This window comes from Amycolatopsis sp. NPDC051716, from assembly GCF_040681595.1.
Lineage (GTDB): Bacteria > Actinomycetota > Actinomycetes > Mycobacteriales > Pseudonocardiaceae > Amycolatopsis.
Genome location: NZ_JBFAZA010000005.1, coordinates 288,798 through 345,878, shown reverse-complemented (window position 1 = coordinate 345,878; position 57,081 = coordinate 288,798). Strand labels below are relative to the sequence as shown.

Below are 57,081 nucleotides of genomic sequence, written 5' to 3'. Positions count from 1 at the left end.
CCTCCGGCGGGCGCGCCCGCGCCGCCGCGCCGGGACGAACCGGCCCGCCCGGCCGTCAACGGTGGCGGCGGCGGTGGCCAGCAGCAGTGGCCGATCGGCCCGATGGCCGGTGAGCCGCCGCTGACGCTGTTCCGCGGCAAGGAGCTGCGCGAACTGCCCGCGGGCAGCGAGCTGGACCGCTTCGGCGGCCCGAACGGCAACCTGACGTACGCGGCGGGCACGCCGTTCGCCGAGCGGTCGCTGGTGCCGGAGTGGGTCAACCGCCCGTACCACGTCTACCGGGTGCAACGGCCGCTGGAGGCGCTGGCCGGCGTCGCGATCCCGTGGTTCAACCAGCCGGGCGGCGGGTCGGCGTACCTGCTGCCGGCGTCGATCGAAGAACTCGTGGCCGAGGGCGACCTGATCGAGCTCGACCCGGGCGAACCCCCGATCGATTGAGTGCTCACGAAGGCCCCGGCAGCGAGCTGCTGGGGCCTTCGTGGTTTCAGCGGATGACGAGCCCGTGCGCGGCGGCGAAGGCGATCGCCGTTTCGACGTCGACCTCCGCACCCCGCAGATCGGCCTGGACCAGGGCGTTCGCGTCGAGCCGCGCCCCACGCAGGTCGGCGCCCTCGAGCTTCGCGCCCTGCAGGCGGGCGCCGGTCAGGTCGCTGCCGCGCAGGTCAGCGCCGGTGAGATCGGCTTCCATGAGGTTGGCTTCCCGCAGCCGCAGGCCCGACAGCCCGAGCTTGCGCAGCCGCGCCTTCGCCAGCGACGCGAGCGAGAGGTCGCATTCGGTGAGCGCGATCCCGCCGAACCCGCTGTCGGTGAACGAAGTGCCGAGCAGCGAGCACGCCGTCCAGCGGCTTTCGGCGAGCACCGTCCGGTCGAAGGTGCACGAGCGGAACGCCGACGCGTCGTGCCGGGAGCGCGACAGGTCGGCCCGGCTGAACACGCAGTCGTCGAACGTGCAGCCGCGCGTCCGCAGCCCGCTCAGGTCCGCGCCGGTGAAGTCACACCCGGTGAACCGCCGCTTTTCCCACCACTGCCCGGACAACACCGCTTCGCGGTAGTCCTCCCCCGTCTCCAGCACGGGCCCAGGGTGCCACACCCGCGATCAGCCGACCGCACCCTGCACGTAGTTCATCGCCGCGACGTACTCGGGCAGCTGCGCGCGGCGCGCCAGCTCGGCTTCGTCCAGATTCTCCAACCGCGTCTGGATCCACCACAGGTTGCCGAAGGGATCGCGCACGCGGCCGACGCGGTCGCCGAAGAACAGGACCGTCTGGCGGGTCACCTCGATCGCGCCCGCTTCGATCGCGCGTCGCTGGGTTTCTTCGCTGTCCGGCACGTAAAGCCGCAGGAAGGCGGGCGTGGCGCCCCAGCCGTCCGGCGAGTCGAACGCCATCACCACGGCGTCGCCGATGCGCACCTCGGCGTGCCCGATCTTCCCGTCCTCGCCGACGACCCGCCCGAGTTCTTCGGCGTCGAAGGCGGCCTTCAGGAAGCCGAGCAGACCGGCGGTGTCGCGGCCGATGATCCACGGGGTGACCGTCGTGTAGCCGTCGGGAACGGGGTCGACCATGTTTCCTCCTCGGTTCGTCGCTTCGAACGTAAGGCGGAAATAGGTCAGCTCCTGACCGCCGGCCGAAATTCCGGTGAGACCGCTCGAGTCGATCACTACGGTGAGGCGATGCCCGACCGCCACTTCGCCGACGCCGGCCTCGCCTCGCTGTACGACGCCTTCAACCCGCGGGAAAGCGGCGGCGACTACCGGTTCTACCTGCCGATGATCCTGGCCGCGGAGTCGGTGCTGGACGTCGGCTGCGGCACCGGTTCCCTGCTGCACTGGGCACGCGAGTCCGGCCACGACGGCCGGCTCGTCGGGCTCGATCCCGCCGAGGGCATGCTCGTCCAGGCCCGCCGCCGCGCCGACATCGAGTGGGTGCACGGCGATTTGTCGACCGCGTCCTGGAACGCGGAGTTCGACTTCGCGGTGATGACCGGGCACGCGTTCCAGGTGCTGCTCACCGACGACGAGGTGCGCACGGCGTTCTCCGCGGTCCGGCGGGCCTTGAAGCCCGGCGGCCGGTTCGGCTTCGAGACGCGCAACCCGGCCGGCCGCGCCTGGGAACGCTGGACACCTTCGAACGTCTGGGAAGCCGGGGATGTCCGCTCGTGGAACGACGCCGGGCCGTTCGAGAACGGCTTGGTCAGCTTCAGGACGACGTACGAAAGCCCGAGCTGGGAGGAGCCGAAGTACAGCGACAGCACGTTGCGCTTCCTCGACGTCCCCACGCTGAACGAGTTCGCCGGCGAAGCCGGGCTGGTCGTCGACGAGCAGTACGGCTCCTGGGACCGTTCGCCGGTGACCGACGCCAGTCCCGAGATCATCACGGTCGTCCGGCGCCCCCTTACCTGAAGTCCCGCGACTTCGCCTTGATGCGCATCGGCAGCGGCTCGACGCGGTGGGCGAGGACGCTCACCACGCCGTCGGCCTTCTCCACCACCCCGCGGATCAGCAGCGCCGGGCTGCTGCGCGCGACGCGGTGGTAGCGCTGCCAAAGCCCGAGCGTGCAGATCACGTTGATCATCCCCGTTTCGTCTTCGATGTTGAGGAAAGTGACGCCGCCCGCGGTCGCGGGGCGCTGCCGGTGCGTGACCGCGCCGCCGATCAGCACGCGCGCGCCGTCGTCGAGGTCCGCCAGGCCGCTCGCCGGGACGACGCCGAGCTCGTCGAGGCGGTCGCGGATGAACTCGGTCGGGTAGCTGCCCGGCGACACCCCGGTGGCCCAGACGTCCGCGGCCGCGACGTCGAGCCCGTCCATCCCCGGCAGCACCGGCGCCTGCGCGCCGACCAGGCCGGGCAGCCGCTCCGGGCGTTCGCCGGCGACGGCGCCCGCGGTCCACAGCGCCTGACGGCGATCGCCGCCGAACCCGGCGAACGCACCGGCCGTGGCCAGCGCCTCGATCTGGGGCGTGGTCAGCCGCACGCGGCGGGCGACGTCGGCCATGTCGCGGTATTCGCCGTTCTCCGCACGCTCGGCCACGATCCGCTTCGCGAGGTCTTCCCCGATCTTGCGCACGGTGCTCAGCCCGGTCCGCACGGCGTGCAGCTTTCCCTTTTCCGGCAACGCTTCCAGCGTCGCGTGCGGCAGGCTCCGGTTGATGTCCGGGCCGTGCACGGTGACGCCGTGGCGCCGCGCGTCGGCGACCAGCGACTGCGGTGAGTAGAACCCCATCGGCTGCGCGCGCAGCAGGCCCGCCAGGAACGCGTCCGGGTGGTAGAACTTGAAGTGGGCACTGGAAAAGACGAGGTGCGCGAAGCTCAGCGCGTGGCTTTCCGGGAAGCCGAAGTTGGCGAACGCCTTAAGCTTCAGGAAGATCTTCCGCGCCAGCTCGTCATCGACCCCGTTCACGGCGGCGCCTTCGAGGAACCGCTGCCGCAGCAGGTCCATCTTCCGGTCCGACCGCTTCGACCCCATCGCGTGCCGCAGCTGGTCGGCCTCCGCCGCGGTGAAGTTCGCGACGTCCAGCGCGATCTGCATCATCTGCTCCTGGAACAGCGGCACGCCCTTGGTCTTGTGCAGCGCCTTCTCCAGCAGCGGGTGGTCGTAGGTCCACTCCTCGCGGCCCTGCTTGCGGCGGATGTACGGGTGCACCGAGCCGCCCTGGATCGGGCCCGGCCGGATCAGGGCGACCTCGACGGCGAGGTCGTAGAACTCGCGTGGCTGCAGCCGCGGCAGGGTCGCCAGCTGCGCGCGGCTCTCCACCTGGAAGACGCCGATCGCGTCGGCGCGGCACAGCATCTCGTAGATCTTCTCGTCGGCGAGGTCCAGCTCGGCGAGGTCGACCTTTTCGTCCTTGTACTCCGCGACGAGGTCGATCATGTAGTGCAGCGCGGACAGCATGCCGAGGCCGAGCAGGTCGAACTTGACCAGCCCGGCGGCGGCGCAGTCCTCCTTCTCCCACTGGATCACGCTGCGGTCGGCCATCCGCGCCCACTCGACCGGGACGACCTGGCTCACCGGCTCGGCGCACATGACCATGCCGCCGGAGTGGATGCCCAGGTGTCGCGGGAAGTCCTCGAGCGCGAAGGCGAGCTGCAGGACCTCGTCCGGGATGTCGTGGTCGTGGTCCTTTTCGGTGTTCTGCAAGGAGCCCCAGCGGTCGATCTGCTTGCTCCAGGCGTCCTGCTGGCCGGGTGAGTAGCCGAGCGCGCGGGCGGCGTCGCGGACGGCGGACCGGGCGCGGTAGGTGATCACGTTCGCGACCTGGGCGGTCCGCAGGCGGCCGTGTTTCCGGAAGACGTACTGGATGGCCTCTTCTCGGCGGTCGGACTCGATGTCGAGGTCGATGTCGGGGTAGCCGTCCCGGTCCGGGGCGAGGAAGCGCTCGAAGAGGAGTTCGTAGGCGACGGAGTCGACCTTGGTGATGCCGAGGGCGTAGCAGACGGCCGAGTTCGCGGCCGAGCCGCGGCCCTGGCACAGGATGTCGTGCTCGCGGCAGAACCGCACGATGTCCCAGACGATGAGGAAGTAGCCGGGGAAGCCGAGCTCTTCGATGATGGCGAGCTCGTGCTTGATCTGTGCGTTCGCCTTTTCTTCGTGCGGCTTGCCCCGGAAGCGCTCCTCGGCGCCCTTTTCGGTCAGTTCCCGGAGGTAGGTCGTTTCGGTGTAGCCCTCGGGGACGTCGAAGGGCGGCAGCTCGGGGGCGATCAGCTTCAGCGGGAACGCGCATTCCATGCCGAGCAGCGCACTGCGCCGGACGGCGCCGGGGTACCGCCGGAACAGGACGTCCATTTCGGCACCGCTGCGGAGGAAGGCCGTCCCGGCGGCGGGCAGCCAGCCCTCGAGTTCGTCGATCCCCCGCCGGGCCCGGATCGCGGCGAGGGCATCGGCCAGCGGAGCCCGTTCGGGCCGCGCGTAGTGGGCGGCGGTGGTGGCCACGGTCGGCAGGCCCAGTTCGGTCGCGAGCTGCGTCAGGAGGTCGTTGTGGGTGCTGTCCAGGGGCTGGCGGTGGTCGGTGAGTTCGACGTAGACGTTGTCGCGGCCGAAGCGGGCTATCAGTTCTTTCAGCTTCTCCGCGGCGGCCGCCGGGCCGTGCGTGACGAGGGCCGAGCGCACCGCGCCCTTGCGGCAGCCCGTCAGCACCACGCACTGCCCGGCGACCTCCTCGGCGACCGCGCCGAGGTCGTAGCTGGGCCGGCCCTTTTCGGCCTGGTGGTGGATCTGCCCGGCGGTGATGGCGCGGCAGAGGGCCCGGTAGCCCTGGTCGCCGCGGGCGAGCAGGAGGAGGTGCTCGCCTTCCGGATCGGGAACGCCGTTCTGCGGGCTGCGCAGGCCGAAGCTGAGCTCGGTGCCGAAGACGGTGTCGACGCCGAGTTCCCGCGCGGCTTCGGCAAAGCGCACGACGCCGTACATGCCGTCGTGGTCGGTGAGGGCGATGGCGTCGAGTTCCAGGCGCGCGGCCTCTTCGACGAGTTCTTCGGGGTGGCTGGCACCGTCGAGGAAGCTGAAGTTGGAGTGGCAGTGCAGTTCGGCGTAGGGAACGCGGACGGTTTCGGCGCCATCGTCGTTGCGCCGGGCGGGGAGGTCGCCGGGCCGCTGGTAGCCCTCGCGGCGACGGCCCCAGGCGGGACTGTCGCCGTGGTCGCCCGGCGGCACCCCGCCGGCGAGGGTGCGGGCGAGGTCCTTCCAGCGGACGGGTGGGTTGTTCCAGCCCATTCAGTGGCTCCCGGGCAGATCGCGCCGCTGATCTTCAGCCGCCCGGCGGCGACGGTGCCAGTTGGTGGGGTGGTTCCAGCGGGAGCGGGCTTCGGCTTCGCTCGTGGCGCTTGGCGGTGGCTCGGCGGTGCGGTCCGCGTTCGTGGAGTGGTTCCGGCGGCTCACGTCAGGCGCTTCGGTGCGGCGGTTCGCGTTGGTCGGATGGTTCCAACGGCTCCGCGCCTCCGCATCGCTCACGCGGCCCACGTCCAGCGCCTCCCCGCGACCATCCGCGTTCGTCGGATGGTTCCAACGGCTCCGCGCCTCCGCATCGCTCACGCGGCCCACGTCCAGCGCCTTCCCGCGGGCCGCGTTCTTGGGGTCGCTGATGCGGCTTGCACCCGGCGCCTCCGCACGGCCGTCCACTCTGGCCGGCGGGCTCCAGCGGAGCTCGATCCCGCTGATGCGGCACCCGTTCTCGCGCGACGAGCGCGGGACCGGGAGCTCGATCACCGGGCAGACCCACTCGTCGTCGGCGGGCGTCTGCGGGAGCTGGCCGCGGACCGTCCACCGGTCGGGCGTGTCCGCCTGCTCCTCTGTGGCGGGCTCGGGAATCTCGCGCAGCCATTCGCGCTCCTCCGATGTCCCGCTGGGCGTGGCCCCGGGCTCGGCTCGCAGCCAGTTGCGCAGCTTTCGTGCGTAGTCGTCGTCCATGCTCAGTCGTACACTCCCTCGACCGTCCACAGTGGATTTTCCGTGCCCGCGCAGTGCACCAGCACCGCCTCGGGCGGCTCGTCGCCCTCGCCGGCCAGCACCAGCTGCAGCCGCGCCCGCCGCGGGCCCGGGCGGCGGCGGTCGCCCGTCAGGGGCCACGGGCCCGCCCAGCCCACGACCTCCCGGCCCGCGCCGCCCGCGATGGTGAGGCGTCGCGGGGGCGCCGTCACCTGGTCGCGGGCCGTGATGCCGACGGCTCGGCCGCCGTCGTCGAAAACCTGCGCCGGGACCGGCCGGTCGAGGACCGTCGCCGGCGAAGGCGACGGCAGCCGCCCCGGCCAGGTCGCGTCCGGCGGTGCCGTCCGCTCGCGCGGGTCGCCCCAGGGCACCAGCCGGACGCGGCCCGCGGGGTCGCGGCCGCCGTCGAGCACCGGGGTGAGCACGCCTTCGGGCCCGAGCAGGCCCTGGACCCGCACGAACGCGCGGGCGGCCCGCTCGTCGTCCTCGTCGGAACCGCCGTTGCGCCACAGGTCGAGCTGCAGCGACCGCCCCTCGACGACCTCCTCGGGTTCCAGCCGCAGCCGCACGACGCCGGACGTCGGACGCTGCCCGGGCGCGGCCCGCAGCCAGCCTTCGAACTGCCAGCGCACGCGATCGGCGACGCCGGCGGGCGTCAGCGGTTCGGCGCAGCGCCACGCCCGGCCGAGGTGTTCGCCTTCTTCGGTGACCGCGTAGATGCCGAGCCGCGTGCAGGCGAGGCCGTGCCCGGCGAGGCCCGCGCAGAACCGCGTCGCGAGCCCCTTGGCGAGGAACGCCGCGACGTCGACCCGCTCGACAACGGGGTCGAACTCCTCGGCCAGCGCCAGTTCGGGCGGCGGTCGGCGACGCAGCGGCGGCCGTTCGGAACGGCCGCGCGCCAGCCGGTGGGCGAGCAGCCCGCCCGCGCCGAAGCGGTTGGCGACGTCACGTTCCGGCAGGGCGGCGAACGCACCGAGTGTCTTCAGCCCGAGGCGGCGCAGCAGATCGACCAGCTCCGCGCGGTCGGCACCGGGCTGGTCGAGCTCGGTGACGGGAAGCGGGGCGAGGAATTCGGCAACCCGCCCGGGCGCGACGAACTCACCACACCGCGCGGCGAGCGTCGCGCCGAACAACCCCTCGGCGACACCGACCTGACACTCGACCCCGGCCGCGGCGGCGACCTCGTCGAGAAGCCGTTCGACGAGCGCGTGTTCCCCGCCGAAGTAGCCGGCGGCGCCTTCGACGGGAACGGCGACCAGCCCGGGCCGCACGACCTCGACCCCGACAACGAGCCCCTCGACGGCCCGCGCGACGGCTTCGAAGAGCCGCGCGTCCCGCCCGTCGTCGGCGGCGAAGACGGCGAGTTCCGGACAGTTCGACTGGGCATCCCGCCGCCGCATCCCCCGCCGGACACCATTCCGCCGGGCAACGGCGTTGCACGCGACAACCCGGTTGGCACTGAAGACGCCAACGGGCAGGGCGGCATCAACCCCACCAACGGCCGCCGCGGCGACGGCGGGCCAGTCCGGACACCAGAGGACGAGCATGCGAGCGGGGGTGTCGGGGGCGCCGCGCTGGGACGGGACGGTCACGTGGCCTCCCGAGCCCGCCCGCCACCCCGACGCAGGTGGGGGTGAAGGAGTGGTCGGCTCGCGTGCCCAGACGGTCGACTCGCGTGCCTGGATGGTCGGCCGACGTACCCAGGCGGTCGGCTGGCGCACCCGGACGGTCGGCCGACGTACCCAGAGGGTCGGCTCGCGTACTCGGGAAGTCGGTTTGCGTACCCAGACGGTCGGCCAGCGAATCCGGAGGGTCGGCTCGCGTGATTGGGAAGGCGACTCGCGTGACTGGGGAGGCATCTCGCGTGACTGGAGGGGTCATACGCGTGATTGGCGGGGCAGTGTGGGTGGGCGGGGTGAGGGTGCGAGGTGGGGCGGGGGTGGGGGGTGGGGGTCATGCGGTGGCCTCGCGGAGTGAGGGGGCGGGGAGCGCCCGGGTGACCTCGCCGCCGGGGGCCGGGAGGTGGAGGTCCGCCGTGAGCGGGCGGGCCGCCGGGCCGCGGCCGTGGGCTCGGACCCGCACGCGGCGGGACTCGAGGTGGCCGTACCCGCCCGACGGGCCCGACCAGGGCTCACGACGGCACGACAGCTCCACGTCCGCTCCGGGCCAAGCCCCGGCCGACAACAGCACCGCGCCGCGGTGGCGAGCCCGGGCCGACAGCCGCCGCGCCAGTGCCGGCTGGAGCGTCTCCGACTGGACCGCCACCAGGTCGACGCCGTCCAGCAATGCCGCGATCACCGCCGGGAGCTCCGCCCCCGGACGCGGGACCAGGGCCAGGCGGCTGACGTCGACCCCGTACTCGGCCGCCGCCGCGATCCCCAGGGACGGCATGCCGGCCACCGCCGCCCAGGAGCCCGCGGTCGTGGCCGCGGCGAGGAGGGCGAGCAGCAGCGAGGTGCCCCCGTGGACCGCCACCGTGCTCCCGCGCCGGAGCCCGGGCAGCAGCCCGGCCAGCGCCGGGACGACCGGGAGCACCCTTCCCGTCGCCCTGGCTCGCTCGGCCTGGGCCGCCACCTGGCTCGCCGTGCTGACCCCGGGCAAGGCCGCCAGCCGGGCCACCGGCGGCTCCACCACAGCAGTCACCGCACGCACCTCCCCACCACGGACTAGGGCCGGCGGTCGGGCCTCTCCCAAAACGCGACCGACGGCACTGGTTCGCCGCGGGGAAGGCGGCGGTTCCACGTCGAACGTATGTTCGACTAAGACCAGTCAACCGCGAACCACCCGAGGTGTCAAGTCACCCACTGGTGGGGTACGCGGCCTGGAAAGCCAAGCGCGCGTCGGCACCGGAAGCGATCCGCTCGAGCTCGTCGTCGAGGGCCAGGAACGTCTCCCACGGCGGCCCGCCGAGCCGCTCGGCGACCCGCTGCTCCAGCTCCGGCAGCCGCTTTCCCTTCCACACCTTGTCCGCCAGCGTGACGAGCAGGTCTTCGAAGGTGGCGTCCACGGCGTCCCAAGAGCCGTACGTCCGTGCGAAGCGCGCCAACGGCTCCTCGACCCCCTGCGAGACCAGCAACGCGTACCCGGCGAGTTCGTGCGCCGATCCCGGCCCGGACAGCTCCGCGGGGTGCACGATCTTCCCGATGTCGTGCGTGGCCGCACCGAACAGCACCGCCGGGACGTCCACGCGCGGGCCCACCCACCCGGTCAGGGTGACCGCGACGTCGTGCACCAGCCGCAGGTGCGCGCCGAGCCGCGACGGCGCGGCCAGTGTTTCCAGCAAGGTCCGCGCCCGGGGCGGCAGCGGAGCGAATCCCGGGGCGTCGAGCGCGTGGCGCAGGTTCACCCCGCCAACGTAATGAATTTGCCCGCCCCGGCACCGGTCGCTAGACAGGCGGCGTGGAGCTCACCGACGCCCGCCCCGAAGACTGCCCCGAGCTGCTGGTCCTCCAGCGCTGCTGCTGGGTGCAGGAGGCCGTCCTCAACGACACCCTCGACATCCCCGCCCTGCACGAGACCCTCGAAGACGTCCGCGACTGGACGAAAACGTGGTCGGTGTGGGTGCTGCGGCAGGACCACCGGCTGATCGGCGCCGTGCGCGCCCGGCTGGACGGGGCCTGCTGGGAGCTCGGCAGGCTGATGGTCGCGCCGGATCTCGCCGGGCGCGGGCTGGGTCGCCGGCTGCTCGCCCACGCCGAAGCGCAGGCGCCCGTGGAAGCCCGCCGGTTCGCCCTCTTCACCGGCGCCCGCAGCGCCCGCAACATCGCGCTGTACCAGCGCGCCGGCTACCGGCTCACCGACGCGCCGGCGCCCGGCGGCCACATCGCCGGGGCGGTCTACCTGGAGAAGGACGTCACGCTGCGCGAAAAACCCGGTCCGGCCGCCTGACGCTGCGGCGTCGGCTAGATTCGCCGGTGGACTTGGGGGTGGCGATGACCGAACGGCGGAGACGGCCGATCGTGGCCGTCGCCTGCGCCGTCATCGCGGCGGCCGGAGCCCTCGCCGCCGGCTGCGGGGTGCCGGGCGTCACGGCCGCCGCCACGGCGCCGACGACCATCGGCGCCCAGTGGCGCTCGTTCCGCGCCGACGTCACCGGGATCCGCCCCGGTTCGGACGACCGCAGCCTCTTCGTGCAGGTCGCCCTGCCCGGCAACGACCCCGGCTGCGTCCAGGAGCCGCGGATCGAACAGGTCGTGGAAGCGAAGACCGACATCCACGCGGACGTCGTCTACTCGACCCGCCCCGCGGCGGGCGGCTGCCAGGACAAGGTGCCCGCGGAACTGCGGCTGAGGACGACGGGCCCGATCGCGGACCGGACGGTCATCCTCAACGCCGACACCGGCAACGCCTGGCACAAGCTGGGCGCGGGCTGGGGCCACTGCGACCGCCAGGGCACCTGTGCCCCGCCCGCCGACCACTGCGATCCGGCGTGGATCGGTGCAGCGGTGTCCGCCGCCGGTGCCGTCACCCCGGGCGCGACCCGCGCGTGCGTGCCGGACTGGCTGCTCCTCGACCTCCCGCAGCAGCGGTCCGAGCCGCCGTCCCGCACCGCGTTCCGCTGGAGCGACGCGGGGTGGACGTCGTTCGCGACGGCCCGGTCCGCCGGCTGCGCGGACATCCTGGCGGCCGAGCCGAAGTTCCCGGCCGCGCTCTGCAGGACGCTGCCCGCACCCGCCTAACGCGGCAGCTTTTTGACGATCTCCGCGCCGACCGCCTGCACGGCGGCGTCGGTTTCCTCCTGCGGCATCGGCGAGTTCGAGAAGAATCCCTTGTCCCAGCCGGACACCTCGAGGATGACGACGGTCGTGCCCTTCAGGACGTGCAGTTCGGACCCGCTGAACGCGCTGTCGGTGGCGAGCCGGACCAGGACCGCCTTGTCGCCGATGCCGCGCACGTCCGTCGGCGGGAGCGCCGGTGCCTTCGGCTTGAACATGTCGTTCGCCTGCTCGCGCGCGCTCTCCCCGGAGTACCGGGTGATCTGGACGTGCATGGTGGCGTCGCGGACGTTCTCGTCCGGCCCCGGCTTCCAGCTGCAGCCCTGCTGCTTGATGCCCGGCAGGTCCTGGGTGCCCTGGCCGCCCAGGACGAAGCTCGGGAAACCGGCCTTCTCCAGCACCGGCGCCGGGACCTGGCACTCGGCGGGCACCGGCGACGACGACGGTGCCGCGCCGGTGCTCGCGAAGTAGTCGCCCGCGAAGATGCCCAGCGGGATGCCCGCGCCGAGCAGCACGACGACGCCGCCGATGATGCCGAGGATCAGCCCGGTCCGCTTCTTCTTCGGTGGCGGCACCGGCGCGCCGTACCCGGCGGGCGGGTAACCGGGCGGCGGGTACCCCGGCTGCGGCGGATAGCCCGGGTACCCCTGCTGACCTTGGCCGTGGCCGTACGGCGGCGGTTGCTGCATCGAGCCCTCCCTCTCGAAGCGCGGGTCAGTGACATCCGGGGCTTCGCCCCGGGGCCCCCGAAAGCGGTCAGTGCGCGAAGTGGCGCGTCCCCGTCAGGTACATGGTGACGCCCGCCTTCTCCGCGGCCGCGATGACCTCGGCGTCACGGACCGAGCCGCCGGGTTGCACGATCGCGCGGACACCCGCCTCGGTCAGCACCTCCAGGCCGTCCGGGAACGGGAAGAACGCGTCCGACGCGCCGACCGAGCCCTTGGCCCGGTCGCCGGCCCGCGCCACCGCGAGCCGCGACGAGTCGACCCGGTTGACCTGGCCCATGCCGACGCCGACGGTCGCGCCGTCGGTGGCCAGCAGGATCGCGTTGGACTTGACCGCGCGCAGCGAGCGCCACGCGAACTCCAGGTCGCGCAGGGTCTGCTCGTCGGCCGCGGCGCCGGTGGCGAGCGTCCAGTTCGCCGGGTCGTCGCCGGAAGCGTCGATCGCGTCGGCCGTCTGCAGCAGGACGCCACCGGAGATCGGGCGGAACTCGATCGACGACGCCGGGGCCGCCGGCAGCTTCAGCAGCCGGATGTTCTTCTTGCGCTGCAGGATCTCCAGGGCTTCGGCGTCGAAGTCCGGCGCCAGCACGACCTCGGTGAAGATCTCGCCGATCTGCTCGGCGGCCTCGCGGCTGACCGGCCGGTTCGTCGCGATGACGCCGCCGTAGGCCGAAACCGGGTCGCACGCGTGCGCCTTGCGGTGGGCCTCGGCGATGTCCACGCCGATCGCGATGCCGCACGGGTTGGCGTGCTTGATGATCGCGACGGCGGGCTCGGCGAAGTCGTACGCGGCGCGGCGCGCGGCGTCGGTGTCGACGTAGTTGTTGTACGACATGGCCTTGCCGTGCAGCTGCTCGGCGTGCGCCAGGCCGGGCCGCTCGCTCTTGTACAGCGCGGCCTTCTGGTGCGGGTTCTCGCCGTAGCGCAGGACGTCGGCGCGTTCCCAGGTGGCGCCGAGGAAGTCCGGGAAGCCGGCCTCGGCAGCGTCTTCGTCGGGGGCGTACGCGCTGGCGAACCATGAGGCGACGGCCGTGTCGTACGCCGCCGTGTGCGCGTACGCCTGGGCGGCGAGGCGCTTGCGGTCCGCGAACTCGAAGCCGCCACCGGCGACGCGCTCGAGCACCCAGCCGTAGCGGGCCGGGTCGACGACGACCGCGACGCTGCCGTGGTTCTTCGCCGCCGCGCGGACCATGGCCGGGCCGCCGATGTCGATGTTCTCGACGCAGTCCTCGGCGCTCGCGCCGGACGCGACGGTCTGCGCGAAGGGGTACAGGTTCACGACCAGCAGGTCGAACGCCTTGATGTCCAGCTTGCGCAGCTGCTCGACGTGGTCGGGGTTGCCCTGGTCGGCCAGCAGCCCGGCGTGCACGTGCGGGTGCAGCGTCTTGACGCGGCCGTCCAGCGACTCCGGGAAACCGGTGACCTGCTCGACCGGCGTGACCGGGACGCCGGCGTCGGCGATGGCCTTCGCCGTGCCACCGGTGGAGACGATCTCGACGCCGGCCGCGTGCAGGCCGGTCGCGAGGTCCAGGAGGCCCGCCTTGTCCGAGACGCCGATCAGCGCCCGGCGGACCGGGCGCCGTCCCAGGTCAGTGCTCACGAAATGTCACCTTTCGTCCGTCCACGGTGCAGCCACCGCGGCCGAGTCGCTCGATCGTTTCCACCAGCAGCCTGCGTTCGACGGCCTTGATCCGTTCGTGCAGGACGTTTTCGTCGTCGTCGCTCTCCACGACGACCGCCTCCTGGGCGATGATCGGCCCGGTGTCGACCCCGGCGTCCGCGAAGTGCACGGTCGAGCCGGTGACCTTGACCCCGGCTTCGAGGGCGTCGCGGACCGCGTGCATCCCGGGGAAGGACGGGAGCAGCGCCGGGTGCGTGTTGATCACCGTGAAGCGGCCGAGGAACTGCTCCCCGAGGATCTTCATGAACCCGGCGGAGACGACCAGGTCGGGCCGGTACGCCGCGACGGCCTCGGTCAGCGCCTTGTCCCAGGCGGCGCGGTCGGGGTGGTCGGCGACGCGGACGGTGAACGACGGGATGCTCAGGCGCTCGGCGCGGGTGAGGGCCTCGATGCCGGTGCGGTCGGCGCCGACGGCGACGACCTTGGCCGGGAAGCCGGACCGCCCGGTGGCGTCCAGCACCGCCTGCAGGAGGGTGCCGGAGCCCGACGCGAGCACGACGAGCTTCACCGGAGTGGGCAGGTCCAACCGTTGAGACAGAGCGGGCTCCTTGCCGCGGGCGGTGCGCAGCCGGGCGCACGGCGCTTCACCAGGTCACCTAAACCCTAACGGTCGCCCTCGTCCGGCTCGACGTCGCCGCAGGTCTCGGTGCCTCCGGTCACAGCGCCGCCCGGTTCGGGAGCGGCGCCGGGGACGTCTTCGGCCGGTTCTTCGAGCCCGAGCTCGGCGTCGGCCTCGGCTTCGAACGCCGCGTCCTCGGCGGAAATCTCCTCGTCCTCTTCGGACGCTTCGGAGTTCTCGGCGGCTTCAGCCGCTTCGAGTTCCTCGACGGCTTCGGCCGCTTCTTCGGCGTCGACGTCGTCGGCGTCCTGGAAGGCCTCGTTGTCTTCGAGCGCTTCGGGCGGCGGAGCGGGGGGCTCGTGCTCGCCCGCGAAGAACGCGACGAACGACCCCGGGATGACGATCCAGCAGAACGCGACGATCGAAGCAATGCCGACCGGGACGCTCACCGGGTCGAACGGGCCGTCGCCGAGCCGCCCACCGGCCAGCGTGCCCAGCACGACGCAGCCGAGCGCGACGACGGCACCGGCGACCGCGACCGCACGGATGCGCTGCGCCGGATCGGCGTCGGCCTTGCGCAGCGACCAGCCGGCCAGCGCGCCGGTTGCCGCGGGCAGCACCAGCAACGCCGGCCACCAGGCCGCGTGGTGTTCGGGCAGGCCGCCGAGCAGCGGGACGGCGGGTACGGCGCCGCCGCGGTAGGCGAACACGCTGACGGAGAGCGGCCCGATCGAGAACCCGGGCCCGGTGACGAAGGACAGCGCGGCCGTCACGGCGTTCGGCAGGTACAGCAGCGAGAGCAGGAAGAGCCCGGAACTGGTGCCGAAGCCGGGTTCGTAGGTGCCGGACACCGTCGCCCACGACAGCCCGGTCGCGACGGTGAACACGGCGGCGCCGCAGGCCACCAGGATCGCCAGGCTCATCGCGCCGACGCGCAGCCCGCGCAGCGCGAGCGCGTCGACGCGGTCGGCGACGGCGTCCGGCAGCCCGCACGACCGGGTGATGCCCGCGCACGAGGCCGCGGCGGCGAGCAGCCCGGGCACGACGAAGGCGAGCGCCGGGTTCGCCGTCACCGGCGAGCCCTGGGCGCAGAGCGCGACGACGAGCCCGAACACCGCGTGCGCACCGGTGATCGTGAGCAGCACGGGCCGCGCTTCGCGGAACGACCGGCAGCCGAGGCGGCGGGCGGCGCCGGACGCCGTCCGCGCGGCGAGCGCGACGACACCCAGCGTCGGCAGCAGCGGCAGGAACCCGAGAGGGTGACCGCCGATCCCGAGGCGCACCTGGTGCGCGGCGAGCCAGCCGGGCCCGGCGGCCAGCAGCACGCCGGTGTCGGAGAAGGCGGTGCGGCCGGCGGTGAGGGCGACCAGGGCCAGCACGGTCGCGACGGCGGCATAGCCGGTGACCAGCGGGCCGAGGGCGGCGGCGAGCAGCACGCGCAGCCAGGACACCGGGGCGGGTTCGACGCCGGATCCGGGCTCGCCGACCGCTTCACCCGGCGGGTGGGGGTCGTCGGTGAGCAGGTCCATGATCCGCACCCTGACATCCGGGCTGCTCCGTCCGGGTGAGCCACGCCGCCGCCGGGCGCGGGAGCTCACCCGGTCGGGTCTCCCCCGACGCAAAACACCCGCTGTGACACCGAGTGTCACAGCGGGTGTTCGAAATGAGGCTGCGTCAGTTCGACTTGCCGAAGCCACCGGGCGGCGTGCCCGGGTTCTCCGGCGGCGGCTGCTGGAAGAACTGGCCCTGCTGCGGGGCGTACGTCGTGGCCTGCTGTCCCGGCGGCGGGGTGGTCGACGGCGGGTTCGGCGAGCCGTACTGGCCCGGCTGCGAGAACGGCGCCGACGGCTCGCCGGTGGGGGCGACCGGGCCCGACCCGTGACCCTGCTGGCCGAACTGCTGGCCGGACTGGCCGTACTGCTGCTGTCCCTGCTGTCCCGGCTGGCCGTACTGGCCGCCGTAGGACGGCGCGGCGGGCTTCGGCGACGGCGGCTTGATGACGTCGTGCGCGATCAGCAGCGCGCCGACCGCGACCAGCATCTGCAGGATCGCCAGGATCAGGATGACGGTGACGATGCCGGGCGAGGTCTGGAGCCCGACGAGGGTGTCCAGGACCTCGAGCGCGCCGAGGACGCTGAACAGCGCCGCGAACGGCAGCGTCTTCGGGCCCTTGGGCAGCGCGTGCATCGCGGCGAGCAGGCCGCCGCCGAGCAGGAACGTCCCGCCGAGGCCGACTTCACCGTTGTCGGAGAAGCCGAGGAAGTACTGCACGAGGCCGAGGCCGGCGACGACCAGGGCGAGCAGCAGCGGCAGGTTCTGCGGCAGGCCCGCCCCGCCGGAGGGTGCCTGGTGCGAATGCGGCTGCGGCTGCTGTTGTTGTTGCTGCTGCGATGGGAAGCTGCTGGACGGCGGTCCGGGGGGCTGCTGGCCGCCACCCTGCTGGGGGTAGCCGGGCCCACCGCTGGGGAAGGTCATCGGATGCACTCCTGTCGGTTCGACCGGCACTCCGGGCGCGCGGGCGCCCGGAAGAAGACGAGGCGGCTTGTGTGCGCAGAACGCTAGCGCACTCCACGGCCGTCAGCCCACCAGACGTGTGAATCTCCCGCGCGGTTCCGGCCGGAACGCGGAAAGGCCGGGCACCTTGGGGGTGCCCGGCCTTACCAGGAGTTACGTCCCGGGCTCAGCCCAGGTTGTTGTAGAGCTCACGCGCGAGGACGGCGGTCTCGCTCGGGGTCTTGCCGACCTTGACGCCGGCGGCCTCGAGGGCCTCCTTCTTCGCGGCCGCCGTGCCGGAGGAGCCGGAGACGATGGCGCCCGCGTGGCCCATGGTCTTGCCCTCGGGCGCGGTGAAGCCCGCGACGTAACCGACGACCGGCTTCGTCACGTTCTCCTTGATGTAGGCCGCGGCGCGCTCTTCGGCGTCGCCACCGATCTCGCCGATCATCACGATGACCTTGGTCTCGGGGTCCGCCTCGAACGCCTCGAGGGCGTCGATGTGCGTGGTGCCGATGATGGGGTCACCGCCGATGCCGACCGCGGTGGAGAAACCGATGTCCCGCAGCTCGTACATCATCTGGTAGGTCAGCGTGCCGGACTTCGACACGAGGCCGATCTGGCCCGGGCCGGAGATGTCGGCCGGGATGATGCCGGCGTTCGACTTGCCCGGGCTGATCACACCGGGGCAGTTCGGCCCGATGATCCGGGTCGTGTTCCCCTTGGCGACCGCGTGCGCCCAGAAGTAGGCCGAGTCGTGCACCGGAATGCCCTCGGTGATGACGACGGCGAGCGGGATCTCGGCGTCGATCGCCTCGACGACCGCGTCCTTCGCGAACTTCGGCGGCACGAAGATGACCGACACGTCGGCGCCGGTCTCCTTGATGGCCTCTTCGACCGTGCCGAAGACCTTGAGGTCCTTGCCCTCGATGGTGACGGTCTGGCCGGCCTTGCGGGCGTTGACGCCGCCCACGATGTTCGTGCCGGACTTCAGCATCTTGGTCGCGTGCTTCATGCCCTCGGAGCCGGTGAGCCCCTGCACGATGACCTTGCTGTTCTCGTTCAGGAAGATCGACATCTTCACGCACCTGCCGCGGCGAGCTCGGCAGCCTTGTCGGCCGCGTTGTCCATTGTGTCCACCACGGTGACCAGCGGGTGGTTCGCGTCGGCCAGGATCTGGCGACCCTCGACGACGTTGTTGCCGTCCAGGCGGACGACCAGCGGCTTGCTGGCCTCGTCGCCCAGCATCTTCAGGGCCTCGACGATGCCGTTCGCCACCGCGTCGCAGGCGGTGATGCCGCCGAAGACGTTGACGAAGACGCTCTTCACGTCGGAGTCGTTGAGGATGACGTCCAGCCCGGCCGCCATGACCTCGGCCGACGCGCCGCCGCCGATGTCGAGGAAGTTCGCCGGCTTCACGCCGCCGTGCTTCTCGCCCGCGTACGCCACGACGTCCAAAGTGGACATCACGAGGCCCGCGCCGTTGCCGATGATGCCGACCTGGCCGTCGAGCTTGACGTAGTTGAGGTTCTTGGCCTTGGCCTTCGCCTCGAGCGGGTTCTCCGCGTCCTTGTCCACCAGGGCCTCGTGGCCCGGCTGGCGGAAGTCCGCGTTCTCGTCGAGGGTGACCTTGCCGTCGAGGGCGATGATCTTGTCCTGCGGGTCGCGGACCAGCGGGTTGACCTCGACCAGGGTGGCGTCCTCGGAGACGAAGGTCTCCCAGAGCTTCACCACGACGTCGGCGGCTTCGTCGATGATGTCGGCCGGGAAGTTGCCGGCCTTCAGGATCTCGAGCGCCTTCGCCTTGTCGACACCGGTGATCGAGTCGACCGGGATCTTGGCGAGCGCCTCGGGGCGCTCGACGGCGAGCTGCTCGATCTCCATGCCGCCCTCGGAGGACGCCATCGCCAGGAAGGTCCGGTTGGACCGGTCCAGCAGGAAGGAGAAGTAGTACTCGGACGCGATGTCCGAGGCTTCGGCCACGAGCACGCGACGCGTGATGTGGCCCTTGATGTCGAGGCCGAGGATGGCTTCCGCCTTCTCCTTCGCCTCGTCCGGGGTCTGGGCCAGCTTGACGCCGCCCGCCTTGCCGCGGCCGCCGACCTTCACCTGCGCCTTGACGACGACCTGGTTACCGATCTGCTCCGCGGCGGCCTTGGCTTCTTCGGGGGTGCTAGCCACCGAGCCCGGCAGAACCGGTACTCCGTGGGCGGCGAAGAGATCCCTCGCCTGGTACTCGTAGAGGTCCACTACTCCAGTCTCCTGACGACACGCCACTGCAGGTGGTCCGCGACCGGACCGCGCTGTCGGACCAGTCGAGGTTAGCGACCTGCGCAGACGCAGGGGACTCCGCACCTGGTGAAGTCGGTCACCGTACGCGGTCAGACGGTGCTTCACCGGTGTGAGACCGCCCACCGGCGAGCCGTTTCACCACCTCCGAGGCGGTCTCGGCGGTGAAGACGGGGACACCCCCGAGCGCGTCCCCGAGGTCTTCGGGCGGGACGGCGCCGAGCACGCCGACCGCGTCCGGGTCCTCTTGGTCGGCGGTGCGGAGGATCTGTTCGACGGTGGCCACGGGCCCGGCGTGGACGACCTCCACGCCGTCGTCGCGCAGAGCGCGGCCCAGCGGGACGGCGGCCGGGTCGGGGCGGGTGAACTCGACGAGCAGCACCCGCAGCCGGTCACGACGCACGGCGTTCTCCGGGCGCACGGCGTTCACGGGGCACGGCCTTCTCCGGGCGCACGGCGTTCACGGCCGCTCCCAGGCGCGCGGCGTTCACCGCCGTTCCCCGAGCACGCGGCGTTCGCCGGGCGCGCGGCGTCCCCCGGGCGCAGGGCGTTGCTCGGGCGCGCGGTGTTCACGGCGCATCGCGTTCTCCGGGCGCACGGCGTTCACGGGGCACGGCCTTCCCCGTGGTCACGGCCTTCCCCCGGGCGCACGGCCTTCCGCGGGCGCGCGGCGTTCCCCGGCCGCGGGCCTGCCTGCGGCCGACAGGCCGGCGGCGGCGAGCAACGCGGCCGTGGCGGCGAGCGCGACCCAGAACCCGGCAGCCGGGCTCGCCCCACCGAGCGAGCCGCCGACGAGCGGCAGCTCCGCGGCGTGCAGCGCGGTCAGCAGGGCGGCCCCGGCGAGCAGGGCGGCCGCCGGTTTCGGCCGGGATCGCGTCGCGAGCGCGGCCGCGCCGACAACCACCGCGGCGGCGGTCAGCAGGCCCCACGAGGGCGTGTCGAGATGGGACCAGAGGCCGGCGGCGACGTAGCCGGGAACGGCGAAGACGGGCAGCCCGAACGCGGCGACGGCCAGGATGGCCCCGGCCGCGGCGGGCGTGAGTGTCCGGCGGTCCGGCTCGGTGCCGTCCCCGGCGTCTTCGCGTTCGACGACACCGGTGCCGGCGGCGGCGAGGGCGGCCAGGGCGGCGAGCACGAGCGCGGCGAACGTCCAGGCGGCGCCGGCTCCGAGGTCGTAGCTGAAGACGGGAGCGGCCGCGCCCCCGAAGCCGGCGAGGTTGCCGGCCTGGGTGGCGGTCAGCGCGGTGTTGAGGACGGCCGTGCCGGCCAGGACGATCCCCGCCCAGGCGACCCCGAGCACGGGCCGCGCGACGGCGGCGGTCTTCGGGACGAGCACGCCGGCGGCGGGGACGGCGAGCACCAGCGCGGCGACGAGGAGGAACCAGCGCGCGGGGCTCTCGGCGGCGGCGCTGACCGGCGTGGTGGCGCCCGGGTTCAGCGCGGTGACGGCGACCTGCGGCGCGAAGGCACCGATGAGCGCGGCGATGACGGTGGCGAGACCGAGCAGGCCGGTGGTGAGCCGCCACCAGAAGAGGCCGGGGAGCTTCGCGCTGCCGGCGAGGTCGGTTTCGGAATTTTCGGTGCGTTCGGTCAACCGCGTGCCCGCGAGACCGGCGACGATGGCCGTCGCGACGAGCGCGAGCGCGGGTCCCCAGGTGACGTGCAGATCATCCCGGAAGAGCCCGGCGAGAACGGGCGGCGCGGCCACCCCGAAGGCAGCGGCGGCCAGCCCGGCGAGAGCACCCCGCGCGACGTGCTCGGCCGGAGCGGCGAGCGCGAGCACGGCGGCCAGCGGCAGGGCGGCGGCGATCAGGAGGTAGCCGCCGAGGGCGGGCCAGGGGCCTTCGAAGGCGGCGCGGGCGAGCAGGAAGCCGTTGTCGGAGTGGACGGGCGCGGTGAGCAGCCCCGCCCCGGCGACGACGGCGAGCAGCGGGACGAGCAGCCGCCACCGCCGTCGTTCGGGTTCGTCGTGGTTCCGGAGGGCCCGCCAGGCGACGACCCCGGCGGCCGCGGTCAACACGTGCCCGGCGACGAGCAGCCAGAACCCGCCGCCGACGGCGGAGCTGCCGAGGAACCGGTCGGGCAGGTAGAGCTCGGGCCGGATGGTGAGCGGGCCGTTGGCGGCGAACTGCAGGTCGAGGACCAGCCGCCCGGGAGCGAGGGCGGCCAGGCCGAGGACGAGGCCACCGCCGAGGCCGGGCTTCCCGACGGCGGCGAACCAGATCGCGGCGACGGCGGGAGCGAGGGCGAGGAGGGCCAGCCACGGCCAGCTGGTGAACCCGGGCCCGGCGGCGGGCGAGACGGGGACGACGGCGGCTGCGGCGAGCGAGACGGCACCGAGAGCGGCCAGGACCAGGGCGGTTTTCAGGGCGCTCGATGGGTGGGTTTCCGTGTCGTCGGCCCAGAGGTCGCTGTCGTTGCTGGTTGAGGATTGTGGCTCGGTGCGGCGGGCCGGCGGCTTTGGCTGCGACGGGTTGCCGGACGGGCGGGCAGTTCGGCCGGGCGAGGCGGGCTTGACGGAAACTCCGGGCGCGCTCCCCGCGGCGGGCACGGGCCGCGTCGGCTCGCCGGGCTGGTCGGGGCGCGGTGCGCCTCCCGCGGCAGGCACCGGACGCGTCGGCTCACCGGACTGGCCTAGGTCGGCGGGGTCGGCGGAACCGCCCACAGACGCAGCCGAAACTCCGGGCGCACCGGCCGTACTTCCGGCGGCAGGCACCGGGCGCGTCGGCTCACCAGGCTGGTTGGCGCCGCCGGAACCATCTGCCGCGCTTCCGGCGGCAGGCACCGGGCGCGTCGGTGCGTCGGAACCTTGTTGACTCCGGCCCGTGCCCGTGGCGTCCGGCTTGGGGTCGCCCGGACCGGCGGCCGGTGGGCTCGGGGCCGCGTTGGCCGGGCCTCGTGCCTCGGGTTCTCGGCGGGGGCCGGGGGTGCTTCCGGTGGGGGGCTCTGCGCGTGGGGGCATATTGCCCGCGACGCTAGCAAGTTCGCGCCGCCCGGGAGCCGTGGCGGGGCGCGAGTCGTCGGATGTGCTTCAACCCTCCTCTGCAATCCGTTATTCCGGCCTTCGGCGGCTCTCGGGGGCCTTTCGAGGCCTCCGAAGGCCCCGTTGGGCCTTTCGGCGGACCTTCACCACCCGTCAAGCCTGTAAGGCAAGTCACACCGAACGCCGTAAACCCCCTCTAACTTTGGGTGATTTACACAGGTGAGCGGGGTGCCGGTTCCACCCGATCGGCCGACAGCGGGGGCACGCCTTGCCGACAGCGGTACCCCTTCGTTACTGTCCCGAGGTCCCCATTACAGTCAGGTCACGAAGTAGGACGCGAGCAAACCACCCCCGAGGTTGGCTCACCGGGTTCCCCCGCCCACAGTCCTCGACCCGGCTCCCCGACGATGGAAGGCCCCTGTCTTGGCTTCACACCGCTCCCCCGGCGGCCAAGCTCCTTCCCCGGCATTGAAGGACGCACTGGAAGGTGCGGTCGTTCGTGTCCGGGGTGCGCACCGCATCGCCCCGCCCTCTTCGGCCCTTCGCGGCCGTGTCGTGGTTGCCGCTGTTGCGGCTGGTGCGTTCGCCGCTGCTGCTGCGGGCTCGACCCTCAAGACAGTCACCGATTCCGACACCGCCATCACGCCGCTGGCCAACAGCCAGGACGCCAGCGCTTCGCTGACCGCGGGAGGTGCGGGCTCCGGGGGCGCTCCGGAACTCCTGCCCACCGGCCACACCGTCGACGCCTCCGCCGAAGCCGCGAAGCTCGCTGACAGCGCTTCTGTCACGCAGGCTCGCGAGCAGCGCGAAGCCGACGCCGCCAAGAAGGCCGCCGAAGAAGCCTCCCGCCCCAAGACCTGCCTGCCCGCGCACGGCACCTTCACCTCGGGCTTCGGTGCCCGCTGGGGCACGAGCCACCTCGGCATCGACATCGCCAACGCCATCGGCACCCCGATCTACGCCGCCTCCGACGGCACCGTGATCGAGGCCGGCCCCGCCAGCGGTTTCGGCCTCTGGGTGCGGGTCCAGCTCGACGACGGCACGATCCAGGTCTACGGCCACATGAACAGCTTCTCCGTCAAGGAGGGCCAGAAGGTCAAGTGCGGCCAGCAGATCGCCGAGATCGGCAACCGCGGCCAGAGCACCGGCCCGCACCTGCACTTCGAGGTGTGGCAGAACGGCAGCAAGAAGATCGACCCCCGGCCCTGGCTGGCCGCGCGCGGCATCGTTCTCTGATCCGTTCGCTCCCCGCGCGGGAGCAGGCACCACCAACGCGTACGACAGCGGAAACCCGGCCGTAGAGCGACTACCCGCTCCGGCCGGGACACCGCGGGCAGCGGCAACCGACGAAGAGCGCTGAGAACACCCGCTCCGCTGAGCCGCTCGTACGCTGAAACCGGTCACAAGATCAAGGTTGGCCGCTACGGGCCAAACACAAACACTCATATCGGGTACGTCTTCGCTCCCCGCCCGAGGCCGCCGGACGTCAGCAAGCGGTTCCGGCGGAGTCCCGGAGCCGACCGCGCCGGCGCTTTTCGGGCGGAACTCACCCGGGTCGATCTCGCCCGGCAGCGGAAACGCCCCAGGCCGCCGCGCATCCCCGTCGGCGTCCGCAGCCGCGGAAGATCCGATCCAGGCCCCCCACAGGCGCCTCAGCGCCCGCAACCGCCTATCGCTGCCCGCCCGGTAACCGGCGGATGAAGTAGGCCACCGCGATCTGCCACACCGTGCACAGCTCCGCCGGCCGCCGAACCGGCAGCCAGCCCCAGGGCACGGCTCCCCCCGCGCCCCCCGCGGAGCGGACACGCGCGGCACTCCGGGCTCTGGTCGTCCAGCGGCGTCCCCGGCCGCAGGTGACACAGCGCCCGTCCGCGCCGAGCTCGTGCTGCCTGAGCAGCGCTCGCCAGGCGGCGGCCAGCCGGCACGCCTCCGCTCCCGCACGCGAAGAAGTTCCCGAAGCCCCCGAAGGTTCCCGACCCCGATCCGGAACCGTCGACCCCAGGACTCCTCGCAGATATTTTTGTACCCCTTCGGCCAGCAGCCCAAACAGCACCGCGTCCACACCGCATTACCCCCTCCGTCGAACCTTTGTTCGATCGCGGGGTCAGTTCTACCGGGTGGGTACGACGATTCCGGCGGCGATCGGAGAGATCGCCGCCGGATTCACTCGGACGAGTGGCGCTAGAGCTTCACCATCGGAACGCTGCCGATGAGCATCAGCCGGACCTTGCCCGCCGCGCCGAAGTCGATCGTGGCCGTGGCCCGCGGGCCGACGCCGTCGCAGGAGATCACCGTGCCGAGGCCGTACTTGTCGTGGCTGACGCGGTCGCCGACGTCCAGCTTCAGCGCCACCGTGTCCTTCCAGCCCTTGCCGAACGACGGCGTGCCCGACGAAGACGGCGCGGAAGACCGCCGGCCGCCCCAGGTGGTCGCCGCCCGCGGCGTGCCGCGGGAACCGGAACCGAACGAGCCGAAGCCGCTGCTGGACGGCTCCAGCCGCCGCCAGTCGACCAGGTCCGGCGGCAGCTCGTCGAGGAACCGCGAAGCCGGGTTCATCGACGGCTGGCCCCACGCCGAGCGCGTGATCGCGCGCGAGACGTACAACCGCTTCCTGGCACGCGTGATCGCGACGTACGCGAGCCGTCGCTCCTCGGCCAGCTCCGTCGGGTCGCCCAGCGCCCGCATGTGCGGGAAGACGCCGTCCTCCCAGCCGGTGCAGAAGACCACCGGGTACTCCAGGCCCTTCGCGGTGTGCACGGTCATCAGCGTGACCACGCCCGCGCCGCCGTCGCCTTCGTCGCCGCCGTCGGGCGAAGGCACCGAGTCGGCGTCCGCGACCAGCGAAACGCGTTCGAGGAACGCCGGCAGCGAGCCCGGCGCCGGAACGCCCTCTTCGACGACCAGCTCGGCGTTCTCGTCCGCGACGACCGCGGCGGTGATCTCGGTGAACTCCCGCGCGACCGTGACCAGCTCGTCGAGGTTTTCCACGCGCGTGTGGTCCTGCGGGTCCTCCGACTCCTCGAGCTCGACGCGGTAGCCGGTCTTCTCCAGCACGGCTTCCAGGACGTCGTGCACCTCGGCGCCGTCCGAAACCAGCGTGCCCAGCTCGTCGAGCAGCGCCACGAACCCGCTGATCGCCTTGACCGAGCGCGGGTTCAGCAACGGCACGTTGCCCTCGACGGCGTCCCGCAGCGCCGCCGCGAAGGAGATCCGCTCGCGCTCGGCGTGCGTCGCCACGACGGCCTCCGCGCGGTCGCCGATGCCGCGCTTGGGCACGTTCAGCACGCGCCGCAGGCTGACCGTGTCCTCGGGGTTCGCCAGCACGCGCAGGTACGCGATCATGTCGCGGACCTCGCGGCGCTCGTAGAACCGCACGCCGCCGACGACCTTGTACGGCAGGCCGAGCCGGATGAAGATCTCTTCGAAGACGCGGGACTGGTTGTTGGTGCGGTAGAAGACGGCGACGTCGGAGTAGTCGGCTTCGCCCTTCTCCGCCAGCGCGTCGATTTCACCCGCGACGAACGCGGCCTCGTCGTGGTCGTTGTCGGCGACGTAGCCGACGATCTTCTCGCCGTCGCCCGCGTCCGTCCACAGCCGCTTGGCCCGCCGGTTCGGGTTCCGCTCGATCACGGCGTTGGCCGCGTTCAGGATCGTCTGCGTGGAGCGGTAGTTCTGCTCCAGCAGGATGGTGTGCGCGTTCGGGAAGTCCCGCTCGAACTCCTCAATGTTGCGGATCGTCGCGCCGCGGAAGGCGTAGATCGACTGGTCCGCGTCACCGACGACGACCAGCTCGGCCGGCTCGACGCCCGCTTCGTTCGGCGCGGTCCCGGCCAGCTCGCGGACCAGGGTGTACTGCGCGTGGTTCGTGTCCTGGTACTCGTCGACCAGCACGTGGCGGAACCGCCGCCGGTAGTACTCGGCGACGTCCGGGAACGCCTGCAGCAGCGAGACCGTGCGCATGATGAGGTCGTCGAAGTCGAAGGCGTTGGCCTGGTTCAGCCGCCGCTGGTACTCGACGTAGACCTCGGCGACGCGGCGCTCGAGGTCGTTGCCCGCGTTCGCCGCCGCCGTCTCCGGGTCGGTGAGCTCGTTCTTCAGGTTCGAGATGTGCACGGCGAGCGTGCGGGCGGCGTAGCGCTTCGGGTCGATGTCGAGGTCCCGCGCCACCAACGTGATCAGCCGCTTGGTGTCGTCGGAGTCGTAGATGGAGAAGCTAGACGACATGTCCAGGATCTTGGCCTCACGGCGCAGGATCCGCACGCACATGGAGTGGAACGTCGACACCCACATGGCGTTCGCGCGGCGCCCGACGAGCGCGGCGACGCGCTCGCGCATTTCGGCGGCGGCCTTGTTGGTGAACGTGATCGCCATGATTTCGCCGGGATGCACCCGGCGTTGGCCGAGCAGGTAGGCGATCCGGCGGGTCAGCACCCGGGTCTTGCCCGATCCCGCGCCCGCCACCACCAGCAGCGGGCCACCGGCGTGGGTGACGGCTTCGCGCTGGGCGGGGTTGAGGTCGTCGAGCAGCTCGGCCTGCCCGCCGGCGGCGGGCTTGCGCACAGGGGTCGCGGCGGGGAGATCGAAGAGGGTGTCCATCGTGCGTCCACGCTACCCCGGGTGGGTGGAAGTGCGGCACAGCGTGCCGACGCGAGCCGGTGCCTCCGGCGCGAGCGGCTACGGCGCTGGGCGTAGGGCCGGATGTCGCCTGCCACCCGACGCGCCGCGGGCGCCACGCGCGGAGCATCGGTGGACATGGAAGACACCAGCTCCGCCCGCATCCGGGCCGCCGACGCCGATCGTGAACGCGTCGCCACCACCGTCCAGACCGCCGGTGCCGAAGGCCGGCTCACCCTCGACGAGGTCGAAGAACGGCTCAGCCGCGTCTACTCCGCGAAGTTCACCGACGAACTCGCCGCGCTCACCACCGACCTGCCGCGGCCCGCGCCACCGTCGCCCGGCTTCCCGTTGACCCGGGAGACGCTGCGGCGCCATCCCGCGCTGCGCGTCCACCTCGCCATCGTGGTCGCGATCGCCGTGCTGGTGGTCGTCCGGTGGGCGGTGCTGGGCGCCGGGTTCTTCTGGCCGGCGTTCCCGGTGTTCTGGCTCGGGGTGAGCCTCTTGGTCCACGCCCGGGTGCGCTCGGTCCGGGAGCGGCCCCGTGCCGCTGTGCCATACTGAGCACATGCGGCGCCACGCGAAGCGATTTTTTTACGGGAACCGGACTCCGGCTCCCGTGATCGCGTAGTGCCCGAACCGCCATCACGCCAGCCCCGGAGTCCACGGACCCGGGGCTGTCGCCGTCCCTGGGGCCGGGTCCGGGCTTCGAGGAAGAGGTCCCGATGAACGCACACGCGACGAACGCCGACGGCCAGCCCGCCGAGCACACTCCCGCGGGCGACGACATCTCGTCGCTCCGGGAGGAGATCGACTGGCTGGACAAGGAGATCCTGCGGCTGGTCAAACGCCGGGTCGAGGTGTCCAAGACGATCGGGGCCGCGCGGATGGCCGCCGGGGGCACACGCATCGTCTACAACCGCGAGATGGACGTGCTCGCGCGCTACCGCGAGCTCGGCCCGGACGGCCGGCAGCTGGCCATGGCGCTGCTGAACCTGGGCCGCGGGCGGCTCGGCCGGTAACGGTTGCCCGAATTCGGGGACTTCCCCGAGGCACCGGCGCCCCCGGTGCGGGCAGACTGGGGCCATGGACTGGCTCGTGAACCTCATCGCCGTCATCGTCGCGCTCGCGAGCGTGCTGGCCGCGCTGGGCCATGTGGGGTATTTGGCGCTGCTCAACAACGCGGCGGGTAAGCGGGCCGGAGGCGCTCCGGTCGCGCAGTACGTCAAGAGCAGGTGGGCCGTTGCCGGCGGTACCACCGCGGCTTCGCTGTTCGCCTGGTTGCTCACGGCCGGGGGACCGACGCTGGACATCTTCGCGATCATCGTCGCCGCCGGTAGCGGCGTGGTGGCGACGAAGGCGCTGCAGTCCACGCGGGACCGTTACCGCACGGGAGGCTGAAACCCCTGATCAGGGCCGATGGCGCTGCGTGAAACTTCGCAGCGTCACCATCGCCCGTTCGGTCGCGCCCGACCGAGTGAAACCTCTGCAACTTGCAGGTTTGGGGGCGACTTTCTCCGCCGGATGCTCCTAGGGTTGACGGCGTGAGGACCCTTGCGTCTGGGTCGGGCGAGGCCCGCGAGACGCGCGGGGGCACTGGCCCCGCGCGCCTCCAGTCGCGTGCGCGTGCATTTGCGCAGGATTCCGAACAGGATTCCGCGCGTGAGGGTGCTCCGATCGGGTCGTCTCGCCGCCGGATGGCGTCAGGACCGCACCGCCGGGTGGTCGAGCCCACATGAGCCAAGGCACGGAGTTCCACGGGTACGCCGCAGCGCCCGCGCATCCCGGGCGGCATCGGCGCGGTGGCGCGGAGAGCTGGACGCCACCGCTGCCCCAGCACCGCCCCGTGCGCCACCACGCGGCCGGGAACGCGCCGGAGCCGGGCTCGCTTCCGTTGCGGCACCACGGTTCTGCCGAGACGCCGGAGGGTGGTTCGTATTCGTTGCGGTATCACGGGGTGGGCGAGCCGGAGGGTGGCTCCTCCCCGATGCGCTACCGCGGAACGACCGAGGCGCCGGAGGGTGGCTCCTCCTGGCCGCACTACGCGCCCGCCGGACCGCCCGAAGGTGGCTCCCACCCGCTGCGCTACCGCGGGGTGGGCGAGCCGTCGGGAGGCGGCACCTGTTCCTGGCCGCACTACGCACCCGCCGAGTCCCCCGAAGGTGACTTCCACCCCCTGCACTACCGCGGAACAACCGAGCCGCCGGAGGGTGACTCCTTCTCCTGGCCGTACTACGCGGCCGCCGAGTCACCCGAAGGTGGCTCACCCCCCCTGCGGCACTACCCGCCCGGATCGCCGGAGGCGGGCAACCGCCCTTTCCGGCGCCGCGCCACCGAAGCCGGATCCGCGCCGGCCGATCCGCCGGTGTCCGGGTGCCTGCCCCTTCCGCAGCCGTCGCTGCCGCAGCCGCGGGACCGGCGGCCCTCGTCGCCGCTCTTCCCGGCCGCGCACGGCAGTCTCCCGCTCGACGCCTTCGAAGACGATGACCTCGAGCCCGGCGCGGACGAGGCGCCGGCCGCCGAAAGCCGGGCCGATCTGGCCGCCCGGCGGACCCGCGTCTCGCTGGCCGCGCCCGCGCCGCGGTGTGTGGACGTCGACGATGACGACGTCCGCATCTACTCCGCCCCTCCCCTCGACGGCCTGGGTGGCTTCACGATCGGGTCCGTTCCCGCGTCGGTGACGCCGCCGAAGACGTGGCGGAAAGCGGCCTGGTTCGCCACCGGTGCGTCCGGTGCCGTGGTCGTCGGCCTCCTCTGCGCCGGCTCCTTCCTGGTCGGGAAGCCGCCCGTGGACCAGGCCGTGCAGGGCTCCTGGCCCGGCTACCAGGGCGTGCCGACGATCGCCGACCCCACCGGCGAACACCGGCCGCCGACGCAGGGTGGCGCCGCGCCGGGGCCGGAATCCGCGTCGCGGCCGGAAAACACCCCCGGGAAGACCCAGCGCGGTGGTGGTGCCGGGCCGGTCGACGGCGCGGCTCCCCCGCCCGCCCGGAGCACCACCACCCCGGACACGGTGAAGACCGGACCGGCCCGCCCGGGCGCGAGCCCGCGCAAGCCGCCGGTCACGCCCGCCCAGCGGGAGACCCCGGTCAAGCCGCCGTGGTGGTACTCCTTCCCGCCGGACGCCCAGACCATGGGGGACAACTCGGAGAAGTTCTTCAACACCGTCACCACCGACCCGTCCGCGGCGTCGTCGGTGACCACCGGCCACCTGCACGACCAGGGGCCGCAGGCGCTCGCCGACCGGTACGCCGGCATCGCCTACTTCGAAGTCAAGAAGGTCAGCATCGACCAGCAGCGGGGCGTCACGGTCAACACCGTCGAGGTCACCCACACCGACGGCACCAAGACCGTCGAGGAGCGCACGCTGACCTTCGGCGACGGCGACAAGATCACGGCTGACGGTCAGTAGCCGAACCTGCACGTGCGGTTCGCCCGTTCTGATGCACGTGCGGTGCGCCGAGCGGTTATGCCTGGTCCGGGTGGGTGACATAAGCTGCCGCTCGTCGTATTGCGACGGCATTCCGGCGACAGAGCCTGGTGGTCGCCGTCCGCACAGGGTTACCTGACGACAGCGAATCCGGAAACCGGCTACGAGTCGGCCGACCGGACCAACGGGAGCCCGGCGAACAGCCGAGTGACCGTCCCCGGAACCCAGAGCGAGGACTTTCGTGCTTGATCGGCAGCGCACACGGCGTGAGTCACCTCACGCCGTCCGCGTCGAGGACGTCATCCCGGCCGAGATCCTGGACGGCGTCGCCGACGCCGACCGGGACCACCTCGAGCAGGTCTTCCGCGACCCGCAGCGATTCCTGCCGTCGCGGACCGAGCCCGCCCGCGAGCCGGTGCAGGCCGAAGACGCCGGCGAGCCGGAAAGCCGGTTCGCGCGCCGCGCGAAGCTGACCGGGCTCGTCGCCGCGGGCGCGCTCGTCGCCGGCGCCGTGATCGCCGCGCCGATGCTGACCAGCGCCCACCGCGCCGCCTCCCCCGGCGGGCAGTCCACGCCAGCCGGGTTCACCGGCGCGGCCGAGCTCGGTGGCCTCGCCGTCCCGCAGCACCAGGCCGGCGGCAGCGCGCCGGAGCGGCGCAGCCCGGCGACGCCGGGCACGCACCCCGAGGACACACCGGCCACCCAGCCGGCGAACGGCAAGCCCCGCACCCAGCCGGCGCCGGCCGCCGACACCCCGGTGCCGGACCAGGCCGCCGACGCCCGCAGCGCGAGCCGCAAGATCCAGGCCGTCAAGGACTTCTACGCCAAGATCGCCCGCGACTCGGCGGGCGCGCTGGCGCTGCTGAGCCCGGCCCTGGTCCAGGGGACGGCCGGCGAGCTGGTCCGCACCTGGAGCGCGATGGACGCCATCGACGTCCAGGAAGCCGACACGCAGATCAAGCCGGACGGCTCGATCCTCGCGGTCGCGACGCTGCACCGGCCGGACGGCGCGCTGGTGCGCGTCACCCAGCTGTTCCGGGTCGCCGACAGCGGTGGGCTGATCACCGAAGCCGAGCTCGTCTCGGCCCAGTACATGTAGCCCACCGCGACCACCCCTTCACCCCTGGTTCAAGTGCCCGTGCCGAATTCGTGTGCGCAGAGTGAGCGCCTAGCCTTGTCACGGGCCGGTCTCGGAAAAGCCGGCTCAGAGCCCACGACATGTGCATACGCTCCAGCCAAGCGGCGTGCTCGTGGCCGCCTCACCAGGCACCGATCCGCACGCCCTGGTGAAGCCGGAGCCCAAAGGGAGGTCGCGTGAGCGACGAGGGTCGTCTGGTCGCCGATCGGTACCGCATCGTCGGCCGGATCGGCACGGGCGCGATGGGGGCCGTCTGGCAGGCGCACGACGAGGTCCTGGGCCGCACCGTGGCCATCAAGCAGCTCCTGCTCCAGCCGCACCTGGACGAGCACGACAAAGAAGACGCCCGGCAGCGCACCATGCGCGAGGGCCGGATCGCGGCCCGGCTGCACCACCCGAACGCGATCTCCGTCTTCGACGTCGTCACCGACGACAACGGCCAGCCGTGCCTGATCATGGAGTACCTCAACTCCACCAGCCTGGCCGCCGTGCTGCAGGAACGCCGCACGCTGCCGCCGACCGAGGTGGCGCGCATCGGCGCCCAGGTCGCCGCGGCGCTGCGCGAGGCGCACGCGGTCGGGATCGTGCACCGCGACATCAAGCCGGGCAACATCCTGCTCGGCGGCAACGGCACCGTGAAGATCACCGACTTCGGCATCTCGCGGGCCAAGGACGACGTCACGGTCACCAAGACCGGGATGATCGCCGGCACCCCCGCCTACCTGGCCCCCGAGGTCGCCATCGGCGGCGAGCCGGGCCCGGAGTCCGACGTCTTCTCCCTCGGCTCCACGCTCTACGCGGCGTGCGAGGGCCAGCCGCCGTTCGGGCTGTCCGAGAACACGCTGAGCCTGCTGCACGCGGTCGCGGCCGGGCAGATCAACCCGCCGCGCCAGTCCGGGCCGCTGGCCAGCGTGCTGGCGGTGCTGCTGCACCCGGACACCGAGCACCGGCCGACCGCCGAAGAGTGCGAAGAGCTGCTCGCGGCCGTCGCCCGGGGTGAGCTGCCGCTCGGCGGCCCGGCGGAAGAGACCATGATGGCGCCGACCGCCGGTGTCCTCGGTGCGGCCGCCGTCGGCGACCCGAACGCGACGCAGATGTTCGACGAGATCCCCGCCGGTCACTCGGGCACGCTGCTCAACGGCGGTGGGGCCCCGACGCAGGCCGTGCCGTTCTACGACGAGGACGACTACCCGGAGGGCACCGGCTACCCGGAGGACGACTACGACGGGTACGGCCACTACGCCGAGGACGACCACCACGCGGCCGGGGGCGTACCGCCCGGCCTGGCCGCGACCCGCGCCGTGCCGGTGCCGCCGCACGAGCAGGGCGGGTACGAGGACGACTACGACGATTACGACGACGATCCCGAGCCGCCCCCGGCCCGGTCGCGGCCCCAGCTGAGCCCGGTCGACGAGGACGACGACAAGCCCGGCGCGTGGAAGCGCCCGGCGATCATCGGTGGCGTCGTGGTCGTGGGCCTGGTCGCGCTCGTCGTCTGGCTGCTGAGCCCGAACAACCCGGAGGCGCCGGCCGCGCCGGCGCCCAGCACCAAGTCGTCGCCCGCCACGACGTCGCAGTCGGAGCCGTCCACGACCGAGGACTCGTTCACCCCGGTGGAGGTGCCCCCTCCGGTGTCGGAGACGACCTCGTCGTCGAAGCGCGCGACGACGTCGCGGCCGACCGAAACGCCGGCGACCACCAGCCCGAAGACGACGCCGAAGACGACGCCGCCTACAGAGTCGTCTCCGGAAACGACGCCCACCACGCCGGTGGCGACATCCACTCCCACCACGCCGTGACCCGAGGTCAGTCTTGAGTTCTGAAGGCACCATCGTCGGCGGCCGGTTCCGGCTGGACCAGCCGATCGGCCGCGGCCGCGCGGGCATCGTGTGGCTGGCGTTCGACACGCGGCTGTTCCGCACCGTCGCGATGAAGCGGATGTACCTGCCGGTCGGCGCGGGTGAGCGTGCCGAGCAAGCGCGCGCCGCCGCGATGCAGGAAGGCAAGGACGCGGCCCGGATCGAGCACCCGTGCGCGATCAAGGTGTTCGACGTGCTGCCGGACGGCCAGGACGTCTGGCTGGTGATGGAGTACATCCCGTCGCGCAGCATGGCGACGTTCCTCGCCGAGCACGGCCGGCTCACCCCCGACCAGGCGGCGCTGCTGGGCATCCAGCTCGGGAACGCGCTGGCGGCCATCCACGGGGCCGGGTTCGTGCACCGCACCCTCGAGCCGGGCACGGTGCTGCTGGCCGACGACGGCGGCGTCAAGCTCACCGACATCGGCATCAGCGGCGGCGGGCCGAGCCCGGCGTACGTGGCGCCCGAGGTCGCCCGCGGGCTGCCGGGCACGCCGGCGGCGGACGTCTTCTCCCTCGGCGCGACGCTCTACACCTCCGTGGAGGGCGTGCCGCCGTTCGGGGACGACGGCCTGTCGTCCGAACGCCCGCCGCAGAACTCGGGCGTCCTGACCGAGGCGCTGCGCAAGATGCTGCGCGCGGACCCGACCACCCGCCCGACGATGGCGGACACCGTCCACTCGCTGAAGGCGATCACCGAAGGCCGCGAAACGGCGTTCATCCCGCCGACCGCGCCGGCGATGCCGACCATGCCCGTCGGCTGGCCGAACCCGCAGGGCGCCCCGCCGATGCCGCCCCAGGGGCCGCCGATGGCGCCGTCGGGCCCGCAGTTCCAGCCGCAGTACCCGATGACGCCGCCGCCCGGCTACGCGCAGGGGGCGACTCAGCAGATCCCGCCGGTGCCGCCGGCTCCTCAGGCGACGCAGTACGCGCCGCCGCCCGCTGCCGCGGCGCAGCAGGCCGAGGCGTGGAACCTGCCGGTGTCGAAGAAGACGCTGGTCACCGTGGCCGCGATCCTCGCCGCGGTGCTGGTCGGCATCCTCGTCACCGAGCTGTTCTTCGTCTAGGCCACCTTGGCGGTCGCGGCGCGCATGGCTTCCAGCAGCGTGCGGACGGCCGGCTGGCCCCAGGCGCGCGACGCGACGGCGGCGTGGATCGCGCGGAAGGGTTCCGGGTTGCGGATCCTGCGGACGACGACGCCGGGGTGCTGTGCGCCGAGCCCCAGCTCCGGGATCAGGCCGACGCCGATGCCGGCCGCCACGAACCCCTGCGCCGTCTGGTAGTCCTCGGATTCGACGACGACGTTCGGCGTGAACCCGGCGGACGCGCAAGCGCTGTCCAGGATGTCACGGCAGATGCCGGGCAGGCCGTCGACGCCGACCCAGGGTTCCTCGGCGAAGTCCGTCAGGTCGAGCACGCGCTTGCGGGCCAGCGGATGGGTCTTCGGCAGCACGGCCCGGTACGGGTCGTCCAGCAGGTGCACCAGCTCGACCCCCTTGGCGGGCGGCGTCCGGCGCGGGAAGACGGTGATCGCGACGTCGGCGTGGCCCGTCTCGACGTCGACCATCGGGTCGTCGGGCTCGACGAGCTTGAGGTCGAGGCGCACGCCGGGGTGCTCGCGGCGGACCGCGGCGATGGCGGGCGGGACCAGCGACGCACCGGCCGTGGCGAAGTAGCGGATGGTGACGCGGCCGGTGCGGCCCTCCTTGAGCTCGGTCAGCGCCGCCTCGGCCTTGGCGAGCTCGGTGCTGAGCGTCTCGGCGTGTTCGCACAGCAGCGCACCCGCCGCCGTCGGCCGGACGCCCCGCCCGACGCGTTCGAGCAGTTCGGTGCCGGCCTCGCGCTCCAGCGTGGACAGCTGCTGGCTGATCGCGGACGGGGTGTAGCCCAGGTTGCGGGCCGCGGCGGTGATCGACCCGCTGGTGATGACGGCGCGGAGAACCTGCATGCGGCGGACGTCGAGCATGCCCCGATCGTACAGCTCGGCTTAAGTGTTCATGCAGTTAATTTCGCTTGTCCTTATGTCTCGCCGGGGTGAGGCTGACTTCGGATTTCGAAGGAGGACTGGAGTGGGCGAGACGAAGACCCTGCTCAGGATCGGTGCGCTGGCGCTGATGTGGGGCTCGAGCTTCTTTTGGATCAAGCTGGGCTTGGGGATGTTCTCGCCGGTCCAGCTAGTGCTGGCGCGGCTGGTGCTCGGCGCCGCCATGCTGCTGGTGCTGTGCCGCCTGCAGCGGGCCCGGCTGCCACGCGACCGCCGGACGTGGGGACACCTGGCGGTCGCGGCGTTCTTCCACAACGCGCTGCCGTTCCTGCTGTTCGCGATCGGCGAGACGACGGTCGATTCGGGCATCACCGGCGTCCTCAACTCGACGACACCGCTGTGGGTGCTGCTCGCCGCGCCACTGATGGGGACGTCGTCGCGGATGACCGGGGCGCGGCTGGCGGGCCTGGTCCTCGGACTCGGCGGGATCCTGCTGATCTTCGCCCCGTGGCAGGCGTCGGGCCTGCTGAGCTGGGGCGCGCTGGGCTGCCTCGCGGCGGCGGCGAGCTACGGCTTCGCGTTCGTCTACGAGGGCAAGTACCTGTCGGACCCGGCGGTGTCGCCGTACGCGACTTCGGCGGGGCAGATGGTGCTGGCCAGCGGGATGCTGGTGCTGGCGCTGCCGGCGGGCGGTTTCGCGCCGGTGCACGTTTCCGCGGGACCGCTGCTGGCCGTGCTGGTGCTGGGCATCGGGTCGACGGGGATCGCGTTCGCCTTGAACTACCAGTTGCTGGCCAGCGAGGGCGCGGTCGCGGCTTCGGTGGTCGGGTACCTGCTGCCGGTGGTTTCGGTGCTGCTCGGGGCGGTGTTCCTCGGCGAGCAGCTGCACCTGCGGGTGATCGCGGGGATGGTGGTCGTGCTCGGCGGCGTGGCGTTGACGCGGCTCCCGAAGCGCGTGCCGGCGGCGGCGCCGGTCATGGAACGGGTCTAGACGAGACGGCGGTCGGAAGCCCAGCGGGAGAGCTCGTAGCGGTTCGAAAGCTGGGTCTTCCGCAGGACGCTCGACACGTGCGTCTCCACCGTCTTCACCGAGATGAACAGCTCCGACGCGATTTCCTTGTACGCGTACCCGCGCGCCAGCAGCCGCAGGACGTCCCGCTCGCGCGGCGTCAGCAGGTCCAGCTCGGGGTCGTTGATCGGCGCCGAACCCGGGCGGTCGGCGAACGCGTCCAGGACGAAGCCGGCCAGCCTCGGCGAGAACACCGCGTCGCCGTCCGCGACGCGGACCACCGCGCGGACCAGCTCCTTCGACGAGATCGTCTTCGTCACGTAGCCGCGGGCGCCCGCGCGGATGACCGCGATGACGTCCTCCGCCGCGTCCGACACCGACAGGGCCAGGAACACCACGTCCGGCAGCTCCGGGCGGACCCGGCGCAGCACTTCGGCGCCGCCGCCGTCGGGCATGTGGACGTCGAGGAGCACGACCTGGGGCTTCGTGCGGGCGATGCCGGCCACCGCTTCGGCGACCGAACCGGCCTCGCCGACCACGCGGACCTCGTCGGTGATCGAGTCGAGCTCGGTGCGCACCCCCGCGCGGAACAGCGCGTGGTCGTCGACGAGGAAGACCTTGACCGGTTCACGCTGGTTGTCCGTCACGTCGTCGAGCATAGCCGCCTCACGCCGCTCCCTTGCCCGCTTTCACCGGCATGGCGAGCTGCACCTCGGTGCCCTCGCCCGGCGCCGTCCGGACCTTGCACGTGCCGCCGTGGCGGGTCATCCGGCCGCGGATCGAGTCGGCGAGGCCGTGGCGGTCGTCCGGGACGAGGTCGGGGTCGAAGCCCTTGCCGCGGTCGCGGACGAACACCGTCACCGCCGTCGGCTCGACCTCGGCGTAGACGCTGACCTCGTCGACGCCGGCGTGCTTGGCCGCGTTGACGATGGCCTCCCGCGCGGCCTGGACGAGCGCCACCAGCGATTCGTCCAGCTCGGCGTCGCCGACGACGACCTGGCCGACCGAGATCGCGAAGGTGTCCTCGACCTCGCCGCACGCCGTCGCGAGCGCTTCGGACAGCTGGCCGGTCGCTTCCTCGACGTTCTCGGCGGGCTTGCCGTAGCCGTTGGGGCCGTAGAGCCAGCCGCGCAGCTCGCGCTCCTGGCTGCGGGCCAGCCGTGCGACCTCGCGGGGCTGTTCGCTCTGCTTCTGGATCAGCGCGAGGGTCTGCAGCACGGAGTCGTGCAGGTGGGCGGCGATCTCGGCGCGTTCGTCGGTGCGGATGCGGGCCTTGCGCTCGTCGGAGAGGTCCCGGACCAGCCGCAGCCAGAACGGCACGGTCAGCACGGCGACCCCGATCAGGGTGGCGGTGACGGCGATGAGCGCGAACTGGACCTGGTCGAGGCTGCCGCTGCGGAGCACGACGACGCCGATGCCGGTGATCACCAGCGCGACGCCGGCGACGATCCGGATGGCGGCCGACCAGCCGCCCCCGCCGAGGAACGCCCCGGCGAAGCCGTCCTTCGCGCCGACCTTCCAGCGGCGGCGCTGCGACTCGTCGGCCTCGCGCCAGACGACCGCGGCACCGATCATGGCGACGGCCAGGGGCACCGCGACCCAGCCGCTGATGAACCCGGTGAGCGTCCCGCTGGCGACGGCGAGGCCGACGCCCAGCGCGATCAGCCCGAACGCCTGCTGGCGTTCCTTCTGGGTCGGCGGCTCCGCGGCTTCTTCGGACTGCTGCTGGACGAACACCCAGAGGAGGCCGTAGGCGAGCAGCCCGGCGCCGTTGAGCGCGGCGAGCAGCGCGAAGGCCGTCCGCACCCAGACGACCGGCACGCCGAGGTGATCGGCGAGCCCCCCGGCGACGCCGGCGATGGCCCGCCCGGACCGGCGCCGGAACATCTTGGGCGCGCCCGGTTCCGTGGTGGCGATCGCCTGCTCGGCGGTGACGTGGTCGAGGGACTCCTGCACGCCGTCCATGGTCACACGCACCGGGGTGCGGTTCCATCGGGGAAACCCCTGATCCGGTGGCCTTGCTGCGGCAGACCGGGACCGGTGACCTCGGAGGTGGCGCCGTACCGCTTGGCCTGCAGGGCGATTTTGCGCCCCGTGTCCCCTCCGGGAAACCTCAGGGACCATCCCGGATGTCCCGCCGCCGCTGGTGTCGCATGCTTCTCGGTATGAGTGGTGCGAGCGAAACCCGGTCGCCGAAGCCGGGTGTCCTGAACGGCTTCGAGGAGACCGTCAAGGACTTCTGGAACAGCCGGCCCCGGCGGCCGCACTCCGGGCGGAAGCTGGCCGGGGTGGCCGCCGCCATCGGGCGGCGGTACGGGATCGATCCCGTCGTCGTGCGGATCGCCTTGGTGGTCACGACGATCTTCGGCGGCTTCGGCGTTCCCTTCTACCTACTGGGGTGGTTGTTCCTGCCCGGCGAAAGCGACGAGGTCTCCGGCTTCGAAAGCCTGATCGGGCGCGGCCGGTCGTCGGTGTCGCCCGCGTTCGCCGTCGTGCTCATGATCCTCACCGTCGTCAGCGCCGGGGGCTCGATCACCGGGTCGTGGTTCGACGGCGGCGGGCTCATCAGCTGCGCCCTCATCGCCGCCGCGCTCTACCTGCTGCACCGCAGCCGCGGTCACGAGAACCGCCCCGCGCCGGTCGCCGCGCGGACCTCGTACCCGGCCTTCACCGGAAACGGAGCCTTCACCATGACCGACACCGCCGAGGCGCCTTCGCCGGCGCGCGGCTGGGATCCCCTGGCGGCCGACCCGGCCGGCTGGGACCTCCCCGACGCTCCGCCCGCCCCGGAGCCGCGGCCCACGCCGCCGCCCCCACCGTCGTACCAGGCGCCGCAGCGGCGTCCCCGGTCGAAGGTCGGCTCCGCGACGTTCGCGCTGGCCGTGGTGACCGCCGGCGCGGCCGTGCTGGCCGGCCTCAACGGCGCCACCTGGTTCGACGCGCAGCACATCGTCGGCCTGGTGCTCGGCGTGGTCGGGATCGGCCTGGTCGCCGGCGCGTTCGCCCGCGGCGGACGCGGCCTGATCGGGCTCGCGATCCCGCTGGCGATCGCCGGGCTGGTCCTGACGGCGGCGCCGTTCAAGAACTTCGACGTCCGCGGTGGTCTCGGCGACATCAGCCCGACCCCGCAGTCGCTGGCCGAGCTCAAGCCGCTGTACCAGCACGCGGCGGGCGACATCAACCTCGACCTGACCGAGCTGCCCGCCGGAGCGCCGTACTCGACGACCGTGTCCAACGGCGCCGGCAACACCACGGTGACCGTCCCGGAGAACGCGGACGTCACCTTCGACTGCCACACCGGCGCCGGCGAGACGTCGTGCTTCAACCGCAAGAGCGACGGCGTCGGCGAGGCCGCGCTGATCGGCACGGACAACGGCCCCGACGGCGTCGGCGGCCAGAAGATCACCCTGAAGGTCTCGAACAACGTGGGCGACGTGGAGGTGCGGCGTGACTGACCAGAACCCTTACGCCTACGACGATCCGGCCGGCACCCAGCCCGCCAAGCGCGGCGGCGTGGACGTCATCACCCTGATCTTCGGCGTCGCGACCCTGCTGGTGTCGGCGTACGTCCTCTCGGACGGCGCGAGCTGGCTGCCGTCGTTCGACTTCCGCTGGGTGGTCGCCGGCGGTGCGGTCTTCGTGGGGCTGCTGCTCCTCACCGCGTCGTTCGGCAGCAAGCGGCGGCGCTGACCCGCCGGATCACTCGAGGCCCCGGATCCCACGCCGGGGCCTCGAGCCCTGTCCGGGGAGAGGTCACTCCCACTCGATGGTGCCCGGCGGCTTGGACGTCACGTCCAAGACCACCCGGTTGACCTCCGCGACCTCGTTGGTGATGCGCGTGGAAATCCGCTCGAGGACCTCGTAGGGCAGGCGCGTCCAGTCCGCGGTCATCGCGTCTTCGGACGACACCGGCCGCAGCACGATCGGGTGGCCGTAAGTCCGGCCGTCGCCCTGGACGCCGACGCTGCGGACGTCGGCGAGCAGCACCACCGGGCACTGCCAGATGCTGCGGTCCAGCCCGGCGGCCGTCAGCTCCTCGCGCGCGATCAGGTCCGCCGCACGCAGGGTGTCGAGCCGCTCCTGGTCGACCGCGCCGATGATCCGGATGCCCAGGCCGGGGCCGGGGAACGGCTGGCGCTGCACGATCGTCTCGGGCAGCCCCAGTTCCAGGCCGACGCGGCGGACCTCGTCCTTGAACAGCAGCCGCAGCGGCTCGACCAGCTCGAACTGCAGGTCGTCCGGCAGGCCGCCGACGTTGTGGTGGCTCTTGATGTTCGCCGTGCCCTCGCCGCCGCCGGACTCGACGACGTCCGGGTACAGCGTGCCCTGCACGAGGAACCGGTAGTCGCCCGCGGCCTTGAGGTCGCGCTCGGCCTGCTCGAACACGCGGATGAACTCGCGGCCGATGATCTTGCGCTTCTGCTCCGGGTCGGTGACGCCGGCCAGCGCGTCGAGGAAGCGTTCCCGCGCGTCGATCGTGACGAGGTTGACCCCGGTGGCGGAGACGAAGTCCTGCTCGACCTGGGTGCGCTCGCCCGCCCGCAGCAGGCCGTGGTCGACGAACACGCAGGTCAGCCGGTCGCCGATGGCGCGCTGTACGAGCGCGGCCGCGACGGCGGAGTCGACGCCGCCGGACAGCCCGCAGATCGCGCGGCCGTCGCCGATCTGGTCGCTGATCCGCTGGACCTGCTCCTCGACGATCGACGACGTCGTCCACTGCGGCTCGATGCCGGCGATGTCGCGCAGGAACCGGCGCAGCACCTCCTGGCCGTGCGGCGAGTGCGCGACCTCCGGGTGGTACTGGACGCCGGCGAAGCGACGCTCGACGTCCTCGAAGCCGGCGACCTCGGCGCCGTCCGAAGACGCCGTGACGACCGAGCCCTCCGGGGCCTTGGTGACGCTGTCGTTGTGGCTCATCCACGCGGGCTGGTGCGCGGGCAGGCCGGCGTGCAGGACACCGCCGTCACCGGTCACGCGGACCTCGGTGCGGCCGAACTCGCGGACCCCGGTCGGCTCGACGACCCCGCCGAGCGCGCTGGCCAGCAGCTGGTGGCCGTAGCAGATGCCGAACATCGGCACGCCCGCTTCGGTGAGCTTCGGGTCCATGCCCGGGGCGCCTTCGGCGTACACGCTCGAAGGGCCGCCGGAGAGGATGATCGCCGAGGGGTTCTTGGCGAGGATCTCTTCGGTGGACGCGCTGTGCGGGACGACCTCCGAGTAGATCTGTGCCTCGCGGACGCGCCGGGCGATCAGCTGCGCGTACTGCGCCCCGAAGTCCACGACGAGAACCGGACCGGTGGGGTTGGGCACCTGAGGACCTCCTGCGACGGTGGGATAGGCCTCCATCGTCCCAGGTGGGCCGGGTCACCCGGGATTCAGGGCGGTCCCTGTCCTCGATCGGGCCTACGGTGCCCGGTATGGCTGTGAACTGGACGAAGGAACTGACCGATCAGCTCGACTTCCACTGGAACTTCCTGGTGCACCGGAAGCTCGAGGGGCTCACCGACGACGAGTACTTCTGGGAACCGGTCGCGGGCTGCTGGACCGTGCGGCCGAGAAAGTCGGACGACGAACCCGGCACCGGCCCGTTCACCATCGACTTCGCCTTCCCGGAGCCGACGCCGCCGCCGGTCACGACGATCGCCTGGCGGCTCGGCCACATCCTCGTCGGCGTGCTGGGCGCGCGGATCGCGTCGCACTTCGGCGGCGCGCCGATCGGCTACGACACCTATCCCTACCCCGGGACCGCCGCCGAGGCGCTGTCCGAACTCGACAAGTTCTACGCGCAGTGGGTCGAAGGGGTGAAGTCGCTCGACGAAGAGGCGTTGGCCCGGCCGTGCGGACCGGCCGAGGGGCCGTACGCGGAGTACCCGATGGCGACGCTGGTGCTGCACATCCACCGCGAGCTGATCCACCACTGCGCCGAAGTCCTACTGCTGCGCGACCTTTACCGGAGCCGGTAGCAGCGCGAAGCCGAGCGCCAGGCCCAGCAGCAGCGGCAGGCCGTGGTTGTCGTGCACCAGCGTGTCCACCACGGCCAGCACCGGCGCGGCGAAGGCGATGACCCGGAACTGGATCGGCAGCACCACGCCGTAGCGGCGAGAAGCCACCATGACGACCGCCGCCAGGCCGCCGATCAGGCCGGTGACGCACATCGAGTTGCCCGCGCCGACCGGGTTGAGCCAGAGGTAGCTCACGACCTGGCCGAACAGGCCGCAGCCGAAGTACAGGACGAGCCAGCGCACGCGGCCGAACACGCGCTCGGCGAGCGTGCCGAAGAACGCCAGCCAGAGCAGGTTCGACGTCAGGCCGAACGCCCAGCCGTCCTGGAAGAACATGCCGGTCAGCAGGCGGTACCACTCGCCGGCGTCGATGCGGGCGGCGTCACGGTGCATCGCGTCGTACAGCGGCGGGTGCACCAGCTGCGCGATGCCGCAGGCCAGGGTCACCGCGAACACCACGGCCGTGAGGATCGGGCGGCGTGGCCCGGTGGCGAGGGCACTGAACGCGCGAGTGGTCATGACCGAAATCTAGGCGCGACACCGCCACCGCACCTCCGCCGTTTGTCACGGTCGGCACACCGGAACCGGCCGGCCGTGAAGCGCTGAAGGTGCTCAAGCCGTGACCCGTCCGGGTGGGGGTCCCGCGGTCGTACCCCCGGCCGGATTACGTTGGTACGCATGGACATGATCACCCCCGAGCCGCGCCCCGCCTGGATCGCCGGCCGCCCGGAGCCGGGCGCCACCACCCTCGTCGTGCACCACCCGTACGACGGCAGCGAGGTCGCCACGGTCGCCGTGCCCGGGCCGGAGCAGGTCGAACGCGCGGTGGCCGCCGCGGCCGCGGTCGCCAAGGAGTTCCGGCACAGCCCCGCGCACCTGCGCGCGGGCGCACTCGACCACGTCTCCCGCGTGCTCGCCGCGCGGGCCGAGGAGATCGCCGAGGTGATCACCGCCGAAAACGGCAAGCCGCTCAAGTGGGCCGAAGCCGAGGTCAAGCGCGCGGTGTCGGTGTTCCGCATCGCCGCCGAGGAAGCCCGCCGCTTCACCGGCGAAGTCCAGCGCCTCGACACCGATCCCGCCGGCGAGGCCCGGCTGGCGCTGACCCGGCGTGTCCCGCGCGGGCCGGTGCTCGGCATCGCGCCGTTCAACTTCCCGCTCAACCTGGTGGCGCACAAGGTCGCGCCGTCGCTGGCGATCGGTGCGCCGATCATCGTCAAGCCGGCCCCGCGGACGCCGTTGTCGGCGCTGATCCTCGGCGAGATCCTGGCCGAGACGGACCTGCCGGAAGGCGCCTTTTCCGTGCTGCCGCTGGGAAACGAGCAGACGCAAGCGCTCGTCGCCGACCCGCGGCTGCCGGTCGTGTCGTTCACCGGCTCCGGCCCGGTCGGCTGGTCGCTCAAGGACGCCGCGCCGCGCAAGCACGTCGTGCTCGAGCTCGGCGGCAACGCGGCGGCCGTCGTGCTGCGCGACTGGCCCGACCCCGAGGGCGCCGCGCACCGGATCGCCACCTTCGGCAACTACCAGGCCGGCCAGTCCTGCATCGCGGTGCAGCGGGTGATCGTGGACGCCGCCGTGGCCGAGGAGTTCGTGCCCGCGCTGGTGGAAGCCGTCGAGGCGCAGCGGACCGGCGACCCGTACGACCGCGCCACCGACGTCGGCCCGGTGGTCGACGAAGCCGCCGCCGAGCGGATCGTCGCGTGGATCGACGAAGCCGTCGAAGGGGGCGCGAAGGTGCTCACCGGCGGCACCCGCGACGGCGCGACCGTCGCCCCGACACTGCTCACCGACGTCCCGCCGGACACCAAGGCGTGGACCGAAGAGATCTTCGGCCCGGTCCTCGCGGTGTCCGTTGTGGACGGAGTGGACGAGGCCTTCCGGTCGGTCAACGCATCGGCGTACGGCCTGCAGGCCGGGGTCTTCACCACCGACATCCAGCTGGCCTTCCACGCCTCGGCCGAGCTGGAGGTCGGTGGCGTGATCATCGGTGACGTCCCGTCCTACCGCGCCGACCAGATGCCCTACGGCGGCGTCAAAGGCTCCGGCGTCGGCCGCGAAGGCGTGCTCGCCGCGATGCACGACCTGACGGAGGAGCGCGTCACCGTCTTCACCGGCATCGACCTTTAGCTGACCACGCCCTGCCCGAACCGGAAGACGTTGTTGGGGTCGTACTTGTTCGCGACGTCCTGCAGGCGCTTGGCGTTGTCGCCGTAGTAGGCGGCCTTCCAGTCGGGCAGGGCCGGGTCGATGTAGTTGACGTACCCGCCGCCCGCGCCGGCCGCGGCGAGTCCCGCGACGACGTCGCCGACCGCCTGCGTGACCTTCGTCCGGGTCTTCGCCGTCGCGGGCGCGTAGACCTGGATGCTGGCCAGCGCGTCGCGGTGCCAGAACGCGGTGGCGTCCTTGGCCGGCCCGGCCACCGCGCCGCCGAGCCCGTCGATGAGCAGGTCCATGCCCGACTGGCCGTCGGCGACCGCGACGACCTTCGCGGCGTCGACCGGGGTGGTGATCATCCGCGAGGAGGCGACGAACGACTGGCGGTTCGAGCTGCCCTCGAAGTACTTCATGGCGCCGAGGTAGTCCAGGGTCTTCACCACGCGCTGCGTCGGCCGGGCGCCGGCGTTGGCGGTCAGGTTGTTCAGGAGCGTGGCGAGCCCGGCCGAGCCTCCGACGTAGCAGCCGCCGACGCGGCACTGCACCGGCGACCCGCCCGAGAGCACCAGGTTCGCCCAGAGCTCCGGCGGCATCGCGGCGATCCACTGCTGCCACGCGGCGAGCACGCCGCTCGCGGCCCCGGCCGGGAAGCGCAGCGAGAACACCGTCAGCGCGGGCGGCGCCGGATCGGTGTCGAAGGTGAACTCGGTGACGATGCCGAAGTTGCCGCCGCCCCCGCCGCGCAGCGCCCAGAACAGGTCCGGTTCGGAACTCGCGGACGCGGTGAGCGTCCGGCCGTCGGCGGTGACGACCTGTGCGGAGCTCAGGTGGTCGCAGGTCAGGCCGTACTTGCGGGCGAGCACGCCGATGCCGCCGCCGAGGGTCAGCCCGGCGATCCCGACCGTGGGACACGACCCGGCGGGCAGCGCGCGCCCGGCCCGCGCCAGCCCGGCGTAGACGTCCGCCAGCTTCGCGCCGGCGCCGATCACGGCTTTGCCGCCCTGGACGTCGACCTTGTTCAGCGCGGCCACGTCGACGACCAGCCCGCCCACCGGCACCGAGTAACCGGCGTAGCTGTGGCCGCCGCTGCGTGCGGCGATCGCGACGCGTCCGGCGGCCGCCTGCAGGCAGGCCTGGACGTCCTTGGCGTTCGCCACGGTCGCGACGGCGACCGGGTTGTTGCCGTCGAACAGCTGGTTGAAGCCGTGCTTGGCGGTGTCGTAGCTTTCGGCGCCCGGACGCAGCAGGCTGCCGGTCAGCCGGGGGCGCAGGTCGTCCCAGTTCGGTGGCCCGGTCGGCAGCCGGGTGCTCGGCGGGGCCGACGTCGTGTCCACCGGAGCGGTCGAGGCGACCGGGGCGGCGGGGTTCTCCGGCCCGCACGCGGCGGCGACGGCACCGGCGGCCGAGACCCCCGCGATCCGCAGGAACGTCCGGCGGCGGACGCCGGGCCGCCCCTGGTCATGTGCACTGTCCACAGCGGACTCCTCGGTGCCGGGAGCGCCCAGTGTAGAGCGGGCGCGAGGTGTGTACCGGGCGGAGCGGGGCGGTCACCCCCAGGCGGGGAGCCGGGGCACGTCACCGTCGAGGGCGACGCCGTCGGCGCGCCCGCTGAGCCAGGCCAGCAGCGCCCCGGCCGACCCGCGGACGGTCGTCTTCGGGGCGGCACCCATCGTCCACTCGAACCCGTCGGCGGCCAGCCGCAGCGCCGGGAGGTGGGCGCCGCGCGCGGCGACGGCGTTCTGGACGACGTCCTCGGTGAGCGGGCCGAGCAGCGCCAGCACGCGGTCGAGGTCGTAACCGCGGTCGAGGTCGGCGAGGTGGATGGTCAGTTCGGACAGCCGCATCCGCGCCACGACGGCCCCGGTGACGGGCGCGCCCTGCCGGTTGCGGGCTTCACGCGCCCAGGCGTCGTCCGGCATCGCGGCGGCGTACTGCTCGAAGCGCCCGGCCGACGCGACGAAGTCGGCGAGCAGATCGGCGGCCGCGCGCCGGGCGCCGGCTTCGATGTCCCGCTCGCGTGCCTCGGCGCTGGCGTACATCGGCGTCTCGACGCCGGTGTTCGCCCAGACCAGCAGGTTCTGCAGGCCGTCGGCGTTGCGGGCCACGTGCGTGAGGACGTGGGCGCGCGACCAGCCGGGCAACGCGCTGGGCGCGCGCAGCTCGGGTTCGCCGAGGCCACCGATGGCCCGCGCCCATTCGTCGTCGAGCTTCCGGATGCCGTCGAGCAGTGCGTGTGCCTTCTCGGATGCCGTCACGGCCCCGAGTCTAGGAGGAACGGCCCTAGGAGGAACGACGCAGCGCGGCGGGCGCTTCGGCCGGGACGGCCGGGTTCTTCGGCGCGACCGGCTCCAGCCGCGCGTAGGGCAGGTCCTGCGCCGGTCGCAGGTCTTCCTCGCCCTTGTTCGGCCAGAAGGAGAAGGCGCGCTCGGCCTGGGCCGTGATCGTCAGCGACGGGTTCACGCCGAGGTTGGCGGTGATCGCCGCGCCGTCCACCACGGACAGGCCCGGGTAGCCGAACACGCGGTGGTACGGGTCGATCACCCCTTCGTCGGCGGTGGCGCCGATCGGGACGCCGCCGATGAAGTGGGCGGTCAGCGGGATGTCGAAGATCTCGCCCCAGGTGCCGCCCGCGATGCCGCCGATGCGTTCGGCCGTGCGCTCGTTGGCCTCGTGGCCGGCCGGGATGAAGCTCGGGTTCGGCTCGCCGTGGCCCTGCTTGGACGTGTACTTGCGGCGGCCGAACAGCCCGCGCTTGGTGTACGTCGTGATCGAGTTGTCCAGGCTCTGCATCACCAGCAGGATCACCGTGCGCTCGCTCCAGCGGTAGCCGTTGAGCAGCTTCGCCGCCTGGACCGGGTGCTTGAGCATGAACGTGACGGCCTGCCGCCAGCGCGGTACCGGCGAGGCGCCGTCCGTCGCGATCGTCTGCAGCAGGCTCATCGCGTTGCTGCCCTTGCCGTAGCGGACCGGCTCGATGTGGGTGTTCTCGTCCGGGTGGATGGACGAGGTGATCGCGACGCCGCGGCTGAAGTTCCGGCTTTCGTCGACGTCGGTCCGGGCCGCGCCGATGATGGCCTCGGAGTTCGTGCGGGTCAGCTCGCCGAGCCGCCGCGAGAGCCGCGGCAGCGTGCCGGTGTCCTTCATCTCGTGCAGCAGGTTCTGGGTGCCCCAGGTCCCCGCGGCGAAGACGACCTTCTCGGCGGTGATCGTCGTGCGGAACTTCTTCGAGGTCGTCCCGGTCTTCTTGAGGCTGACTTCGTAGCCGCCGTCGATCGGCTTCACCGACGTCACGGTCGTCAGCGGGATGACCTGCGCGCCGTCCTGCTCGGCGAGGTAGAGGTAGTTCTTGACCAGCGTGTTCTTCGCGCCGACCCGGCAGCCGGTCATGCACGAGCCGCACTCGGTGCAGCCGACGCGCTCGGGGCCGGCGCCGCCGAAGTAGGGGTCGGCCGCCTTCTCCCCCGGCTTGCCGAAGTAGACGCCGACCGGCGTCGGGTGGAACGAACCGGCGACACCCATGTCCTTCGCGACCTCGCGCATCACGACGTCCGACGGGGTGATCGTCGGGTTCGTGACGACGCCGAGCATGCGGCTCGCCTGGTCGTAGTGCGGGGCGAGCTCGGACTCCCAGTCGGTGATGTGCGCCCACTGCCGGTCGCGGTAGAACGGCCGGAGCGGCCGGTACAGCGTGTTCGCGTAGACGAGCGAGCCGCCGCCGACGCCGGCGCCCGCCAGCACCATGACGTCGTTGAGCATGTGGATGCGCTGGATGCCGTAGCAGCCGACCTGCGGCGCCCACAGGTAGCGCTTGAGGTCCCACGACGTCTTCGCGAACTCGTCGTCGGCGAACCGGCGCCCGGCCTCGACGACCGCGACCCGGTAGCCCTTCTCGGTGAGCCGCAGCGCCGCAACGCTGCCGCCGAACCCCGACCCCACCACGACGACGTCGTAGTCGGGGCCACCCGCACTGGTGGTGGTGTTACTGGCAGTCACACCTGGGAGCGTAACTCCGCCTCCGCGTTCTGACCAGAGGTAAGTTACTCGCCGGTCACGCTTGTCCGACGACAATAGTGGGTAATCTCCACGGTGGTCGATGTCCACGTCGGCGAATCACCGCCGGTCGGGACACAAGGGCGGGAGACACCACGATGAGCCCACGAACGCTCACCGGTTGGCGCAAGTCGAGCCACAGCCACTTCGAAGAGAACGCCTGCGTCGAGATCGGCACCGGCCCCGGCGTGGTCGGGGTCCGGGACACCAAGCAAGCGGTGCCCCAGATCCTCGTCTACTCCGCGGCCGCCTTCGCCGCGTTCCTCGACCGGCTCACCGGCGAACGGTGAGCCCGACCCGCTGGAACTCCTTGAGGTCCGAGTAACCCGTCTTCGCCATCGCCCGGCGAAGGGCCCCGAACAGGTTCACCACGCCTTCCGCGTCCGACGACGGCCCGAACAGCAGGGTCTTGAGGTCCACGGCGTAATCGGGGCCGGCCGCCACGCGCGAGCGCGGCAGTGACGGGTGCGCCGCGGCCGCCGTCCAGTACAAGCCCTGACCGGGCGCGTCGGAGGCGGCGGCCAGCGGTGAGCCGAGCATGACGGCGTCCGCGCCGCACGCGATGGCCTTGGCGATGTCGCCCGACACCGTCATGCCGCCGTCCGCGAGCACGTGCACGTACCGGCCGCCGGTCTCGTCGAGGTAGTCGCGGCGGGCGGCCGCGGCGTCGATGATCGCGGTGGCCATCGGGACGCCGATGCCGAGCACGCGGTCGGTGCTCGTCACGCCCGGCGTGTAGCCGTGGCCGACGATGACCCCGGCCGCGCCGGTGCGCATGAGGTGCATCGCGGTGCGGTAGTCGCTGACGCCGCCGGCGATCACCGGCACGTCGAGGCGGCCGATGAAGTCCTTGAGGTTCAGCGGCTCCGCGTCGCGCACCACGTGCTCGGCGGAGATGATCGTGCCCTGGACGACGAGGATTTCGACGCCGGCCGCGATCAGGTCCGGGGTCAGCTCGGCGGCGTGCTGCGGGCTGACGCGCGCGGCCACCGTGACGCCGGACTCGCGGACCGTCTTGATCGCCTCGGTCAGCAGGTCGAGCCGGATCGGCGCGGCGTGCAGCTCCTGCAGCACGCGGCCGACCGCGGTCGGGTCCTCGAGGTCCTCGGCCGCGCGGACCAGCTGGAAGATGGCGTCCTCGACGTTCGCGTGCCGCGCCCAGAGCCCTTCGGCGTTGAGCACGCCCAAGCCGCCGAGCTCGCCGACGGCGACCGCGGTGCCGGGCGAGACGATCGCGTCGGTCGGGTGCGTGACGAGCGGCAGGTCGAAGCGGTAGGCGTCGATCTGCCAGGCGGTGGACACCACCGAAGACGAGCGAGTCCGCCGCGACGGCACGATCTCGACGTCGTCGAGGTCATACGCCCGCCGCGCGGTGCGGCCCATCCCGATCTCGACCAGGTCCCGCACGTGAAGCCTCCTCCGCCGACGACAATCTGCCGTGCCCCATTGTCGCTAGGCCGCGTGGGTGACCCGCGCACGGGGGTTAGAACAGCAGGAGCACGGGCAGTACACCCGCCACGAACCCGGCTGCTGCGCCCAGCGCGGCCAGTTTCGGCCGTTCCGTCTCCGTGACGCAGATCAGCGTGAAGAACAGCGCCATGGCCGCGACCAGCGCCGCGAAGACGCCGGCGGCGACGGGCGAATTCCCGACCTCCACCTGGCGGCCGGCCACCTCCACGGCCTGCACCGACCGCCCGACCTCGGAGACTTCCAAGGTGACCGGCAATCCCGGCTCCAGGTCGAAGGTCGCGTCGTGCGAGCTGGCCTCGAAGCGCTCGCCCGACGCGGTGCGGAGAACGAGGTCGTACAGGTGGCCGACGTGGTTGTCGTCGTGCTGGCCTCGCGCCTCGACGGTGGCTTCGTCCCGCTCGACCGGTCCGCCCGAGTCGAGGACTCCGTACGTCCCGAAGGACAGCATGGCCCCGGCGAAGGCCGCGCTCAACGCGGGGACGACCGGATGCGCGGGCACGGTCACACCCTCACGAACACGGCGACCGGCGCCAGCAGCGCGCCCAGCGCGAGCGCCAGCCAGGTGGCCACCGGCGGGTAGACGTTCAGCCGGACCGCGCCGAAGTACACCGCGCCCAACGCCAGCAGGCTGGCGGCGATCGACAGCACCGGCCGGATCACGCCCGGGCGCAGGTCGACCACACCACCGCCGGCCCGCAGGTAGGCGATGCTCCCGTCCGCCGTCGACACGTCGAGCGTCACCGGCTGGCCGGCCGGCAGGTCCAGGCCGGCGTCCACCGCGGTGACGCGGTAGTGCCGGTCACCGGCGTCGACCGCGATGGTGTGGCTCACCGCCTCCTCGTCCCCGCCGACCGGGAGCGCGCCGCGCGTGTGGGACGTCACGTGTCCCTCGATGCGGTACACCGGGGCGTCCCGGCCGGCGAGCAACTGGCACATCAGGCACACCACGCCGCCGAGGATCAGGGACACCAGGGCGACGGCCGTGAAGAACACTTTGCGCAGCACTTGGGCGAGCCGGCCGACCGTCATGCGTCCTAGTGCACACCACGAATGCCACGCAAGGCGATAGACCGATTACCGTAAGCACGCTAGGTCACGAGAACTCAGAAGGAGACCTTCTCCACGGAGTCCGAACGCAGTACGGACTCCTGGTCGAACTGCTTCTTGTAGTCGGCGCGGACCTCTTCGATCCGCCGTTCGGCGTCCCGGTTCGCGAACGGGTAGAGCAGCACGATCACGTGCGTGTGCTCCCGCACGATCGTGCCGGACCCGCCGCGCCACTGGCCGCTGCCGTCGAGCCGGGTGAAGCCGTCCGGGAACGCCGGCGTGATCTCCCGGTCGGAGAACGCGGCGAACTCCTTGTCGGTCACCTCGGTGCCGTCCGGCTTGCCCGTGCCGAAGAACAGCTCGGTGCGCTTCCAGATCTCTCCGGGCGACTGCGCCTGGGCCGGCGCCGCCGGGGTTTCGGAGGCGGACGCGGTGAGGCCGCCGCCGAGTCCGAGTGCTGCGGCCACGGCCACCGCCGCGACCGTCCGCCGGGAAACCGGCCTTCGTCCGTCCCTGGTCATGGGCCGATCGTGGCGGCCCATGACCGAGGGCGGAACGACCGAACGGGCGGACTAGCGGGTCGTGTAGTTCGGCGCTTCGACGGTCATCGTGATGTCGTGCGGGTGGCTCTCCTTGAGCCCGGCCGCGGTGATCCGGACCAGCTGCGCTTCCTGCAGCTGCGCGATCGTCTCGGCACCCGCGTAGCCCATCCCGGCACGCAGGCCGCCGATCAGCTGGTGCACGACGTTCGACAGCGGCCCGCGGAACGGGATCCGGCCCTCGATGCCCTCGGGGACCAGCTTGTCCTCGTTGAGCACGTCGTCCTGGGCGTAGCGGTCCTTCGAGTAGGACTTGCCCTGGCCGCGGGACTGCATCGCACCCAGCGAGCCCATGCCGCGGTAGACCTTGAACTGCTTGCCGCCGACCAGGATCAGGTCACCCGGCGACTCGGCGGTGCCGGCGAGCAGGCTGCCCAGCATCACCGTGGACGCGCCGGCCGCGATGGCCTTCGCGATGTCGCCGGAGTACTGGATGCCGCCGTCGCCGATCACCGGGATGCCCGCCGGCCGCGCGGCCTGGTCGGCCTCGTAGATCGCCGAGATCTGCGGCACACCGACGCCCGCGACGATCCGGGTGGTGCAGATGGAGCCCGGGCCGACGCCGACCTTGATGCCGTCGGCGCCCGCGTCGACCAGCGCCTGCGCGCCGGCCCGGGTCGCGACGTTGCCGCCGACGATGTCGACCGACTCTCCCAGCTCCTTCTTCAGCAGCGAGACCGTGTCGACGACCGCGCGGGAGTGCCCGTGGGCGGTGTCGACCATCAGCACGTCGACGCCCGCTTCGGCGAGCGTCATCGCGCGCTTGTGCCCGTCGACGCCCACGCCGACCGCGGCACCGACGATGAGCCGGCCGTCCGGGTCCTTCGTCGCCTTCGGGTACTGCTCGGTCTTCACGAAGTCCTTGACCGTGATCAGCCCGCGGAGCTTGCCCGCGCCGTCGACGATCGGCAGCTTCTCGATCTTGTGCCGGCGCAGCAGGCCGAGCGCGGCGTCCGCCGACACCCCGACCTGGGCGGTGATCAGCGGGGCCTTCGTCATGACCTCGGACACCGGGCGGCTGTGGTCGACCTCGAACCGCATGTCGCGGTTGGTGATGATGCCCACCAGGGTCCCGGCCGCGTCGGTCACCGGCACGCCGGAGATGCGGAACTTCGCGCACAGGGCGTCGACCTCGGCCAGCGTCGCGTCGGGGGCGCAGGTGACCGGGTCGGTGACCATGCCGGCCTCGGACCGCTTGACGACCTCGACCGCGGCGGCCTGCTCGTCGATCGGCAGGTTGCGCTGGAGGACGCCGATGCCGCCCTGGCGGGCCATGGCGATGGCCATCCGCGCCTCGGTGACGGTGTCCATCGCCGCGGACACCAGCGGGACGCCGAGGGTGATGTTCCGGGTCAGCCGGGAACTCGTGTCGACGGAGCTCGGCACGACGTCCGATTCGGCCGGCAGCAGCAGCACGTCGTCGAAGGTCAGGCCGAGCATGGCGAACTTGGCCGGAACGGGGGCGGTGATGCCGTCGCTGGTCATGCGGGTGAAGGGCCTTCCTGGCGCGGGATGAGCGGGGGTCGCCGGTCTTCGATCCAAGATCAGCGGCAACCCGGAGCCTTCCCCTCATGATATCCGCCGCCCGGCGCCCGCCCCGGGCGGTGGGCGGGCCGGCGGGGCCGACCGGTACCGTGCAGGCCGTGGCGCACGATGTCCTGCCTCCAGACCCGTTCGCGGACGACCCGGACGACCCGGCCCGCGCATTCGGAGACCCCGAGGACCGGCTGGACGAGCCGATCAGCGACTCCGAACGCACCGAACTACTGGCCGATCTGTCGGATCTGGCCGTCTACCAGGCTCTCCTCGAACCCCGCGGGGTCCGCGGGATCGTCGTCGACTGCGGTGAGTGCGACGAGCCGCACTACCACGACTGGCACCTGCTGCGGGCGAGCCTCGAGCAGCTGCTGGCCGACGGGCGGATGCGTCCGCACGAGCCGGCCTACGACCCGAACCCCGGTGACTACGTGAGCTGGGACTACTGCCGCGGCTTCGCCGACGGTGTCACGGCCAACGAAAGCGCCTACTGAGCGCACTCCCCGAAGACACGGAAAAGCCCTGGTGAGTTTCCTCACCAGGGCTTTTCGCTGTCCGTTCTACGGGGTTTCGCTGACGCCCTGTGGCTGACCGCCGGCGGACTCGCTGCGCGGGGTGCCCGGGTCGTTGCCGGTGGCGCCGGTGGTGCTCGGCGGCGCCGGGGTCGTGGTGGCCGGCGGCGTGGTGGTCGGCGCCGGGGGCGTCGGCGTCGGGGTCGCGCTGCCCGGCAGGCTCGTGGTGCCGCTGCCGCTGCCCGGGAGGGACGACGCCGACCCGGCCGGCGGCGCCTGGCTCGTCGGCGCGCCGGGCGAAACCGGCGGGACCGAGGTCTGGATCGGGCCCTGGACCGGCGCTTCGGGGTTCTGGAGCTGGGCGGCGAGCTGCCGGTGCTGCTCCATCAGCTGGTCGCGGTTCTCCTCGTCGGTGACCTGCGTCAGGGCGGCCTGGGCGTCCTGGAGGGCCTGGCGGGCGGCGTCGAGGTTGCCGCCGGCGATGGCGAGGTTGGCCTTTTCGAGGTCCAGCTTCGCTGTCGCGGCCGCCTCGACGGAACGGGTGTGGTCGGAGTAGAGGACCTTGGCGAGGCCCCACAGGGTGTCGCCGGGCTGCGCGGAGCGTGCGGCCAGCCCGGTGCCGGTGAACGCGATCGCCAGCACGGCGGCGGCGGCGGCGACCGGGACGAGCAGCCTGCGACGGCGTCCGCTCGAAGCGTGCCGCTTCGCGAGAGCGGCGGTGCTGACGGTGCGCACAGCGGTGTCGACGTCGACGAGCTCGGCCAGCGGCTCGCTGTCGATGTCTCTTCGCCACGCCACCAGCAACGCGTTGAGCTCCTGGTCGCCGAGACCGTCGGCCAGTGCCGGGTCGGACCCGCCGAGCGCGTCGAGCAGTGCGTCATCGGCCTGCACGGCCGACAGGTCGGCGGCGAACTCCGCCTCCGACGCGGTCAGGCCACTGCCGAAGACGTCGTCCGGCTCGAATCTCTTCTCGTGACCGGTCACTCAGATCACCTCCTCCGCGGCCAGGACCTTTCTCAGCCGCGCGAGGGCGCGGTGCTGGGCGACGCGGACGGCACCCGGGGTGGAACCGACCGCGTCCGCGGTCTCCTCCGCCGACAGGCCCACGACCACGCGCAACACCACGATCTCCCGCTGCTTGTCCGGCAGCACCTGCAACAACTGGGACATCCGCTCGTTCAGTTCACCTTGCAGCGCCCGCTGCTCGGGGCCGACCCCGCCCTCGACCTCGTCGGGGATCTCGGCCACCGGCTCGGCCCGGTTCCGGGCCGCCGCGCGGTGCGCGTCGGCCACCTTGTGCTGGGCGATCCCGTAGACGAAGGCCAGAAACGGGCGGCCTTGATCGCGGTACGAGGGCAATGCCGTTAGCACCGCGAGACACACCTCCTGCGCAACGTCGTCCGCCGAAGCGAACGATCGCTCCTGCCTGCCAACCCGAGCGCGGCAATACCGCACTACCAGTGGACGGATAGCAGCCAGCAGCCGCTCGACTGCCTGGGGATCTCCCTCGACAGCAGCGGCGACCGGCTCATCCAGTCCATCCCCCACATTGGCCATCGCAGACAACAGTCCCAGTGTTACGTGTAGGTGTGCAAAGAACCCGGCCCGTGGTCGCCTCCACCGCGCACCGGTGACCGCTACCGTACCGTCGGCTCCCTCCGGACCGGCGCGCGCGGTGTAACCCGGGCGCGCCGCCGCGGGCGGAGCCGCTCAAATACGTCTTTCGGGGGTCCGGGTGGCGGAGCCCCCGGCCCGGGGCGGAGCCCCGGTTGTTACGGGTCGTCCTGCAGACCCGCGGTCGAGGTCGCCGATTCAACGAGCGAGCCCGGGTGCGGGTACGAAATCCGCCGGAGGGGCGGCGTGGCGAGGCGGAAATCCGCCACATCGAACGCCGGAGTTGTGATGGGGACCACATAGGTGCGGGCCAGGGCGGTGCGCCCTGGCCCGTCGTCACCTGTGAACCGGCCGTGTCAGGAACGGGGAGAGCGGCAGGTCAGCTGACCAGGCCGCGGCGGAAGCCGTGGGCGACGGCCTGCGCGCGGTCGCGCACGCCCAGCTTGCGGAACAACCGCCGAGCGTGGGTTTTGACCGTGTCCTCGGACAGGTAGAGCTCGCGGCCGATCTGGCCGTTGCTCTTGCCCTGACTCATCCCGCGGAGCACCTGAAGCTCGCGCTCGGTCAGCTGGACGCCCGGGTCGGACGGCTGACGGGGCGCGGGCACCGAGGTGCTCGCCAGGGTGTGGGCCAGTGCGGCGACCAGCTCCGGCCGGGACGCGTCCCAGCGGAGGTAGCCGCGGGCACCGCCGGCGATCGCGGCGGCGATGCTGCCCGCGTCGTCCGGGGCACCGAAGACGATGACGTTCGCCTGGGGGTTGGCCGAGACGAGCCGCCGGGTGGCTTCGACACCCGTCGGGACCGCGCGTTGCGTCCCGACCAGCACGACGTCGACGGGCTGACGGGAGTACCGGGCCAGCAGCTCGTCACCGTGCGCTACGCAGTCGATGCGACTGACCCCAGGGACCGCGGACATCACTCGGGTGAGCCCTTCACGGACACTGCGTCGGTCGTCGCAGATCAAGACCGTCGTCACGGGGTTTCCTTCCTGCAGCCGGGTGACATTCCTCTTCCCCTATCGGACGCTTTAGCCCGAACCTTGACACGATCCGGTGGCTTTTTTTGAAGTTTCTTAGCCCGGATGCCGGAACACCCCATTCCGACGGCTCAACCACCCGGGACCGGGACCCATGGTGATTCCCCCGCAACCCTCCTCCCGCAAGGATCTGCGCTTCGTAACACTGCGTGCAACACCTGCGCCACTCTGAATCGATACTCCTCGGCGTGTCCTGGGCGCAGGTCGGCCGCGACGAGCGCCGCCGGCCACGAAAGTGAAAGGAGTTCGCATTCCTCCGCGGCCGCCATTGCATTTCCGACAAGGTCGTCCGAAATCTTCCGGTGATCGGGAGCCCCGGCGGCCCGCAGGGCCACGGCCAGCACAATCCGGGATTTCACGGCGTGCCGCCGCGCGCCCCGCGCGAGCGCGGTTTCCAAAGCGCGCTCGGCGTGCGGCACGGCATCGGCGCCCTGACCTGCGGCGAGGGCGATTTCGGCGCCCACCCAGCCGCCGCGGACGCCGGCCCGCCACCCGGCGGCACCGGTTCCGGCGCGCGCCGCGAGCCTGCGGGCGGCGGCGAGGCGGCCGAGGGCGAGGTTGTCGGCGGCCAGGCCGAGGAGGGCGTCGGCCCTCGCCCCGGCGGCGTCGAGGCCGTCGGGATCCTGCGCGGTATCCAGGTGGGCGGCTTTCGCGAAGGCCTCGCCGTCGAGCGCGCGGGCCTGCCGGTGTCCCCCCAGCTGCCGCCGGTGCGACGCGAGGGTGCTGGCGGCGAGGGAGGCCACCACCGGGTCGCTGTCGCGCCGGAGGGCATCGAGCAGGGTCGCGGCGGCGGCGTACCGGCCCTGGGCGCCGAGGACGATGGCGGCGAGCAGCCGTTCCCGCGGGCTGCCGGCCCCGCGCACGGCGGCGGGATCGGGCAGCGGATCGCTCCCGAACGCGGCGGCCCTGAGGGCGGGTTCGTGCACCCGTCCTTTCTAGTGGGTGGCACCGACAAAAGTTGATCGAAGTGACCGACGGCGCGCGATCGGGCAGGCCATCGCATCGGGGCGGGTTCGAGGGGCCGCGACCCGGCTCGCACAGTGCTTCCGCCGGCAGGCGCTCCCCGGACGAGCAGGCCCGCCGCCCCCGGCCACCGGGCCAGGCTCGAGCGGCCGCCACCTCACGACCCGCCTCGCACAGTGCCACCGCCGGCAGCCGCTCCCCGGTACG

At 72.4% G+C, this 57,081-nt stretch carries 53 protein-coding genes (1 of these 53 cut by a window edge); 19 read left to right on the top strand and 34 right to left on the bottom strand.

What is annotated here, in order from left to right:
• On the top strand, nt 1-438 hold the 3' portion of the coding sequence (locus AB0M30_RS09475; protein ID WP_364581857.1) for a glycohydrolase toxin TNT-related protein. It extends 2,571 nt beyond the left edge of the window; 438 of the gene's 3,009 nt are visible here — the last part of the coding sequence; the start codon falls outside the window, past its left edge; it ends in the stop codon at nt 436-438.
• Nucleotides 439-484: 46 nt separating this feature from the next.
• Here AB0M30_RS09475 and AB0M30_RS09470 read toward each other — a convergent pair whose 3' ends face one another.
• Nucleotides 485-1,072 carry a pentapeptide repeat-containing protein gene (locus tag AB0M30_RS09470; RefSeq protein WP_013222730.1) on the bottom strand — a complete coding sequence of 196 codons (588 nt, stop codon included), beginning with the start codon at nt 1,070-1,072 and terminating at the stop codon, nt 485-487.
• Nucleotides 1,073-1,096: 24 nt separating this feature from the next.
• On the bottom strand, nt 1,097-1,564 hold the full coding sequence (locus tag AB0M30_RS09465; RefSeq protein WP_364581854.1) for a VOC family protein: 468 nt from the start codon (nt 1,562-1,564) through the stop codon (nt 1,097-1,099).
• A gap of 108 nt (nt 1,565-1,672) precedes the next feature.
• Between AB0M30_RS09465 and AB0M30_RS09460 the strand changes: the two genes are divergently transcribed.
• Nucleotides 1,673-2,401, top strand: a complete 729-nt coding sequence (locus AB0M30_RS09460; protein ID WP_364581853.1) for a class I SAM-dependent methyltransferase — start codon at nt 1,673-1,675, stop codon at nt 2,399-2,401.
• Here AB0M30_RS09460 and AB0M30_RS09455 read toward each other — a convergent pair.
• The 5 genes from AB0M30_RS09455 to AB0M30_RS09435 all read right to left on the bottom strand — a co-directional run bounded on the left by AB0M30_RS09455 (nt 2,394) and on the right by AB0M30_RS09435 (nt 9,762).
• Nucleotides 2,394-5,705, bottom strand: coding sequence for an error-prone DNA polymerase (locus AB0M30_RS09455; protein ID WP_364581850.1), 3,312 nt, complete (start codon nt 5,703-5,705; stop codon nt 2,394-2,396). The two genes, AB0M30_RS09460 and AB0M30_RS09455, sit on opposite strands and share 8 nt — an antisense overlap.
• The gene (locus tag AB0M30_RS09450) at nt 5,706-6,398 is read right to left on the bottom strand and encodes a hypothetical protein (protein WP_364581848.1); all 693 of its coding nucleotides are present in this window, start codon (nt 6,396-6,398) and stop codon (nt 5,706-5,708) included.
• Between the two features lie 2 nt (nt 6,399-6,400).
• Entirely contained in the window at nt 6,401-7,963 is a 1,563-nt protein-coding gene (locus tag AB0M30_RS09445) for a DNA polymerase Y family protein (protein WP_364581899.1), read from the bottom strand.
• A gap of 406 nt (nt 7,964-8,369) precedes the next feature.
• The gene (locus tag AB0M30_RS09440; protein ID WP_364581845.1) at nt 8,370-9,059 is read right to left on the bottom strand and encodes a hypothetical protein; all 690 of its coding nucleotides are present in this window, start codon (nt 9,057-9,059) and stop codon (nt 8,370-8,372) included.
• Nucleotides 9,060-9,213: 154 nt separating this feature from the next.
• Entirely contained in the window at nt 9,214-9,762 is a 549-nt protein-coding gene (locus tag AB0M30_RS09435; protein WP_364581843.1) for a phosphohydrolase, read from the bottom strand.
• Nucleotides 9,763-9,815: 53 nt separating this feature from the next.
• Between AB0M30_RS09435 and AB0M30_RS09430 the strand changes: the two genes are divergently transcribed.
• Nucleotides 9,816-10,304 (top strand): GNAT family N-acetyltransferase, encoded by a 489-nt coding sequence (locus tag AB0M30_RS09430; protein WP_364581841.1) that lies wholly within the window; start codon nt 9,816-9,818, stop codon nt 10,302-10,304.
• 26 nt (nt 10,305-10,330) lie between these two features.
• Complete coding sequence (locus AB0M30_RS09425) at nt 10,331-11,095, top strand: hypothetical protein (RefSeq protein WP_364581838.1); 765 nt, start codon at nt 10,331-10,333, stop codon at nt 11,093-11,095.
• Here AB0M30_RS09425 and AB0M30_RS09420 read toward each other — a convergent pair.
• From AB0M30_RS09420 to AB0M30_RS09380, 9 genes are all read right to left on the bottom strand, one after another.
• Nucleotides 11,092-11,820 (bottom strand): hypothetical protein, encoded by a 729-nt coding sequence (locus AB0M30_RS09420; protein ID WP_364581836.1) that lies wholly within the window; start codon nt 11,818-11,820, stop codon nt 11,092-11,094. The two genes, AB0M30_RS09425 and AB0M30_RS09420, sit on opposite strands and share 4 nt — an antisense overlap.
• A 67-nt stretch (nt 11,821-11,887) precedes the next feature.
• A complete protein-coding gene (gene purH, locus AB0M30_RS09415) occupies nt 11,888-13,456 on the bottom strand; it encodes a bifunctional phosphoribosylaminoimidazolecarboxamide formyltransferase/IMP cyclohydrolase (RefSeq protein WP_364581834.1) in 1,569 nt (522 codons plus the stop codon).
• The gene (purN, locus tag AB0M30_RS09410) at nt 13,446-14,063 is read right to left on the bottom strand and encodes a phosphoribosylglycinamide formyltransferase (RefSeq protein WP_364581832.1); all 618 of its coding nucleotides are present in this window, start codon (nt 14,061-14,063) and stop codon (nt 13,446-13,448) included. Before purN ends, purH begins: the two co-directional genes overlap by 11 nt.
• 77 nt (nt 14,064-14,140) lie before the next feature.
• Nucleotides 14,141-15,634, bottom strand: a complete 1,494-nt coding sequence (locus AB0M30_RS09405; protein WP_364581829.1) for a DUF6350 family protein — start codon at nt 15,632-15,634, stop codon at nt 14,141-14,143.
• Nucleotides 15,635-15,770: 136 nt separating this feature from the next.
• Nucleotides 15,771-16,571 (bottom strand): DUF5336 domain-containing protein, encoded by an 801-nt coding sequence (locus AB0M30_RS09400; RefSeq protein WP_364581827.1) that lies wholly within the window; start codon nt 16,569-16,571, stop codon nt 15,771-15,773.
• 205 nt (nt 16,572-16,776) lie between these two features.
• Nucleotides 16,777-17,667 (bottom strand): succinate--CoA ligase subunit alpha, encoded by an 891-nt coding sequence (sucD, locus tag AB0M30_RS09395; RefSeq protein ID WP_155548957.1) that lies wholly within the window; start codon nt 17,665-17,667, stop codon nt 16,777-16,779.
• 2 nt (nt 17,668-17,669) lie between these two features.
• On the bottom strand, nt 17,670-18,839 hold the full coding sequence (sucC, locus tag AB0M30_RS09390; protein WP_360172324.1) for an ADP-forming succinate--CoA ligase subunit beta: 1,170 nt from the start codon (nt 18,837-18,839) through the stop codon (nt 17,670-17,672).
• Between the two features lie 118 nt (nt 18,840-18,957).
• The gene (locus AB0M30_RS09385; protein WP_364581896.1) at nt 18,958-19,281 is read right to left on the bottom strand and encodes a hypothetical protein; all 324 of its coding nucleotides are present in this window, start codon (nt 19,279-19,281) and stop codon (nt 18,958-18,960) included.
• A 225-nt stretch (nt 19,282-19,506) separates the two neighbouring features.
• On the bottom strand, nt 19,507-21,486 hold the full coding sequence (locus AB0M30_RS09380; RefSeq protein WP_364581825.1) for a hypothetical protein: 1,980 nt from the start codon (nt 21,484-21,486) through the stop codon (nt 19,507-19,509).
• Nucleotides 21,487-22,416: 930 nt separating this feature from the next.
• Here AB0M30_RS09380 and AB0M30_RS09375 point away from each other — a divergent pair.
• Complete coding sequence (locus AB0M30_RS09375; RefSeq protein ID WP_364581823.1) at nt 22,417-23,097, top strand: M23 family metallopeptidase; 681 nt, start codon at nt 22,417-22,419, stop codon at nt 23,095-23,097.
• Between the two features lie 945 nt (nt 23,098-24,042).
• Here AB0M30_RS09375 and pcrA read toward each other — a convergent pair.
• Nucleotides 24,043-26,457 (bottom strand): DNA helicase PcrA, encoded by a 2,415-nt coding sequence (gene pcrA / locus AB0M30_RS09370; protein ID WP_364581822.1) that lies wholly within the window; start codon nt 26,455-26,457, stop codon nt 24,043-24,045.
• Nucleotides 26,458-26,613: 156 nt separating this feature from the next.
• Here pcrA and AB0M30_RS09365 point away from each other — a divergent pair, with 156 nt between their 5' ends.
• From AB0M30_RS09365 to AB0M30_RS09335, 7 genes are all read left to right on the top strand, one after another.
• Entirely contained in the window at nt 26,614-27,039 is a 426-nt protein-coding gene (locus tag AB0M30_RS09365; protein ID WP_364581819.1) for a DUF1707 domain-containing protein, read from the top strand.
• 161 nt (nt 27,040-27,200) lie between these two features.
• Nucleotides 27,201-27,497: a chorismate mutase gene (locus AB0M30_RS09360; RefSeq protein ID WP_364581816.1), complete on the top strand. Its 297-nt coding sequence runs from the start codon at nt 27,201-27,203 to the stop codon at nt 27,495-27,497.
• A gap of 64 nt (nt 27,498-27,561) precedes the next feature.
• Nucleotides 27,562-27,876 (top strand): hypothetical protein, encoded by a 315-nt coding sequence (locus AB0M30_RS09355; RefSeq protein ID WP_013222708.1) that lies wholly within the window; start codon nt 27,562-27,564, stop codon nt 27,874-27,876.
• Nucleotides 27,877-28,462: 586 nt separating this feature from the next.
• Nucleotides 28,463-29,887: a hypothetical protein gene (locus AB0M30_RS09350; protein WP_364581813.1), complete on the top strand. Its 1,425-nt coding sequence runs from the start codon at nt 28,463-28,465 to the stop codon at nt 29,885-29,887.
• Nucleotides 29,888-30,146: 259 nt separating this feature from the next.
• Entirely contained in the window at nt 30,147-31,004 is an 858-nt protein-coding gene (locus AB0M30_RS09345) for a hypothetical protein (RefSeq protein WP_364581810.1), read from the top strand.
• A gap of 215 nt (nt 31,005-31,219) precedes the next feature.
• The gene (locus AB0M30_RS09340; protein ID WP_364581806.1) at nt 31,220-32,842 is read left to right on the top strand and encodes a protein kinase; all 1,623 of its coding nucleotides are present in this window, start codon (nt 31,220-31,222) and stop codon (nt 32,840-32,842) included.
• A 13-nt stretch (nt 32,843-32,855) separates the two neighbouring features.
• Nucleotides 32,856-33,968 carry a serine/threonine-protein kinase gene (locus AB0M30_RS09335; protein ID WP_364581803.1) on the top strand — a complete coding sequence of 371 codons (1,113 nt, stop codon included), beginning with the start codon at nt 32,856-32,858 and terminating at the stop codon, nt 33,966-33,968.
• On the opposite strand, the gene AB0M30_RS09330 is transcribed toward AB0M30_RS09335, so the two are convergent.
• Complete coding sequence (locus AB0M30_RS09330) at nt 33,965-34,867, bottom strand: LysR family transcriptional regulator (RefSeq protein WP_364581800.1); 903 nt, start codon at nt 34,865-34,867, stop codon at nt 33,965-33,967. The two genes, AB0M30_RS09335 and AB0M30_RS09330, sit on opposite strands and share 4 nt — an antisense overlap.
• Nucleotides 34,868-34,970: 103 nt before the next feature.
• On the opposite strand from AB0M30_RS09330, the gene AB0M30_RS09325 reads away from it, so the two are divergent.
• Nucleotides 34,971-35,876: a DMT family transporter gene (locus AB0M30_RS09325; protein WP_364581797.1), complete on the top strand. Its 906-nt coding sequence runs from the start codon at nt 34,971-34,973 to the stop codon at nt 35,874-35,876.
• Here the strand turns inward: AB0M30_RS09325 and AB0M30_RS09320 are convergent.
• Together AB0M30_RS09320 and AB0M30_RS09315 are read right to left on the bottom strand one after the other, a co-directional pair.
• Entirely contained in the window at nt 35,873-36,553 is a 681-nt protein-coding gene (locus AB0M30_RS09320) for a response regulator transcription factor (protein ID WP_103342484.1), read from the bottom strand. The two genes, AB0M30_RS09325 and AB0M30_RS09320, sit on opposite strands and share 4 nt — an antisense overlap.
• Before the next feature lie 7 nt (nt 36,554-36,560).
• Nucleotides 36,561-37,865, bottom strand: coding sequence for a PspC domain-containing protein (locus AB0M30_RS09315; RefSeq protein WP_364581893.1), 1,305 nt, complete (start codon nt 37,863-37,865; stop codon nt 36,561-36,563).
• A gap of 194 nt (nt 37,866-38,059) precedes the next feature.
• On the opposite strand from AB0M30_RS09315, the gene AB0M30_RS09310 reads away from it, so the two are divergent.
• Together AB0M30_RS09310 and AB0M30_RS09305 are read left to right on the top strand one after the other, a co-directional pair.
• Entirely contained in the window at nt 38,060-39,349 is a 1,290-nt protein-coding gene (locus AB0M30_RS09310) for a PspC domain-containing protein (RefSeq protein ID WP_364581794.1), read from the top strand.
• On the top strand, nt 39,342-39,584 hold the full coding sequence (locus tag AB0M30_RS09305; RefSeq protein ID WP_103342481.1) for a hypothetical protein: 243 nt from the start codon (nt 39,342-39,344) through the stop codon (nt 39,582-39,584). The genes AB0M30_RS09310 and AB0M30_RS09305 overlap by 8 nt, the downstream gene beginning before the upstream one ends.
• A 63-nt stretch (nt 39,585-39,647) precedes the next feature.
• On the opposite strand, the gene guaA is transcribed toward AB0M30_RS09305, so the two are convergent.
• Nucleotides 39,648-41,204 carry a glutamine-hydrolyzing GMP synthase gene (gene guaA, locus AB0M30_RS09300; protein WP_364581790.1) on the bottom strand — a complete coding sequence of 519 codons (1,557 nt, stop codon included), beginning with the start codon at nt 41,202-41,204 and terminating at the stop codon, nt 39,648-39,650.
• 107 nt (nt 41,205-41,311) lie between these two features.
• Between guaA and AB0M30_RS09295 the strand changes: the two genes are divergently transcribed.
• Nucleotides 41,312-41,857 (top strand): DinB family protein, encoded by a 546-nt coding sequence (locus AB0M30_RS09295; protein WP_364581789.1) that lies wholly within the window; start codon nt 41,312-41,314, stop codon nt 41,855-41,857.
• Here the strand turns inward: AB0M30_RS09295 and AB0M30_RS09290 are convergent.
• Nucleotides 41,825-42,415 (bottom strand): rhomboid family intramembrane serine protease, encoded by a 591-nt coding sequence (locus AB0M30_RS09290; RefSeq protein ID WP_364581786.1) that lies wholly within the window; start codon nt 42,413-42,415, stop codon nt 41,825-41,827. The two genes, AB0M30_RS09295 and AB0M30_RS09290, sit on opposite strands and share 33 nt — an antisense overlap.
• Nucleotides 42,416-42,574: 159 nt before the next feature.
• Between AB0M30_RS09290 and AB0M30_RS09285 the strand changes: the two genes are divergently transcribed.
• Nucleotides 42,575-44,020 (top strand): aldehyde dehydrogenase family protein, encoded by a 1,446-nt coding sequence (locus AB0M30_RS09285; RefSeq protein WP_364581783.1) that lies wholly within the window; start codon nt 42,575-42,577, stop codon nt 44,018-44,020.
• Here the strand turns inward: AB0M30_RS09285 and AB0M30_RS09280 are convergent.
• The 3 genes from AB0M30_RS09280 to AB0M30_RS09270 all read right to left on the bottom strand — a co-directional run bounded on the left by AB0M30_RS09280 (nt 44,017) and on the right by AB0M30_RS09270 (nt 48,040).
• Nucleotides 44,017-45,522, bottom strand: a complete 1,506-nt coding sequence (locus AB0M30_RS09280; RefSeq protein ID WP_364581781.1) for an FAD-binding oxidoreductase — start codon at nt 45,520-45,522, stop codon at nt 44,017-44,019. The two genes, AB0M30_RS09285 and AB0M30_RS09280, sit on opposite strands and share 4 nt — an antisense overlap.
• Nucleotides 45,523-45,594: 72 nt before the next feature.
• Nucleotides 45,595-46,302 carry a maleylpyruvate isomerase family mycothiol-dependent enzyme gene (locus tag AB0M30_RS09275; protein WP_364581778.1) on the bottom strand — a complete coding sequence of 236 codons (708 nt, stop codon included), beginning with the start codon at nt 46,300-46,302 and terminating at the stop codon, nt 45,595-45,597.
• Nucleotides 46,303-46,327: 25 nt separating this feature from the next.
• Nucleotides 46,328-48,040 carry a GMC family oxidoreductase gene (locus AB0M30_RS09270; protein WP_364581775.1) on the bottom strand — a complete coding sequence of 571 codons (1,713 nt, stop codon included), beginning with the start codon at nt 48,038-48,040 and terminating at the stop codon, nt 46,328-46,330.
• Between the two features lie 155 nt (nt 48,041-48,195).
• Between AB0M30_RS09270 and AB0M30_RS09265 the strand changes: the two genes are divergently transcribed.
• On the top strand, nt 48,196-48,387 hold the full coding sequence (locus AB0M30_RS09265; RefSeq protein WP_364581773.1) for a DUF397 domain-containing protein: 192 nt from the start codon (nt 48,196-48,198) through the stop codon (nt 48,385-48,387).
• Here the strand turns inward: AB0M30_RS09265 and AB0M30_RS09260 are convergent.
• The 5 genes from AB0M30_RS09260 to guaB form a co-directional block, all read right to left on the bottom strand.
• Nucleotides 48,371-49,504, bottom strand: a complete 1,134-nt coding sequence (locus AB0M30_RS09260) for a GuaB3 family IMP dehydrogenase-related protein (protein WP_364581770.1) — start codon at nt 49,502-49,504, stop codon at nt 48,371-48,373. The two genes, AB0M30_RS09265 and AB0M30_RS09260, sit on opposite strands and share 17 nt — an antisense overlap.
• A gap of 76 nt (nt 49,505-49,580) precedes the next feature.
• A complete protein-coding gene (locus AB0M30_RS09255; protein ID WP_364581768.1) occupies nt 49,581-50,066 on the bottom strand; it encodes a hypothetical protein in 486 nt (161 codons plus the stop codon).
• 2 nt (nt 50,067-50,068) lie between these two features.
• Nucleotides 50,069-50,596 carry a hypothetical protein gene (locus tag AB0M30_RS09250; RefSeq protein ID WP_364581765.1) on the bottom strand — a complete coding sequence of 176 codons (528 nt, stop codon included), beginning with the start codon at nt 50,594-50,596 and terminating at the stop codon, nt 50,069-50,071.
• Nucleotides 50,597-50,670: 74 nt separating this feature from the next.
• Entirely contained in the window at nt 50,671-51,135 is a 465-nt protein-coding gene (locus AB0M30_RS09245; RefSeq protein ID WP_364581763.1) for a DUF3574 domain-containing protein, read from the bottom strand.
• A gap of 51 nt (nt 51,136-51,186) precedes the next feature.
• On the bottom strand, nt 51,187-52,698 hold the full coding sequence (guaB, locus tag AB0M30_RS09240) for an IMP dehydrogenase (protein WP_364581761.1): 1,512 nt from the start codon (nt 52,696-52,698) through the stop codon (nt 51,187-51,189).
• Nucleotides 52,699-52,847: 149 nt separating this feature from the next.
• Here guaB and AB0M30_RS09235 point away from each other — a divergent pair, with 149 nt between their 5' ends.
• A complete protein-coding gene (locus AB0M30_RS09235; RefSeq protein ID WP_003073549.1) occupies nt 52,848-53,243 on the top strand; it encodes a DUF5319 domain-containing protein in 396 nt (131 codons plus the stop codon).
• Between the two features lie 66 nt (nt 53,244-53,309).
• Here the strand turns inward: AB0M30_RS09235 and AB0M30_RS09230 are convergent, their stop codons facing one another.
• The 4 genes from AB0M30_RS09230 to AB0M30_RS09215 all read right to left on the bottom strand — a co-directional run bounded on the left by AB0M30_RS09230 (nt 53,310) and on the right by AB0M30_RS09215 (nt 56,837).
• Complete coding sequence (locus tag AB0M30_RS09230) at nt 53,310-54,245, bottom strand: anti-sigma-D factor RsdA (RefSeq protein WP_364581758.1); 936 nt, start codon at nt 54,243-54,245, stop codon at nt 53,310-53,312.
• Complete coding sequence (locus AB0M30_RS09225; RefSeq protein WP_026468912.1) at nt 54,246-54,818, bottom strand: sigma-70 family RNA polymerase sigma factor; 573 nt, start codon at nt 54,816-54,818, stop codon at nt 54,246-54,248.
• A gap of 436 nt (nt 54,819-55,254) precedes the next feature.
• On the bottom strand, nt 55,255-55,851 hold the full coding sequence (locus tag AB0M30_RS09220) for a response regulator transcription factor (RefSeq protein ID WP_003073605.1): 597 nt from the start codon (nt 55,849-55,851) through the stop codon (nt 55,255-55,257).
• A gap of 131 nt (nt 55,852-55,982) precedes the next feature.
• The gene (locus tag AB0M30_RS09215; protein WP_364581755.1) at nt 55,983-56,837 is read right to left on the bottom strand and encodes a hypothetical protein; all 855 of its coding nucleotides are present in this window, start codon (nt 56,835-56,837) and stop codon (nt 55,983-55,985) included.
• Between the last annotated feature and the right edge of the window lie 244 nt (nt 56,838-57,081).

What these genes read in the sequence shown, in the direction of transcription:
- AB0M30_RS09400 (WP_364581827.1), bottom strand. Translation starts at nt 16,571, where the DNA reads ATGACCTTCCCCAGCGGTGGGCCCGGCTACCCCCAGCAGGGTGGCGGC.
- sucD (WP_155548957.1), bottom strand. Translation starts at nt 17,667, where the DNA reads ATGTCGATCTTCCTGAACGAGAACAGCAAGGTCATCGTGCAGGGGCTC.
- AB0M30_RS09455 (WP_364581850.1), bottom strand. Translation starts at nt 5,705, where the DNA reads ATGGGCTGGAACAACCCACCCGTCCGCTGGAAGGACCTCGCCCGCACC.
- AB0M30_RS09225 (WP_026468912.1), bottom strand. Translation starts at nt 54,818, where the DNA reads ATGGCCAATGTGGGGGATGGACTGGATGAGCCGGTCGCCGCTGCTGTC.
- AB0M30_RS09420 (WP_364581836.1), bottom strand. Translation starts at nt 11,820, where the DNA reads ATGCAGCAACCGCCGCCGTACGGCCACGGCCAAGGTCAGCAGGGGTAC.
- AB0M30_RS09285 (WP_364581783.1), top strand. Translation starts at nt 42,575, where the DNA reads ATGGACATGATCACCCCCGAGCCGCGCCCCGCCTGGATCGCCGGCCGC.
- AB0M30_RS09465 (WP_364581854.1), bottom strand. Translation starts at nt 1,564, where the DNA reads ATGGTCGACCCCGTTCCCGACGGCTACACGACGGTCACCCCGTGGATC.
- AB0M30_RS09330 (WP_364581800.1), bottom strand. Translation starts at nt 34,867, where the DNA reads ATGCTCGACGTCCGCCGCATGCAGGTTCTCCGCGCCGTCATCACCAGC.
- AB0M30_RS09310 (WP_364581794.1), top strand. Translation starts at nt 38,060, where the DNA reads ATGAGTGGTGCGAGCGAAACCCGGTCGCCGAAGCCGGGTGTCCTGAAC.
- AB0M30_RS09445 (WP_364581899.1), bottom strand. Translation starts at nt 7,963, where the DNA reads ATGCTCGTCCTCTGGTGTCCGGACTGGCCCGCCGTCGCCGCGGCGGCC.
- AB0M30_RS09460 (WP_364581853.1), top strand. Translation starts at nt 1,673, where the DNA reads ATGCCCGACCGCCACTTCGCCGACGCCGGCCTCGCCTCGCTGTACGAC.
- guaB (WP_364581761.1), bottom strand. Translation starts at nt 52,698, where the DNA reads ATGACCAGCGACGGCATCACCGCCCCCGTTCCGGCCAAGTTCGCCATG.
- AB0M30_RS09450 (WP_364581848.1), bottom strand. Translation starts at nt 6,398, where the DNA reads ATGGACGACGACTACGCACGAAAGCTGCGCAACTGGCTGCGAGCCGAG.
- pcrA (WP_364581822.1), bottom strand. Translation starts at nt 26,457, where the DNA reads ATGGACACCCTCTTCGATCTCCCCGCCGCGACCCCTGTGCGCAAGCCC.
- AB0M30_RS09290 (WP_364581786.1), bottom strand. Translation starts at nt 42,415, where the DNA reads ATGACCACTCGCGCGTTCAGTGCCCTCGCCACCGGGCCACGCCGCCCG.
- AB0M30_RS09360 (WP_364581816.1), top strand. Translation starts at nt 27,201, where the DNA reads ATGAACGCACACGCGACGAACGCCGACGGCCAGCCCGCCGAGCACACT.
- AB0M30_RS09250 (WP_364581765.1), bottom strand. Translation starts at nt 50,596, where the DNA reads ATGACGGTCGGCCGGCTCGCCCAAGTGCTGCGCAAAGTGTTCTTCACG.
- AB0M30_RS09245 (WP_364581763.1), bottom strand. Translation starts at nt 51,135, where the DNA reads ATGACCAGGGACGGACGAAGGCCGGTTTCCCGGCGGACGGTCGCGGCG.
- AB0M30_RS09350 (WP_364581813.1), top strand. Translation starts at nt 28,463, where the DNA reads ATGCGCTACCGCGGAACGACCGAGGCGCCGGAGGGTGGCTCCTCCTGG.
- AB0M30_RS09355 (WP_013222708.1), top strand. Translation starts at nt 27,562, where the DNA reads ATGGACTGGCTCGTGAACCTCATCGCCGTCATCGTCGCGCTCGCGAGC.
- AB0M30_RS09320 (WP_103342484.1), bottom strand. Translation starts at nt 36,553, where the DNA reads ATGCTCGACGACGTGACGGACAACCAGCGTGAACCGGTCAAGGTCTTC.
- AB0M30_RS09265 (WP_364581773.1), top strand. Translation starts at nt 48,196, where the DNA reads ATGAGCCCACGAACGCTCACCGGTTGGCGCAAGTCGAGCCACAGCCAC.
- AB0M30_RS09365 (WP_364581819.1), top strand. Translation starts at nt 26,614, where the DNA reads ATGGAAGACACCAGCTCCGCCCGCATCCGGGCCGCCGACGCCGATCGT.
- AB0M30_RS09295 (WP_364581789.1), top strand. Translation starts at nt 41,312, where the DNA reads ATGGCTGTGAACTGGACGAAGGAACTGACCGATCAGCTCGACTTCCAC.